Origin of the sequence: Flavobacterium sp. (assembly GCF_031422135.1) — a bacterium.
Taxonomy (GTDB): Bacteria; Bacteroidota; Bacteroidia; order Flavobacteriales; family Flavobacteriaceae; genus Flavobacterium.
Genome location: NZ_JANOQD010000062.1, coordinates 1 through 57,671 on the forward strand (window position 1 = coordinate 1; position 57,671 = coordinate 57,671).

Here is a 57,671-nt window from a genome sequence, read left to right on the forward strand (position 1 = left end):
AACTCGTAAATATACGCAACTGCTAAAAACGCAGTTTTCTCATTTACAGCTTTTTATAACAATCTATTTAAAAAACGCAATGCGTTTTTTAAATAGATTTTGATTTCAAATCCAAATATATATAAATTTTCCTGCTTAATAGTATCTAACTTTTTTTATTTTTTAATACTACCCAAAATTCCCTTCAACATCCCATTAAAATCAAACTCACCTTCTTCTTTGAGCCCCATTCTAACTATTACCATATCTAAAGAAGGTATAATATACACCATTTGCCCCTGAAAACCATTGGCAGAATACAAATCCTTAGGAGCATCAGGATATCTTCCGCCAGCATTCAGCCAAAAGTGTCCACCATAAATTCCGTTAGAATCATTAGTTGGTGTGGATACATATTTTGCCCAACTTTCGTCAAAAATTTGATCCCCATTCCAGTTGCCTTTGTGCAAATAAAGCAAGCCAAATTTTGACCAATCCCTAGTGGTTGCCCAGCCATACGAGGAGCCAATATAATTCCCAGACATATCTTGCTCCACAATCATCGAGTGCATACCTATTTTGTCAATAAGAGAACTGTACCAAAAATCCAAGTATTCTTGGTGTGTTTTGAACTGATTTCTCAAAATTCCTGATAATAAATTTGTAGTTCCAGAAGAATAATTCCAAGTATTGTTGGGCTTGCCAACAAGGTTTTTTTCCATTTGTGGCTTTGTCATGTCTTCCGATTGGAAAAGCATTCTAGTAGCATCAGAAATTTTACCATAATCTTCCTCCCATTCCAATCCAGAGTTCATGTGCAACAAGTCGTTAGTAGTAATTTTTTTGCGATCATCATTTTGCCAACTGGCAAATGGAACAGGTTTGTTAATGTCAAAATTTCTTTGTTTTTGAAGAATACCAAAATAGGTTGCAGTAATACTTTTGGTCATAGACCAACCCAAAATTTTAGAATTTTTAGTAAAACCCGTATCGTATTTTTCAGCAATAATTTTGTCTTTATAAATAACCAGTAGCGATCGAGTGCGTTTTTTTATTTCGCCTTTTTTGTCAAAAGCATTTTCGACAGCCGCATTTAGTTTGGTATAATCAATATTGTCAAAAACATACTTTTCTGGTTCTTGATCTCCATAAGGAAAAGCTAGATTATGGTTTGCTGTTGTTCTTTTTGGAACCAAATACGGTTTAGTTGCATCATAATCATCGTTTACTAAAGTAGCGCCCAAACCTTCTCGATATATCGCTTTTCGTTCTTTTAATCCATAAACAGATGATGTGGCAAATCGTTGCGCATCATCAATACTGTTTTTTGCCAAATCAATTAAATCGATGTCATTGTCTGTTTTTTCAATCAATGCCACCGACCGATTGTCAATAAAGTGTCCCGAAGCAATACTTTTTGCCGAAAATCCCGAAATCAAATCCAGTTTTGGATACGTTTCAAAACCATAATAAATGACAGCTGCTAGAGCGACTAAACCAATAAATTTGAAAACCTTTTTCATTTTAAAATATTTTCAAGCAAGTTATAAATTTTTTTGGCACAAATTTTCAATTTTTTTCTTGCATAACATTCATAAAATAGCCGATAAACAAAATATAAAAATTCCTCAATTCGTGGCGTAAACAAATCCAGATTGATTACTTTTGTATTTAGAATTTTTCTAAATAATTATGCTAGACATTCAAAAAATAAGAGCTGATTTCCCAATCCTTTCACAACAAGTCAACGGGAAACCCTTAGTGTATTTCGACAACGGAGCCACTTCGCAAAAACCGCAAATCGTAATTGACTCCATTGTTGATTATTATTCCAGATACAATGCAAACATTCATCGTGGTGTGCACACTTTGAGTCAAATGGCGACGGATGCTTATGAAGAAGCTCGGAACAAAATCCAAAAACATTTTAACGCAAAACAGCCGTTCGAAATTATTTTCACCTCTGGAACAACCGAAAGCATCAATCTCGTGGCCAATGGTTTTGGAGCCTTGTTACAAAAAGACGATGAAATTATAGTTTCTGCGCTGGAACATCACAGTAATATTGTGCCATGGCAAATGTTGTGCGAACGCTCAGGAGCAAAACTCCTCGTAATTCCTATGAATTATGATGGCGAATTGTTGATGGACGAATATGAAAAATTACTTTCAAACAAAACCAAATTAGTGGTGTGCAATCACATTTCAAACGGACTTGGAACCATTAATCCTATTGAATTCATCATCGAAAAAGCACACCAAGTAAATGCAGCGGTTTTGATAGACGGCGCACAAGCCTGTCCCCATTTAAAACCAGATGTTCAAGCCCTAAATGTTGATTTCTATGTCACTTCGGCACATAAAATGTGTGGACCAACCGGCGTTGGAATCCTTTATGGCAAAGAAGAATGGCTCCGAAAATTACCGCCCTACAAAGGAGGTGGCGAAATGATTGCCACGGTAACTTTTGAAAAAACAACCTACGCCGATTTACCACATAAATTTGAAGCAGGAACACCTAATATTTGTGGCGGAATCGCATTTGGAACCGCAATCGATTATATGAATGCTGTAGGATTCGAAAACATTGCCCAACACGAACACGAGTTACTGGAATACGGTACAAAAAAATTGCTGGAAATCGAAAATCTCGAAATTTATGGGACTAAAAACCTGCTTCAAAAAGCATCGGTAATTTCATTTAACATCAAAGGCATTCATCCCTACGACATTGGCACGATTGTCGATAAGTTAGGAATAGCAGTTAGAACGGGGCATCATTGTGCGCAACCCATAATGGATTTTTACAAAATTCCAGGAACCATTCGTGCCAGTTTTGCATTTTATAATACTAAAGAAGAAATTGATATATTTGTAGAAGCAATAAAAAAAGCCAAGATGATGTTGTCTTAATTTTTTTTGGAGCTAATCCTGCTATCCGTTGCAATCTTTTTAAAACTGTCCTACTTCGACAAGCTCAGTAGGACAGTTTTAAAAAGGATTTCCACTACTATCAGGGCTAAAAAACCCTAAAAAAGAACCTTATGAAAACAATTGCAATACTATTTTTAAGCTTATTTTTATCAAAATCCTGTCAATCTAAAAAAGAAATAAGCAATAATTCTTCGCAGGTGACTACAACTCTAGAGCAAGTACAAGAGTTAAAATCCGAACCTGAAACCGAAACAGTGAAAACACAAAAACAAGAAAAAGGAACTTTTATTCAATACGAAGCCTCTACAAGAGGATCGTATCTCAAAATCACAATTTTGAACGAGAAATTAACCCTTTTTAAAGATCGTGATCCAGAAGCAAAAGGAGATTCCAAAACCCTAACTGCTGCTGAAGTTTCTGAACTAGCCACATTGTTAAAAGAATTTAAACCAGAATTATTGCCTACACTAAAATGGCCCACAGAATTGCGCTTCTATGACGGAGCATTGCATGCAAATCTTACCATTGTTGAAAACGGTAATACACACATAACAAAAGGTTTTGACCACGGACATCCGCCAGTTGAAATAGAAAAATTTGTAATCAAATTACTCGCAATAGCAGAAAACAAATAATGACAATACACGAAATACAAGAAGAAATTGTAGACGAGTTCGCCATGTTCGACGATTGGATGCAGCGATACGAATACATTATTGATTTAGGCAAAAATCTGCCACTCATAAAAGAAGAATTCAAAACCGATGAAAATACCATCAAAGGTTGCCAATCTAAAGTGTGGTTGAATGGAGAGCAGTTAGAAGATAAAATAGTTTTCACTGCCGATAGTGATGCCATTTTAACCAAAGGAATAATTGCTATTTTGATTCGCACTTTTTCAAATCAAAATCCAGCAGATATATTAACGGCCAATATGGATTTTATAGACAAAATAGGGCTCAAAGAACACTTATCACCCACTAGAGCCAACGGATTGGTCTCGATGATAAAACAAATAAAAATGTATGCATTAGCATTCAACTCACAAAATTAAGTTATGGAACCAGAAATAGATACAAACGCATTAGGCGAAAAAATAGTCAAAGTTTTAAAAACCATTTACGATCCAGAAATCCCAGTTGATATATACGAACTAGGATTAATATATGATGTAATGGTCAACACGGACTACGAAGTAAAAATATTAATGACACTTACTTCGCCTAACTGCCCTGTGGCTGAAAGTCTTCCAAAAGAAGTAGAAGACAAGGTAAAATCGTTAGAAAGTGTAAAAGATGCCGAAGTTGAAATCACCTTTGATCCACCATGGAGCAAAGATTTAATGAGTGAAGAAGCCAAACTCGAATTGGGAATGCTTTAAGATTTAAAATGGAAGAAATAGTAAACAAAGTTGCAAACAGTGCCTTACTGGTTTTTGATCTGGAAGATTATTATCCTGAAGGGCAACGTTATTCTATTGATATTTCACAATGGCTACTGGAAGGGTATGTACTGCGCGAAAAAGATTTTCGACTACAATTACAACAGAAAGATTGGACAGTATATCAAGATTCTTTTGTTGCATTATATTGTAGTACTGATGCTATTGTGCCTTCTTGGGCATACATATTAGTGACTACACATTTAAACGGTATTGCAAAGAAGGTTTATTTAGGAACAATTCCGCAACTGGAAACTTCAATGTATCAAGAAATTTTAGAAACAATTGATTTTTCAATTTATAAAGACAAATCCACAATTATAAAAGGATGCTCTAAAAAACCAGTTCCACAAGAAGTATATGTTTTAACCACTCAAAAATTATTGCCTTTTTCTAAAAGTATTATGTATGGCGAAGCGTGTTCTGCAGTTCCTCTTTATAAAAGAAAATAGGAATTACTTTAAATCAGGAACGCAAAAGTGTAATTCATCGTTTGTTTTTGCCTTTTATCGAAATAATAACGATCTGTTTTCTTAAAATTTATTTATTTTCATTTTTATTTAACTTTGCTTAAAACCATTAAATAAAATAAAATGAAAAAAATAATTTTAACACTTTCGGTATTGCTTTTTAGCTTTGGTCTACTAGCACAAGCAAACGAAAAAGAATTGCTTGAGAAATCGGCAAAAGCATCAGAAAAAGCAGTCGATACTACAAGTTTAGGATGGAAACGTACAGGGAATATTAGTTTTTTATTCAATCAATCGTCTTTTAATAATGATTGGCTAGGTGGTGGAACATCAAACTTCGCTGGTAATATGGGTATAAACTATGATTTCAATTACAATACGTATACTTCAGTTTGGGATAACAAAATTATTGTAGCTTACGGTTTGACAAAATTAAAAGATCAAAAAACTACAAAATCTGATGATAGACTTGAGTTTACTTCTTTGTATGGAAAAAAAACAGGTCAAGGACACTGGTATTACTCTGGTTTCTTAAATTTCAGAACACAAATGGATTCTGGTTTTCTAACAAACTCAGGGGTTGTAACAAAAATTTCGCATTTTATGTCACCCGCTTATTTGCAAATTGGCCCAGGGATGTTGTGGAAAAAAAGTGACAATCTAAAAGTGAATATTGCTCCTGCAACATCAAGATTTATTCTTGTTCACGATGAGTTCACTAAATTAGGCTCTGCTTTTGGTGTAGAAAAAGGTAAAACAAGCCGTTTTGAATTTGGAGCGGCTCTTAATGGGTATTACAAATTGAATTTAATGGAAAACATTTCAATGGAAAACATTTTGAATCTTTATACAAATTATCTTGAAAAACCACAAAATGTTGATGTTGACTACCAAATGAACTTAGTTATGAAAATTAATAAATACATGTCAGCAAATGTAGCTTTTCAAGCAATTTATGATGACAATGCCATCAAAGCAGTTCAAGTTAGAGAAGTTTTCGGACTTGGAGTTAATTACGGCTTCTAAACACGGTTTATCTTACTTTTATAAAAAATGCTCTACTAGAATTTCCAGCAGCGCATTTTTTTTTGGTAAATAACTGTTAATTAGCGTTTTAATTTTAAATAAAATAAGGTATAATAAATATTTTTTTGTAATCTTTAACTTTATTTATAATTAAATAATCGCTTTTAAACGATTTTATTTGTCTTTAATCGATATTGTATTTTATATTTGCAATCTGATTAAGAATAGCACCTACCATTTCTTAAAATCTAAAAAATTAGTTTTTAAAATTAAATTTAAAAAAATTATGAATACAGTAATGAATTTGGAATTGGTTAAATTATCGCATTTTAATTGGATTACAAAAATTGAGTCATTTGTAGAAGGACAAAAAATTCCGAAAAATGAAGTTGCTATTTCTCATCTCGATTCAGAATTAGGAAAATGGTATTATGCTGTGGAACAAAACAAATACAAGCATTTAAAAGAAGTTCAATTTCTAGAACTTAAATATAAAAAACTGCACACCATAGCCCAATACATTTGGGAATCAAAAATGGCTGGAGATTTTGAATTGGTCAAAATATATTATGCTGATTTTCTTGAAGTAACAAAGCGCATAATCAAATATTTTGAAATTGTTGAAGAAATAATTTTTGAGAAAACAGCTCGAATGCGAGTAGTAAATTTTTAAGTTTGAAGTTAGTTATATCTAGAAAATCTATTGCTTTTGCAGTAGATTTTTTTTTTGCTTTAAAACGATATAGTAGGTTGATTAAAACTTTCTAAATTAATTTAAGTACCCAGTCATTAAGTTGCAATAAATTTAAATCAACCATAGATGAAGATTTTTTTGGACACAGCTTTGAAATTATAAAATTTCTAAAATAGGTGTTGCATATAAGCAATATTACCATTATAACTTGTAACCCGTTGGGTGTAATTATTTATTTTTAAGGTTAATTTATATCGTTTTGTCACACGGAGCTTGTCGAAGTGCCTTCTTTTTTAGTCTTTGCTTCCTTTGTTAGCGCTAGCTAAGCTCAGACTGACATTCTTGCATTATTTGGCTTTGATTTCAAATGGATGTAATCAATTTAAAGTGATTTATTTAATTACACCCAACGGGAAACTTACACTAATTTTTACTACTATTTATCAAGTCATTGATTATAATTTCAAAAAATAAAACGGGTAACTTGAATTAATCATAAAAAAACTACTACTTTTTTAAGACAACTAAAAATAAAATTCTAACTTTGGATAAATAGCAGTAGTATGTTTACAAGCAAAAAAGAACTTATTTTTGTTATTCTATCTGGAATATTTATAACAAATGCTGTAGTCGCGGAGCTTATAGGGGGGAAACTTATTCAAATAGGTCCCTTTGTTATGAGCATTGGTATTTTGCCTTGGCCTATAGTTTTTCTCACCACCGATTTGATTAATGAATATTTTGGCGAGAAGGGAGTAAAAAAATTATCATTTATAACCGCAGGACTTATTGCCTACGCATTTTTTATATTGTTATTTGCAATGAATATTCCAGCTGCTAAAGGAATTAGTCCAGTAAGTGATTCTCAGTTTCAAGCCGTTTTTGGACAAAGTATGTGGATTATTGTGGCGAGTATCATTGCGTTTTTAATATCCCAGCTTATTGATGTGACCGTTTTTTGGTTTTTTAAAAATAGAACAGGAAATACTAAAATTTGGTTGAGAACTACTGGGTCAACCATAATTTCCCAATTTTTCGATTCTTTTATAGTGTTAGGAATCGCATTTTGGTTGCCTGGAAAAATGAATTTTCAAACTTTTGTAACTTCTGCTTTAACCGGTTATAGCTTTAAACTAATCATTGCCATAGGGTTAACCCCGTTAATATATTTAGGACATAGTATTATTAAGAAGCAAATGGCGGATGAAAATTAATATTGCAAATCATTTTTTCATAAACCCATAATATATTTATATTTGCACAACACAACTTCAAAAAAATGAAATACAAAAGAATACTTCTAAAATTGAGTGGCGAAGCATTAATGGGTGAGCGTCAATACGGAATAGATCCAAAACGACTCTCTGAATATGCTGATGAAATTAAACAAATTCACGATTTAGGGGTAGAAATTGCCATTGTAATAGGTGGAGGAAATATTTTTAGAGGAGTTGCTGGAGCAAGTAACGGGATGGATCGTGTGCAAGGAGATTATATGGGAATGCTTGCTACGGTTATAAATGGAATGGCACTACAAGGGGCTTTGGAAGAAAAAGGGATGTTAACCAGATTGCAAACCGCTCTAAAAATCGAAGCTATTGCAGAACCTTATATTAAAAGAAGAGCTGTTAGGCATTTAGAAAAAAACAGAATTGTAATTTTTGGTGCTGGAACTGGAAACCCTTATTTCACTACAGATACGGCAGCGGTTTTGAGAGGGGTAGAAATCAATGCTGATGTTATTTTAAAAGGAACACGTGTTGATGGAATATATTCTGAAGATCCTGAAAAAAATAAAAATGCCATTAAATTTGATTACATTTCATTTGAAGATGTACTCAAAAAAGGCTTAAATGTTATGGATACCACGGCATTTACGCTCAGTCAAGAAAACAAATTACCTATCGTAGTTTTTGATATGAATAAAGAAGGGAATCTTGTAAAAATTTGCAAAGGCGAAAACATAGGGACAATAGTTAATATATAATTCAGACAACTAGACTGTTAGAGTATTAGATTTCTTAGACCATCAAAAAACGAACAATAGTCTAAGAAATCTAAAAAAATCCAAGTCTGACAATCTAAGAAGTCTAACAATTAAAAAAAAAATGACGGAAGAAATAGATTTTATATTGGATAGCGCAAAAGAATCAATGGATAATTCAATAGCGCATTTAGAAAAAGAATTTTTAAATATTCGTGCAGGAAAAGCATCTCCAGCAATGCTTGGTGGTGTTTTTGTTGATTATTATGGTTCGCAAACACCCTTGTCTCAAGTGGCAAATATAAATGTGCCTGATGCAAGAACCATTACCATTCAGCCATACGAAAAAAGTATGCTGCAGCCTATAGAGAAAGCAATTATGATTGCCAATATAGGTTTTAACCCAATGAATAATGGCGATATCATAATAATCAGTGTTCCGCCACTTACCGAAGAAAGAAGAAAAGATTTGGTCAAGCAAGCAAAAGTCGAATCAGAAGATGCAAAAATTGGAATACGTAATGTGCGTAAAGATTCCAACAATGATATTAAGAAATTAGAAAAAGAAGGAACCTCTGAGGATGTTTGTAAAACGGCAGAAGATAGCGTGCAGAAATTGACAGATTCTTATATAAGAAAAATTGAAGAATTACTTGTGGTTAAAGAAGCTGAAATATTAAAAGTATAGGTAGATAATATCTTAAATACTCTTTTCTAATGTTTTGATTTTGATGTAAGATTATCTATGACAGGTTTTTTATAACTCCTTCCAATAGGGATAATCTTACCTGCTATTTCTACACCATTAGTATCAAAAAAGTCAATTTTAGATTTTGCAACAATAAAGGAACGATGAATTCTTATAAAATCTAATTTACTTAATTCTTTTTCTAAATCTGTAATTGTATATCTTGTTTCAAAAGTCTTTGTAACAGTAACAATCTTTATGTTTTCACGTTGGCTTTCAATGTATAAAATACTGTTTAAGTTAATTTTTGCTTTTTTCTTATTGACATTAAAAAACAATACATCGTGATATGGTATTGCGTTTTCAATAGTCAAACTTGAAGGGCTAGTATTACTTTTATTGGCAACCTTATTGACCGCAATAATAAATCGATTAAATTCGATTGGTTTTAATAAATAATCAATCACATTATAATCATAACTTTTTAATGCAAACTCGTGATAAGCCGTTGTGATTATAACCATTGGAGGCGATTCTAATGCACTTAAAAAATCCAAGCCTTTCAGTTTTGGCAAATGAATATCCAAAAAGATTAAATCTATTTGTTGTTCTCTCAAAATTTGTAATGCAGCTATAGCATCGTTGCAGATTACCATTAACTTTAAAAAAGGGACCTGATCAATAAAATTCTTGACCACTTCTACTGCTAGTGGTTCGTCCTCGACAATCATACATTTTATTTTCATACATTTTAATTTAAAAATAATTGAAGTCTGGATTTAAAAACTACTCCCTCTGTTGCTGTATTTAATACAAAACCTGGATACATTAACTCTAGTTGTCTTTTCAAATTTTTTAAACCAATTCCGTCTCTAATTTCGTTTTCAGAAACATACTCAAATGTATTGTCTACTTGAAAAAAAAGTTCGTTATTTTCTACTTTCAGCTGTATTTTTATAAACCCTTTAGAAATGGTTTCACTTGCTCCATGCTTAAATGCATTTTCTACGAATGGAATTAATAATAAGGGTACAATAGTAGCACTATCAGAGTCAATTTTATAATTGAACTCAATTTTCAATCTGTTGTTGTAACGAATTTTTTCTAATTCAATATAATCATTCAGGAACTGAATTTCCTTATTTATAGCTATTCTTGTAGCCTTAGTTTCGTATAACACAAAACGTAATAGTTTCGATAATTTGATTACTACATCAGGAGTTTGGTCTGATTTTTTTATGGCTAAAGCATAAATATTATTTAGTGTATTGAATAAAAAATGAGGATTTATTTGAGCTTTCAAAAAATTTAATTCGGTTTCTAATTTTTCTTTTTCCAGTAATTGTTGTTTCTCTCTAAGTTTTTCACTCACGGAATATTGTTTAAAGGATATGGATGCTACTAGTATAAATACAGTATCCATAAATGAATTTAAAACCCCTTGAAAATCTAAAATTTTTGTATTCTCATTAAATCCGTACACATAAGGAATTATAAAGTTAACAGCTAATAATCTATATATGTATAGAATAAACACTAGAGATAGTAACACATTAAAAGAAAGTTTTAAAAAGGTTATTTTGTGTTGGATGTATTTGTTTAAAAAATAAAAAACAACATATACAATAGGAATTTTAATGGCAAAAACCAATATTGATTCTCCAGCCAATACAATTGTAAAAGCTTCCCAAGTTGAAAACTGTTTGTATTGTCCAAGTACCCATTCAAACTCTGTATATACTTCAAATGATAAATAGGCTAACCAAAACAAAAAATGCCGAACAATTCTTTTTTTCATAAAACAAATATACAATTTGGTATCATTTTTCAGCTTAAACGATACAAACAACCCTTTTTTGTATACCAATGCCTATTTTTACTATTCTTTTTTATTGTTTTTATCTATTTCTAGCTTAAAAACTTCTTTATGTATATTTATCACTGTTGTTGATAGCTATTCGTATGGTTTAAAAAATTGAAATAGTATTTTTATAAAATAATTAACTAAGAACGAAAAAATGTTTTCGTAAAAAATGTATTTAACAATAAAAAAAATGAAAAAATCAATCTTTAAATCAGTACTCGTTTTAACAGCATTTTTACTGTTTTCTTCTTGCAGTAATAGTTCAGACAATCCAGTTGTGCCAATACCAATAATTCCAGTAGCTGGAAATAGTTGGAAAATGAATGATTACAATTTTTCTAGACGTATTTCTACTCAAACTTTGACAAACTATACTAGTGGAAAGCCATTTACCCAAGTTAATGTAGATTCTAACATTTCGACAACTAATAACAATTTCAAGACTTGCAATGTAGTTTTTTGGTTCAATACACATCTTGCTGGAGTGTATTCAGTAAAGTCTAAAAACACAGTAGCGAGTGACGTGGAATTGAATTATATGAATATTCAATGTGTCGTTTACGATCTTGCGGGCAAAGGAGCAATATATGAATCATCTATCGATTCAAATGTTTCAGTTACAGTGGAAGAAGTTAATGGGAAATTGGTGATTACTTGTGCGGATCTAATTACACTAACCAAAACACTTGATGATGGACTTGCAAATGCACCAGAAACAATGACTTTTACGTGTGATAAAGTTTTGTAAAGCTGTTAAAGCCTTAATGGGAATTAAAAAATGTAGTTTACTAATTTAAAATAACAATTTTGAGTTTAATAATCAATAATAAAATAAGTTTTTTATTCAGAGCCTCTATTGCATTTATTTTTCTGTCTCATTCTATAGTTAGAGTAGTTGAAAATACAATACCAGAATTTGCTGGTTTTTTAGCAAGTAAAGCAATTCCGTTTTCCGTTTCAGTGGTTTGGGGAATTACAATTTATGAAATGGGAGGCAGTATTTTACTTTTTTTAGGATATTTTGTAAAATGGATTTCAATAGGTTTTATAGCTTTACTCGTTGTAGGTATTTTTCTGATTCATTTGTCAAATGGCTGGTTTGTTGGCGAACACGGAACAGGTGGTTTGGAATATAGTTTTTTACTAATTATTGTATTGATAGCGATAGTTTTAGAAGAAAAAAATTAAATAAAAAAACTAGCACAGAAATAATTTTCTATGCTAGTTTTTTTATATTTTGAGTAATCTGGAGTTACTACTCTAGTTTCTTTGCTTCTCTCTCTGCTTTTTCAATTCGTTTCTTTTGATCAGCTGCTTTTTCTTTCATTTTGTCTATCTTTTCATTCCATTTTTTAATATCTTGAGGCGATAATTTTCCTTTAGCATTTTGCTTGTTTAATTTTTCAGTGCTTTCTAAAATATCATCTTCAATCCCAACTAATTTTTCTTTAGATTCTATGAAACGTTCTTGAGCTTTATCCGCTTTTTCTTTGGCTTTTTCTGTTGCTGCTTTGGCTTTATCCGCTTTTGCTTCCGATTCTTCTAGTTTTTTTTGCGCCCTTTCCATTCGATCAGCAGCTTTCTCAGAATCTTCTATTCTTTGTTGTTCTTTTTTAATTTTTTCTTCGGCTTCTTTTTCTGCTTTTTTAGCCGTTTTCTCGGAATCTTTTATTCGATCTTGTTCTTTTTTAATTTTTTCCTCGGCTTCTTTTTCTGCTTTTTTAGCCGCTTTCTCGGAATCTTTTATTCGATTTTGTTCTTTCTCGATTTTTTTTCCAGCTTCTTCTTCCGCTTCTTTTTCTGCTTTTTTTGCAGCCTTTTCTTCGGCTATTTTTTGTGCTAAGACCGCTTTGTTGTATTTAGCAATGTTTATGGAATCAGTTTTAGCAGCATTATTTTTTGTTGCAACTGCTGGAGCATCCACAACGACAGTTTCTTGTGCGTTAGAATAAGTAGCTAGTAATAACGAAATGGAGGTGATGATAATTTTTGAATTCATAGTTTTGTTTTTAAATTTTTTACTCAAACAACTAAATTAAGTTGTCTATATTTACCATATAAAATTACAATAATTTGATAATAAATATGAATAATTTTTTTAAAATAGTTTTTTTTGGTGTAACAACGTTTGTTTTTTCAGGTTGCAAGGACCAGAAAACAGAGCAAATCATAAAATCGAATCTTTTAGATACAAGTTCAATTAAGGCAGATCAATTTAACTATTTGCCAACATCGACGACAAGGAATATAATAGCACACCATTTTTATACACTTTCCTATAGTGAGAATCACGAACAAGCGGAATGGGTTGCTTATGAGTTAAAAAAAGAGCATTTAAGCAAAAGCAATTTAGAAAGACCCTATTTTATTGACGATCCTGAAGTGGATTCTGGTTCTGCCAGTTGGAAGAATTACAAACGTTCGGGTTACGACAAAGGGCATTTGTGTCCTGCTGGTGACAGGCGTTTTTCGGAAGTTGCTTTTAACGAAACTTTTTACACCTCAAACATTTCACCACAATTGAATGATTTTAATGCTGGTATTTGGAACAAATTGGAACAGAAAACCAGATATTGGGCCGCAAAATATGATGGAGTTTATGTAGTTACAGGTGGTGTATTGGTAAATAACTTGGAAACCATTGGGGATGAAAACGTTTCGGTGCCTAACTATTTTTATAAAATCCTTCTTGATAATTCTCGTGGCGAATACAAAGTAATTGCGTTTTTAATGCCCCACGAAGATTCTGAAAAACCTTTGAATAAATTTGTAGTATCAGTAGATAAAATCGAACAAATGACAGGAATCGATTTTTTTCCAAAACTACCCAATGACATCGAAACTAAAATTGAAAAAATAGCAGATTATAAAGGGTGGAGTTTTTAGTGTTTTCCTTATTTAATTTCAAAATCAAAAAGTTCTTTAGGTGAAATTCCAAGTGCTTTAGCTAATTTAAAAACAGTGTCAATAGAAGTATTGATCTGTCCCAATTCTATTCTGCTAATTTGAGAATATTCAAACGATGTTAATTCGGATAATTTTTCCATTGATAAGCCTTTAGATTTTCTTATAAATCTTAATCGTTCTCCAAACTGAATAATAGGAACTATTTCTACATCTTTACGCACCATACAAAGTAAGGTTTGTATAAATAAGAAAGTTATAGCATAACGTGCTATATTTTAATTACATTTGCGCATCAAAATAATGACAAATGAAAAATATTTCACACCCGTCCCAACCTTTTCTCAATTTTCACCCTCTATATATAAAACAGCCTAAAGTAAAACCAAACAGATGAAAAAAACAAAACAAAATTGCTACTCGATTTATGGTAATTTCAATTTAGGTTGAAATTATTTTAAACCTATTTTTCTTATAAATCAATAAAATTAGCTCAAATTTAACAAAAAATGTACGGTTTTACCGTAACCTAAAATGTCTGAAAGTGTTCTAATTTTCGCCTGAAAAATTAACAGTTTTAATTTAAAATAAAAAGGGAAAACCAATGCTGCCCTGCACTCTGCAAAAAGAATTGAAAAACTAACTAAAACCCTATGAAACAAAAAATGAAACTACTAATTTTAACCATTATTACAGGATTATTCTTGTATGGTTGCCAAGACGATTTTGAGGATCACAGCACAGAACCAAAACAAAGCATTACGTTAAAGAACTATTCATTAAAAGAAGCAAACAAAATACCACAATTTAAAATTGCGAATTCTAAAGCACGGAATGAATTAAGAAAAACTAGAAAAAGTAGTAAATCTTGCTCTTCTAGAGCGTCGGGAGATTTTATAGCAATAGACTCATCAACAGTTTCTGAAATTTCGTTTGATGATTTCAAGTCTTACACAATGCTTATAGAAAAAGAAGAGGATTCCCAAAGCTATTTTGAAAACTTAGTCATTCACGTTAAGGAGGAAGTTGTAACAGAAGTATTCACAGTAAAGTATACACCAACACAAGCTCCTGTTTTTGATGAAACAAGCAAGTCTTATACTATTGTGGGAAATATAGAAACAAATAAAGTATATGGCATATCCACATTGTATACTGGCAATGGTACTGATGTAGATCCTGATCCTTCAGGAGGTGGAGGTGTATTAAACTGTATTTGGGTGATGATGTGCAATGGACGAAATGGTGGCGGTGTAGGGCAAGAACATCGTTCTACACAAGACTGCCACCATAGCTATTTAAAAAGAGTGTGTGATTTAAATATGCCTGTAAGGAGCAGTTGCAATGCGGCATCAAATTATAATACTGGGAACGGACACGGAGGAAGTGGAACTGGAAGCGGTTCTAACAACATTACAACCAACAATCCCATTACTACTCCTGTAATTCCCAAAACTCCAGAAGAGTTAAAATCGGATATTTTTAAAATGGAGTTTTATGATCCACTAATACAAAGTAAAAAAGATTTTTTAACATCAAACGGTCTAGTTTATAAAGAAATCAAAGATTATGTAACGGCAAGTATAAACTTGAACAATGATGGAGATTATATACCACAAGATATTGAAAATTTTGCGTTGGAGTTGATTGATATACTTCAGAATATGCAAGATGAGAATTTAGCAACTAAACTTGAAATAACTAGAGTGACTATATATGCTAAAAATAACAATTATTTTAATCAAAATTTAGACACTACTTTTTTTAATAACATTAATGGAGTCTCTGCTCTTAATTTTAATACTCCTGATTCTACACCACTTAATCAGGATATAGATCCTTTGACTGTTATTAAAATGGCAAGATTGTTTCTAGCTCATTGCGTAGTTATTAAAGATGAGCATCCTGACTGGTCACAAACTAGAATTTTTGCTCAAGCTTGGTTAGATACCTCACAACTTATGCTAGACATAGTAGGACTAGTTCCCGTATATGGTGAAGTAGCTGATTTATTAAATGGTATTATTTATACCATAACTGGGCAAAGTACTAATGCATTACTAAGTTTTTCATCAACAATTCCTATTGGTGGTTGGTTTGCTTCAGGTGCAAAAATGGCTAAACGTGCCGATGGATTACGATTCCTCATAGTTGGGTTAAATAATACAATTAGTTTTGGTGCGGCCAACAGTAAAAAATTTAGAGCAACTTGTGGACTAATTGCTGGAGATTTAACCAGGCAAGCACACCATATTATACCTAGAGGTTCATTATTACTTAACAATGAAGTGGTGCAAAGAGCCGCTACAGAAGCCAGCAATCAAGGTTTTCATATAGACAGTGCCTTAAATGGTATTGCAGTAGCTACTTGGAGAAATCAACCCAATCATAATAACTATAATAATTTAATATTAAAGAAATTAGATAAGTTTTACGAATTAAATCCTAACGCTACTCCATTACAATGTTATAATTATTTAACCGATTTGATAGGGGATATTAAACATTGGATAGTAAACAATCCAAATTCTCATTTAAATAATTTAGTTTTACCATAATGAAATATTTTGCCATTGAACATAGCCTTGACGAAAAAATAATGGGTAACGTTGAGCAAGTTAAAAAAGTCATACATCATTGTAATGTGAATTATGATAAAGATTTTATTGACAAATTTCCTTTTATGAAAATTGAAACAACTCCCATATTGTCCAACACAGTTTTACATAATAATTCAAAGCAAACTGATTTAATTAATTCAGGCGGAATAGGTTTTACATTTGGTTCCTTAGTAATTAGTAATAAGTTTAAAGAAATATTAGATGAGTTTAATTGTTATGGTATTCAGTTTTTTCCAACTTACATAATTCAAAAAGATATTTCTAATCACAATTACTGGCAAACACACATTTATGAATTTTCTTATGAATATATTGATTTTAGCAAAACTAAAGTTGTTTTTAAAGATAGAGATGAAAATCGAAATGTTATAAAAAAAAATATTGAAATATCTAATCTTGAAGAATTTTTAATTATTGCTGAATCCTTAGGTTATCCAAAAGAAATAAGCTTAGTTGATATCCATTTTAAAACTGATATAAATTTAGATTTTTTTAGAATTAAGTATAGTGATGATAGTTACGGAATTGTTTCAGAAAGACTTAAGAGTGAATTAGAAAAACAGCAATGTACGGGCATAGAATTTAGACCAATTGAGCTTTCATATAGTGAATGGAGTAAGTCAGATGGAGAACGGCAAAAGGTATATGGAAAATCGTGGTAAAAAAATCAAGTAAAATATATGGAAAATACTAATCCACTTAATGTAGACCCAATTCAAGAATGGGTAAATTCTGACAAGGAGTTATCTAAAATACTAGTAGAAATACAAGAAATGTCTATTTCAATAGAAGAACAAGCCGAAGTTGCATTTCACAGAATTTCGGAAATGTATAAACTGCCTAAATTACCTGATGACATTTCTGATGATCAAGTTGGTAAAGATGAAGAAGAACCGACATCGGTATATGAACAATTAGGATTACTTAAGTATTTGAATCCTAATGATGATATAAGAGGATTAGTTTTGTTAGCAATTTATTCTGTAAAAGAAGGGTTTGGAGCGGATGTTAGTAGCATAGTATCTGAAATGTTTACTGATGATTCGGATAACACTGGAATAGGGCATATAGGGGAAAATTCTAATGTTGAAATTATAATTGTAAAAAAAGGTTAAAGTTGGTTTGATTTAGGGTGTAAAATGTTTACCCGTCTTGAATAAAATTAAAAAAATATGAAAAAAAGATTGATAATAATTATAGTATTTATAGGTTTATGCTTTTCTGTAAATGCTCAAAAAAAATTTGAAAATAAACAGTATGGGTTTGCTATTCAAGAGCCAAAAAACTGGATTGAAGCCAGCAATGAAGTTTTAAAGAAAAATTTGGTGAAATTTGAAGTTTCTGATGAAAATTTAGCTAAACTTATTGAAAACAGTAAAGGCTCAATATTACTAACGTCATTTTATAAATATGACCCTAAAACTACTGCAGGATTGATTCCGACAATTCAAATTAACGTCAGAAACAAGCCAGTAGATGATTTTGAATATTTTAAAAGTCTTATTATTCAAAGTTCAAAAGGGTTCGTGAAAGTTTTTGAAGATTTTGAGTTTATTGAAGAAGCAAAGGAAATTGAAATTTCAGGAATTAATTCTGTTTACTTTATTGGTAAGTTTACTATGAAAGGGAAAGATGGTCAAGAAATGAAAGTTCGATCTAGAACTTATGCAATTCCTTTTAAAAAATATTTTTTTCAAGTTAATTTTACTGATGGTCAAACGGGTGAAGATTGCACTCTGGAATTCGACGAACTAATTAAAACTATCAAAATAGGCTTGAAATTATGAATACAACAATAATTAAATTACTGCTATTTTTTTCTTTAACTAGTTATTGTCAGTATAAAACAATTGTCCCTAAATCAGGGACAATTGTTTTTACTTCAAAAAGCATAATCATAAATCAAGAATTATATGATAAATCGTTAGTTGCTTTAAAAGAAAATATGATGGTGGAATTAAGAAAATTTAATATTGCAACGGAAAATATTAAAATTACGGATACAATTCAACATAATCGTGTAGTAAAGTCAATAGATGAAAGTTTCGATCAAAACTTTAATTTTTTGATTAACTATGCTGATAAAAATTACAATTACCATCATACTTTTGACAATAATAAAATAACGTATCATAAAACCATTGATGGAATATTAGTTGGTAATTATAAGACCATCAATATAAATGAAATAATTTCAACTTTAGCAACAGAGGTTTCTGATAACTACCAAGAGTTTGAAGTAAATGCTTTTGCCTATTTTGATGATAATGATATTATCGAAATTAAAGAGTACAGAAATGAAAAAAGGAAAATAAAAAATTTTGATTGCTTCAAAGTTGTTATGTCATATAAAGAAACATCAGACGGAATAGATTTTGAAAATTTTAGTGATAATTATGTATCGTATAAAGAACTTTGGGTTACTGAAAAAATTAAGTGTTTATATCATCCTATTATTAAATACCAAGAGGTTTTACAAAGATATTATCCTTTAGATATTATTGAATATTCTGATATATTAAAAGGATATATCAATAAATATGAATTAGTTTCATTGAAGTTGTAAATATTTAATGTATTAAAACAATATTGATTTTATTAATCTTTCTCTCTTTAATCTGTTATTCTCAAAATAAAACTATAATCCCTAAATCAGAGGCTGCTGTTTTTGATTCAAACATATATGATATGCAAATAAAGTATTTTTATTATACTACATCCCACTTCTTATTGCCTCTACAGGATCCAATCGAGACGCCATATATGCTGGAATAATTCCTGCAAACAAGCCAATCAAGCAAGCTAAACTGGAACCTAAAATAATGTTTCCTGTACCTAGCACAAATTCAAAATCAAGAGCATGTGTGAGTAGTAGCGATATGCCCCAAACCAGTACCAGAGCAATGATGCCGCCAAACAAGCACAATATAACCGCTTCAAACAAAAACTGGAATAGTATAAACTTATTTTTAGCGCCTAACGATTTTTGAATCCCAATCAAATTGGTTCTTTCCTTGACAGAAACAAACATAATATTAGCAATTCCAAAACCACCTACAAGCAAAGAAAATATGGAAATTCCCCATCCTCCAAATTTCATTTGGCTTATAATTCCATCCAGAAAATTTGTAAATCCTGACAATACATTCACAAAAAAATTGTCAATCTCTCCCGTTTTTATTCCTCTAAAAGTTCGTAATTTTTGAACCAATTCCCCTTTGAAAGCTTCTATATCGACTCCGTCAACAGGTTTTATTAAAATGGCGGGTGTTATTAATTCGCTATTGTCACCATACAATTGCCTTAAAAAATTAACGGGAATATAAACCGTGATGTCATCTTCTTCGCCAAATAGCCCAGCGCCTTGTTTTTTTAAAACTCCAATAACGGTAAATTTTTGACCATACAAACGAATTTTTTTACCAATAGGATCAATGCCTTCTAAGAGGTTTTTTGCAACACTATAGCCTAAAACGATTAAGGGTGTTCCAGAATTAGATTCGGATTCATTAAAAAAACGACCTTCTTTAAAGCTCAATGCCTGAATGTCTTCAAATTCATAAGTGGTAGGAACCGTTTTTACGGAACTTACTGTTTTTCCTTCGTATTTTATGTTTTCATTTCTGGTAAACAACTGGAAACACATTGCGTCTAAATCGTTCAGTGTTCGGTTTAAATATTCATATTCTTCATAGCTTACATCTGGAAATTGTTCGCGTTTCCATTGTGGAACTTCTGTTGGTCCAAAAGAGAATTTTAACAAAAAAATAGAATTTTTATCTAACGTGCTCAAATCTTTTTTAATTTTTCGATCTAAAGAATCCACTGCGGTAAGTACTGCAATTATCGAAAAAATTCCAATCGTAATTCCTAAAAGCGATAATAAAGTACGCAATTTATTATTCCGAAGTGCATTAATCGCAAAACCGAAACTTTCACTCAATAATCTAAAATATATAATCATAATGTTGTGATATAATATCTGTAAGTTTCAATAAAAATAGTAGACAATGAAACAAGATAATTATTAGTATAAAATTATAAATATTTGTTACAATCTTACTCAAAAATTAATTTCAAAAAACTACTTTTGCGTAACAAACTACAACAACATAATGAATACTACAAAAACAATCAAATCGGCACTAATTTCAGTGTTCGATAAAACAGGTTTAGACGCTATAGTCAAAAAATTACATCAACATAACGTAACCATTTATTCCACAGGCGGAACCGAAGAGTTTATAAAAAACTTAGGTATTCCTGTAGTTCCAGTCGAGGATGTAACATCATATCCATCAATTCTTGGAGGGCGTGTGAAAACCTTGCATCCAAAAGTTTTTGGAGGGATTCTAAACCGTCAAGACAATGAAACGGATGTGCAACAAATGCAAGAATTTGACATTCCTCAAATAGATGTAGTGATTGTCGATTTGTATCCTTTTGAAAAAACAGTCGCTTCAGGAGCAAACGATGCGGATGTTATTGAAAAAATTGATATTGGAGGTATTTCCCTCATTCGCGCTGCGGCAAAAAACTTTAAGGATACCGTAATTGTACCATCGGTAAATGAATATGCCTTGTTTCTTGATATTATTTCAAATAATAATGGACAAACTACGTTAGAACAAAGAAAGGTTTTTGCTACCAAAGCTTTTAATGTTTCGTCGCATTATGATTCCGCTATTTTTAATTATTTTAATAAAAATCACGAAGAAGCGGTTCTAAAAATCAGCGAAACAAAAGGAGATGTATTGCGTTATGGTGAAAATCCGCACCAGAAAGGATTTTTCTTTGGTGATTTTGAAAAAATGTTTTCTAAATTACATGGTAAAGAATTGTCATACAACAATTTGCTAGATGTGGATGCGGCCGTAAATTTAATGAATGAGTTTAAAGAAGACGCTCCAACATTTGCCATTTTAAAGCACAACAATGCTTGCGGAATAGCAACCAGAAAAACAATGAAAGAAGCCTATCTAGATGCTTTGGCTGGAGATCCAACTTCGGCATTTGGAGGTGTTCTTATTGCTAATGGAAAAATAGATTTGGCTACCGCCGAAGAAATAAATAAACTATTCTGTGAAGTTGTTATCGCGCCAAGCTTTGATGACAATGCTTTGGATTTATTAGAAGAGAAAAAAAATAGAATTATACTGGTTCAAAAACATATTGATTTACCAGTAACTTCTGTGAGAAGTTGTTTGAATGGTGTTTTGGTTCAAGATAAAGATTTGGTGACGGATACCGAAGCGCATTTAAAAACGGCAACAAAAAACGAACCTTCAAAACAAGAAATAGACGATTTATTATTTGCATCAAAAATTTGCAAACATACCAAATCAAACACTATTGTTTTAGCAAAGAGCAAGCAATTGTTAGCCTCAGGAACTGGTCAGACGTCAAGAGTTGATGCTTTAAATCAAGCGATTCATAAAGCCCTTTCTTTTGGATTTGACTTAAAAGGAGCGGTTATGGCAAGCGATGCTTTCTTCCCATTTCCAGATTGTGTCGAGATAGCAAACAAGGTCGGAATTTCATCGGTTATTCAACCTGGAGGTTCTATAAAGGATGAGTTAAGCGTCAATTATTGCAACGAAAATAACGTTTCAATGGTATTTACAGGAATTCGTCATTTTAAACATTAATTTTATTACTTTTGTTCAAGATATAATATAAACAAACTTTAACCATTACTTAATATGGGATTTTTTGATTTCATGACTGAGGATATAGCAATTGACCTTGGTACCGCAAATACATTAATTATTCACAACGACAAAGTTGTTATTGATAGCCCTTCAATAGTTGCTCGCGATCGAATAACTGGAAAAATTATAGCCGTAGGAAGGGAAGCTAGCTTGATGCAGGGGAAAACACATGAAAACATTAAAACAATTCGTCCATTAAAAGATGGTGTAATAGCTGATTTTGATGCTTCAGAGCAAATGATAAAAATGCTTATAAGAAGTATTCCAGCCCTACAAAAAAGATTGTTTACTCCAGCATTGCGTATGGTAATTTGTATTCCATCAGGTATTACTGAAGTGGAAATGCGAGCGGTAAAAGAATCAGCGGAGCGTGTAAACGGAAAAGAAGTATACTTAATACACGAACCAATGGCAGCATCAATCGGTATTGGGATTGATATTATGCAGCCTAAAGGGAATATGATTGTTGATATAGGTGGAGGAACTACCGAAATTGCTGTTATTGCTTTGGGCGGAATTGTTTGTGATAAGTCTGTTAAAATTGCAGGCGATGTTTTTACTAACGATATTATCTATTATATGCGTACCCAACACAATTTATTTGTTGGAGAAACCACTGCCGAAAAAATTAAAATCGAAATAGGAGCAGCCATTGAAGATTTAGATTCGCCACCAGAAGATATGTCAGTTCAAGGGCGAGATTTATTGACGGGTAAACCAAAACAAGTTGAGGTTTCCTCACGTGAAATTGCAAAAGCATTAGATAAATCGATTCAAAGAATTGAAGATGCAGTAATGGAAACATTATCACAAACACCACCAGAATTAGCAGCTGACATATACAATACAGGTATTTATCTCGCAGGTGGTGGTTCCATGTTACGTGGATTAGACAAGCGTATTTCTCAAAAAACAGATTTGCCTGTTTTTATTGCTGAAGACCCTTTAAGAGCGGTTGTTCGCGGTACGGGAATGGCATTGAAAAACATTGCAAAATACAGAAGTATTCTTATAAAATAATTAGAAAATAGATGCAGCAAATAATTAATTTTATCTTTAAAAACAGTAATCGTTTGCTGTTTTTGCTGCTTTTCATTACCGCAATGATATTGGTTATTAAATCGCATTCTTATCACAGAAGTCAGATTGTAAATTCGGCAAACATAGTTTCGGGTAATGTTTTTGAAAAGATTAACGAAGTAAAAACGTATTTCAGTCTCAAGGATCAAAATGACAAATTAGCTGCTGAAAATGCTATTTTACGAAAATTAGTTTTTAATAAAAAAGACAGCACATCAGTACTTAAAAAAGACAGTCTGAAAGGAAATGCAAAAATAGATGTCATACAAACTAGAGTTATAAACAATACGTACAACACTTCCGAGAATTATTTGACTATAAATTCAGGTACTTTAAAAGGAATAAAACCAGATATGGGTGTGATAAGTAGTCAAGGAATTGTAGGTATTGTAGAAAAAACATCTGCTAATTATGCCACGGTTTTGAGTGTGCTAAACGTTAAATCACAAATCAATGCAAAAATTAAAAAATCCAACCATTTTGGGTCTTTAATTTGGAATGCCAAAAATGCAGGATATGTTCAATTGATAGATATTCCAAGATTGGCATCGGTAAAAAAAGGAGATACTGTAGTTACAGGTGGGCGATCCACTATTTTCCCTGAAAACATACCAGTTGGAATTATAGATAAGATTTTTATAGATAAAAAAAACAATTATTATACATTAAATGTAAGATTGTTTAATGATATGACAAACTTGAATCACGTTTATGTTATCACAAATAAAGACAGTGATGAGATAAACGCATTAGAAAAAGCTACAAAAAAAACTAATGAATAACGCTTTAATACTAAATATTATAAGGTTTGTTATGCTTTTGACCTTTCAAATAGTTGTTTTTAACAACATCAATTTGTTTGGTTATATGAATCCATATCCTTATGTATTGTTTATTTTATTATACCCAGTAAATTCAAACAAATCAGGATTGTTAATTGCTAGCTTTTTTCTGGGTTTAGTTATTGATTTTTTCGCAAATTCAGGAGGTGTTCATACTGCGGCTTGTTTAGTTTTAGCCTATGTTAGACCTACTTTTTTTAAGTTTTCATTTGGGTTGAGTTACGAGTATCAAACCGTTAAAATAAACGAGAGCCTTTCTCCGGAACGCTTTACGTTTATATTAATTTCTATTTTCACACATCATATTGTGTTATTCTTATTAGAGTTTTTTAAATTTACATTTATTTTCGATGCTTTATTGCGAACAATAGTTATCACGATTTTTACGATATTGGTATCCATACTTATTATATATCTTTTTAAGCCATCTAGAAAATGAGAAAGCTTTTGCTTCCGGGATTAACAATAGCTGCAGCTATACTTATTATAGTTAGGTTATTCATTTTGCAAGTTGTTGACGATTCGTTTAAGTTAAAATCGGAAAACATTTCAATTAAAATAAAATATGATTATCCTGAAAGAGGTTATATTTATGACAGAAACGGAGAACTGTTAGTAGCGAATCAACCTTCTTACGATATTATGATTGTACCCAGAGAAACCAAATCGATGGATACAATTGAGTTTTGTAATTTATTAAAAATCACCAAAGAAGATTTTATAAAAAAAATTGAAAAAGCGGTGGTTTACAGTCCTATTTTGCCATCCGTTTTTTTAGGACAACTCAATAAAGATGAATACGCTGCTTTTCAAGAAAAAGAACGAAAATTCAGTGGTTTTTATATTCAGAAGCGTTCCCTTCGAGATTATCAAATAAACGCAGGAGCTAATGTTTTTGGATTTATTACCCAAGCTAATGAGGCAATGGTAAAACAAAATCCATATTATAACAGTGGTGACTTGTTAGGAAAACAAGGAGTTGAAGAAACATATGAGATAGAATTACGTGGCGTAAAAGGAGTAAAACACATTCTTCGTGATCGTTTCAACAAAGAAACTGGATTGTACAAAGACGGAAAGTTTGATACCATTGCCATTCAAGGAAAAGACATTACTCTTACTATCGATTCTGAACTTCAAAAATATGGAGAAGCTCTAATGATTAATAAACGTGGTGGTATTATTGCCATTGAGCCAAGTAGTGGAGAAATTCTCGCACTAGTTTCTGCACCATCATACAACCCTGCTTCGTTAGTAGGTAGACAACGATCCCGAAATTACACCAAGCTTTATAACGACTCGTTGGCAAAACCATTGTATGATAGAAGTTTGTTAGCAGAATATCCGCCAGGATCACCGTTTAAGATTATGACGGCTCTCATTGGGTTGCAAGAAAAAGTGATAGATACAGCCACTGCTTTTAGTTGTAATCACGGGTTTTACTATGGTCGCAAACATATGGGATGTCATAGCGGAAGCGGCATTTTTAAGCTAAATAATGGAATTGCAAAATCGTGTAATGCCTATTTTGGTAAAACCTATTTAGGAACATTAAACAAATTTAAACGAACTTCTGAAGGAGTTGATGTTTTTGGTAATCACTTAAAAAGTTTCGGTTTAGGTCAGTTTATGGGTTATGATTTACCCACAGGAAGAAAAGGAAATGTGCCTACTTCTGCTAGTTATGAGAAAGTATATCCTGGTGATGGAGTTCGTTCCACCTATATTGTTTCAAATTCAATAGGTCAGGGCGAAATATTGATGACTCCAATTCAACTGGCTAATATGATGGCTACAGTTGCAAACGAAGGTCATTATTATACGCCACACATCATAAAAAAAATAAAAGGGCAGAAAATTGATAAAAAGTTTACGACTAAACACATTACAACAATCGAAAAAAAATATTTCAAACCAGTAATAAACGGTTTGTATGATGTTTTTAATTTTGGTACGGGTGCAGGTTTAAGAGTAGAAGGAATTGAAATATGTGGAAAAACAGGAACTGCTGAAAATTTTGCTAGAGTAGGGACTAGACGAGTTAAACTTCAAGATCACTCGATATTTGTGGCTTTTGCTCCAAGAGTAAACCCTAAAATTGCTATAGCAGTATTTGTAGAAAATGGGGGATATGGAGCCACTATAGCTGGACCAATAACTACTTTGATGATTGAAAAATATCTTAAAAAAGAGATATCAAGAAAAGATAGAGAGAAAAGAATGTTTGATATTAATTTAAGACCTGTTTATAATAAGTATACAAAAAAGCATATCGATTCTATGTTTAAATTGAAACGCAGATTAGATTCTATAAAAAATGCAAGTAAACGAAAGTTAGATTCAATCAATAAACTGACTAAAGTAATTGTATAAATGAAAAATCAAAGTGTTTCAAATAATATCGATTGGATTACAGTAACTATATATGTTGCCTTAGTCGTTATAGGTTGGATGAATATTTATTCGGCCGATATGACTTCTACTTCAGATTATTATTTTGATTTTAATCAAAATTACGGCAAGCAAGCTATTTTTATAGGTTTAAATGTTATCTTAATTACCGTTATTTTGACAATCGATGCTAAATTTTACGAAAAGTTTTCAACTGTTTTATTTGGAGCCTCATTGTTGTTACTAATAGGGCTTTTTTTATTTGGAAAAACCATTGCGGGACAACGTTGTTGGTACGCCATTGGAAGTTTTACGCTTCAGCCTTCTGAATTTGCAAAAGCTGCGACAGCACTTGCATTGGCAAAATTTTTAAGCGAATCACAAATAAATTTAAAGAATGTAAACCATCAAATTATAGGTTTAGCTATAATTGCGTTGCCAGTGCTTTTAATATTGCCACAACCCGATCCTGGAAGTGCCTTGATATTTCTGACGCTTATTTTTGTTCTCAATCGTGAAGGCTTGCCTTCTTGGTACTTGTGGTCTGCATTTTTTGCAATTATTTTGTTTGTAATGTCTTTGCTTTTAAAACCTCATTTTGTCGTTTTGATCGCATTTTCAGGTGTCCTTTTGCATTATATTAAATCCAGAAGAATTAAGAGAAATATACTGGCAAGTTTAGTAGTATTAATTTTTATGACGGGATTTGTATATTCTGTAGATTATGTGTTTAACAATGTTTTTAAGCAACACCACAGAGATCGTTTTAATATATTGCTTGGACAAAAAGTGGATATGAGTGGTATAGGATACAATACCAACCAAGCAGAGATTGCTATAGGTTCTGGTGGTTGGTTTGGGAAAGGTTATCTTGAAGGTACACAAACTAAAGGAAACTTTGTGCCTGAACAACACACAGATTATATATTTACCACAGTAGGTGAAGAATGGGGTTTTGTGGGAACAATTGTATTAGTATTGTTGTTTGTAGGGCTAATTCTTCGAATATTATATCTTGCTGAACGACAAAAAACAAAGTTTAGTAGGGTATATGGTTATGGAGTTGCCTCCATTTTATTTACTCATTTCTTTGTAAATATTTCAATGGTAATTGGAATTTTTCCAACTATTGGAGTACCATTACCCTTTTTATCCTATGGAGGGTCAAGTCTTTGGGCATTTACCATTTTACTCTTTATTTTTGTAAAAATGGATGCAAATAAAGTGAATGAGTGGTAGGCTTTGGTGCGGATAATTAGAATTTATACGATTTTTTTCCACTGAGAAGTGTATGGATCATAATTGCATTCACCTTCTAAAACCCAAAGCTTCTCATTGTTTTGATATAATGGCAATCTTGAATCTACACACATATACCTATATTCACAATCTTTGCATATTTCTATATCGTCCTTTTTTATATTCCAGTATTTTGTAAAATCATTATTTAAAAGAATATCTTCAAGTCTATTTAGTTTTAAATTACCGAAATTTTGGGAATCAATTTCAAATCTACAAATATTCCCTGTGGAATCTATGTAAACTCTTTTATTATAAAATGAATTAAATAATTTTGACTCCATATATAAATCTAGATTTGGGCTAAATTCTGAAATATCAATAAATTTTTGTTTTTTGTTTATTATATCTTTTTTAGTCCAAATAAAAGTGCCTTTTTTGAATTCTTTTGTTAACTCAATCTCATCTTCTGTTTTAATTATTACTGATGTTCTGTTGTTAGCATCAAATAAGCTTTCAATTTGTGAATCCAATATAACAACATCTTTACTTATAAACAATTGAATTATTCTTGTTGGAATTCCATCAAATTTTTTAAGAATATCTATTAACTCGTTATAATTTGAATTTATAATTCTAATAACCAGACACTCTACTTTTGCATTAATAATATTTTCCTTTATTTTTTCTAAATAATTCAATTGAGAATTATCTACATCTATAATAAAAGTAGAAACTCTATACGGTTTGTTGAATTCTATTTTAAGTGGTGGAAAAAATGAGCTTTTCATTTTTGAAAAGAAAACGAACTCTTTTTCAAACAAAAAATTAAAATATTCTATGATATTGTTTTTGTCCTCAATATTATCGTACAAAGAAATAATATCCTGAATCGTTACATTTTTTGAACTATAAAGAATATCATACAGAGTGTTTGGAATGTACTCAAAATCATATCTTTGTAAATCATAGATGCAACTTCTTTTATGACCTCTAACAAGAATACAAGTTGAAAATAGATGAAAAGGAATATCTAAAGGGTAAATATTCATATATTAAAATGTTTTTTTATAAAAACTAACTACCCAAACATGTCTAGTGTTATGGATTTTAGAATGGCAAGTTTTAATAATATTCTTATTTTCTCTGGTCCCACCTTGTTGTAAAAGAACTAGTTGAAAAGGAACTCCCATTTCGCTCTCTAGAAAATTAAATAATTCTTTCATATTAATAAATCTTTATTGTCTAACTCTATTAAATCTTTAGCAATCATTTTTTCAAAAGGATAATTACAATTTGTTGAAACCATTGCTGATTGTCCTACTGGATTCACTTCCAAAAAAATATAATTTTCATTGTTGTCATATATCATATCCACCGAACCCGTATTTAAATCTAATTCTTGTAAAAGTTCTAACAACTTTAGTTCGATATCCCTTGGTAATAAGAAAGGAACATATCTATTTGGCTTTTCAATGTTATAATTTCTAAAGTCTATGCTAGTTTGCTTATCATTTTGACTAAACATTGCCATTGAATAAATTTCATTTCTATAAATAAATGTTCTAATTTCAAATTGCTTATCAATATTTTTTTGAAATAATGATGGAAAAAATATATCTGGAAACTCATCTATGTCTTTATGAGTAACTTCCATTGTCAACATTGGTATTTCAGTGTTTTTATACCTTATTGCAGTAGCCTCGTATATTGGTTTTGTTATTATTCTTTTATTAATTTTAATAAAGTCTATAACTTCTGCTTTAGAAGAAGTAACAATTGTTTCAGGTATAATCAAACCGATGTCCTTAGCCTTAAGCAAAACGTCAAGTTTGTTAATATTACCTCTTGCTTTGTCAGGTTTTGGAATCCATAATTTTTTTCTAAAAATTGAAAATATTCCATTTGTATATGTTGATAATTCACGAAGCAGAAATTTATTATATTTTTCTACTAATAATACGTCATCAACTGAATAATTCATTTTTAAATACTTTTCAAAAAAACTTTTTTCAAATTCAGGTTTCATCCATCTTCGATACCAAACAACATTGATGTCCTCTGAAACTATTGTTTGTCCGTTATTGCTTTGTATTTTATTGTTATTTATATCTATTTTCAGAGTCCCCGTAAACGAGAAATCATCACCATTTAAACGTATAAAATTTGCATTATAGTAAGATAACCAGTCAATTAGAATATTTGTTGGTTCATCAATTGACTCGTGAGAAAGTATGAGAATCATATAATTCTAGTTTTTACTTTAGAAAAATCAAAAAAATAAAGGCTGTTAATACAACCTTTATTTTAAAATATATTAGTGATAATTGAAAAATATTAATCAATTTCCGATGAATCACCACAGTCTAATCTCATTTCAGACCCACAACCTGTAGTTGTCCCATCACAATCTGTTTTTGTCATAGCAGCTACTCTTCCACCAACTGTTTTTCTCATTGCTTCTTTTGTAAAAAGAGAACCTTTAAAATCTTCTAACTTCTTCATAATAATAATTTAAATAATTAAAAATTAACAACCATTGTTAATTGTTCTTTGTATACGAATCTAGGTAATCCTTTAAAGGGACTAATCCCATACTTTTTCTCATTTCTTCAACTTTGTCAGGATATTGTAATGGTAATGGCAATGGTTTACCAGTACTCCATTCAACTTGGGTTCCATACAATAGTTTTTCTCCTTTATTTTTCAAAACCCTATCATGTAAATAAGCATAATTTTGAGTAATTACATTTTTTCGTTTATACTGTATAGCCATAGCATTCAATACTTCTTCTTGAAAAACTACATTATGATCCGAATGTTGAACTATTAACCAAAAATTCGTACAAGCATCTTTCCCATTTTCTTTCAGACCAGGAAAAGCATATTTTTTTAAATATTTTTTTGCGACGTCACAATTTTTTCTAATTAATTTATCTTGTTCAAATCGCATAGAATCAATATAATTTTTGTCTGCAAATCTTTTTTCATCAAAGGTTTGGAGCTTCTGGTCTTGTTTAAACATAATAGCCAAATTGACTTTAATTTCGTCGGTATAAACCATCCTTGATTTGCAAGAAATATATAAACTGCATAATACTAAAAACAGAACTGTTTTTTTCATTTTTAAAAATTTAATTCTTTCAAATATATTATTTATATATAAAAAACAGTCTCATAAAATAATTCTTTTTTGCAATGCAAACATAATAACACTAAAATTATTGGAGCTAATGAAATTGTTATAGAAAATCTGAATGATTATATTAAGGTTCTAAAAGACGAAGTCACAATCCTTAAAAATCGATTAGAAAAATATGAAAAATAAAATTTCTAACACTGAATGGGAAAAATTATCTAAAATTTCTGAAACTCCTGTTAATGAAATTTACGAATCAGGCTATAGTATGGTCTTTATTTGCAAAGACAATATTAAGGGTAAATGCCAAGGTGATAATAACATTTATTAATAAAAATGGTAATGAAAATAAATCAAAAAAAAATACAAAGCAATAACGCTTTGTATTTTTTGAGATTAGTTGCAAAAATAGTATTTATCTGACTTCATTATTCAGAATTAAATCTAAATATAAATTAATTTTGTCTTTAAGCTCTTTCCTCGGTGTTATGAAATCAAGAAACCCGTGTTCTAATACAAATTCTGCGGTTTGAAAACCTTCCGGTAAATCTTTACCAGTTGTATCACGCACCACTCTTGGTCCAGCAAAACCTATCAAAGCACCAGGTTCTGATATGTTGATATCCCCAAGCATTGCATATGAAGCTGTAGTTCCTCCAGTTGTTGGATCGGTACATAAAGAGATGTATGGTATTTTTGCTTCAGCTAGTTGTGCTAGTTTTGCTGAGGTTTTGGCCAATTGCATTAGGGAATATGCAGCTTCCATCATACGTGCTCCACCTGATTTGGATATCATAACAAAAGGAATGTTATTTTTTATAGAATGATTGATACCGCGAGCTATTTTTTCACCAACAACTGCTCCCATTGATCCTCCAATAAATGCAAAATCCATACAACAAACTACTAAATCTCGTCCTTTTGATTTTCCTACACCTGTACGAACCGCATCTTTTAAATTGGTTTTTTCGATGGCATCCTCAAGACGATCGCTGTATTTTTTAGTGTCTACAAAACCAAGTGGATCTTTGGAAGTCATATTGGCATCAAGCTCTTCAAATACATTATTATCAAATAAGATTTCAAAATATTCTTTACTGCCTATTCTGACATGAAAATCGTCTTCGGGACTTACCCATAAGTTTCTTTTTAGTTCTTCGGCATCGACAATCTTACCTGTTGGAGATTTGTACCAAAGTCCTTTTGGGACATCCATTTTGTCTTCAGTAGCTGTGGTAATGCCTTTTTCTTGTCTTTTAAACCAACCCATGTTAATTTTAGATTTTAGATTTTAGATTTAGGATTGTATTTCAAATCATAATTCACAAATCGTAATTTATAATGTGTTTACGTTATTCAAATCAGCGAAAGCCTGTTCCAATCGGGTGTTGAAAGTTACTTCTCCTTCACGAAGCCATTTTCTTGGGTCGTAATGTTTTTTGTTTGGTGATTCTGGTCCGTCTGGACTTCCGATTTGAGTTTTTAAATAGTCAATATTCTTTACCATATAATCACGAATTCCTTCTGTAAAAGCAAACTGTAAATCGGTATCAATATTCATCTTTATTACTCCATAACCTATGGCTTCTCTAATTTCTTCTAATGTTGAACCTGATCCTCCGTGGAAAACAAAATCAACAGGATTGTTTCCTGTTTTGAATTTGTTTTGAACATAATCTTGAGAATTTTTTAAAATTTTCGGAGTCAATTTTACATTTCCAGGCTTATAAACGCCATGTACGTTTCCAAAAGCTGCCGCAATAGTAAATCGTGGACTTATTTTAAGCAATTCTTCATAAGCATAGGCAACTTCTTCAGGTTGTGTGTATAGTTTTGAACTGTCTACATCTGAGTTGTCAACACCGTCTTCTTCGCCTCCTGTAATTCCTAACTCGATTTCAAGTGTCATTCCCATTTTACTCATACGAGCCAAATAGGTTTTGCAAATTTCAATATTTTCTTCAATAGGTTCTTCCGATAAATCAATCATATGAGAAGAATATAGTGGTTTTCCAGTTTCGGCAAAATGTTTTTCAGAAGCATCTAGCAAACCGTCTATCCAAGGCAATAACTTTTTAGCACAATGGTCTGTGTGTAAAATTACTGTGGCTCCATAAGCTTCCGCAAGGGTATGAATGTGTTTTGCTCCGGCAATTCCACCAGCAATGGCAGCTTTTTCGTTTGCATTTGACAAACCTTTTCCAGCATTAAATTGCGATCCACCGTTTGAAAATTGAATGATTACTGGCGCGTTTAATTTAGCAGCTGTTTCAATTACCGAGTTTATGGTGTCAGATCCAATAACGTTTACAGCTGGTAATGCAAAGCCTTTCGCTTTTGCATAATTAAATATTTCTTGAACTTGATCTCCAGTTGCAACACCTGGTTTTATGTTATGTGCCATTTTTTTTATTTTTTAGATTGACAAAATTACTAATTTATGTTTTAGAACGGATAGTTTATTCCAATATTTACTATTGATTGGCTTAAATTATATTCTTTAAACCATCTTTGGGTTTCAATTTTTGCAGGATTGTAGGTTTTGAAACCAAAATCCAATCGCGCTAAAAAGAATTTGAAATCGTATCTGAATCCAATACCAGTTCCTAATGCTAGACTTTTTAATGATTTTAAACCTGTAAAAATTTTAGTTTCATCGGTCTCATTGTCCAAAACATTCCAAATATTTCCTGCATCTGCAAAGAAGGCTCCATAAAGACTGCCAAAATATTTGAATCTGAATTCTGCATTTAATGCAATTTTCATATTGGCTTCGTTAAAATCATTTAATCCACCGGAACTCCCTTGTCCTAAACTATAAGATTCCCAAGCTCTATTGTCATTAGATCCACCTGCAAAATAACTTCTAGAAAATGGAACTGATTTTGAATTTCCGTATGGTATTGCAATTCCAAAAAAACTTCTAATGGCAATCGTTTTTCCTTGTGTTAAATCCCAATGTTTTACATATTCTATTTCGCCTTTTGCATATTGGGAGTATTCTAAACCAAATAAAGTACGGCTTCCTTCAGTGCTTTTGGGTTGATTTGATAAGTTTGCAGCCAGTGAAAAAACATTGCCTGCAAGCTCGATTTTATTTCGAATACTATAAAATTCCTTATCAAATAAATCGGACTTGGTGTCTTTTGAATAGGTAAAATTAGAAGCGAAAATTAAATTGTTTTCCGTGAGTCGATCTTTTCTTTCTTTAATGCTTTTGATGGCTTTGTAATCTGCGCTTGTAGGGGTTAATGAAGGATATACATTATTCAAAGCGCTATTTATAAAATTAGTTGCACCACCTTCTGTTTTAGTTAAATCTCCATTAGTGTCCAAAAATTCAGAATCTACAGGATAGTTTTTTGAAATTTTATTTAGTATTGTGTAGGAAGAACCATAAACATTGAAATAATTGTCAATATTTATATTTTTAACATACTGAAGGTTTACTATATCTAATTTTGCTGCATTTTTTTCTTTGGGTTTCCAGTTGTAATTTACTGTTGCAGTAAAGTTTTCTTTATCCAAACCAATATTTGTTTGTTTGGTAAAACTGGAGCTTATGTAGCTGGCAGGAAACATTGTTTTGGGGATAATTTTGTCTGTTTTAAATGGAAGCCATAATCTTGGAAAACTTAATCGCATATCCGCACCAAATTCTAAAATATTAAAAAATTGATTGTTAGGATTTGCTAATTTTTTTGATGAACCTATATTAGCTCGAAATCCTATTTCTAAAATTTCAGCTCTTTTAAACAGATTTCTTATGGATACAGATGTACTTCCTGTAATACCAATGTCTTGAATGTTTGAATGTGTAAAATCTACGTTTGCTCCAAATTTGTATTTCTCAATAGCAGTTAGATATATATTGGCTTTAAGGGTTTGTTTTAATGTGTCTTCTACATAAATAATGTTTGGATACTTGAATATTCGTAAATTATTTATTGATTTTAATGTAAGAGAGTGCTTTTTGTTGCTATACAAACTGTCTTTTAATACAAAGACAGCGTCAGTAATAGCCTTTGGTTTGTATTTTAATTTGTCTGTACTGAACAAATTAAAGTTTTTATACCTTGCACTGTCGGCAATTTTAGTTTTATTTTTGGAATCATTATCTGTCGTAAAAATATTTACTTCGCCTATTCGATATATTTTATAAGGAACTGAAATTAATGAATCTCCAACTTTTTTAGTTTGATTTGTAATGTTTATTTTAACAGGTGCTTTATAATTGTTGTTTAAGGTGTCAACTATAAAAACAACGCTTTTTTGTTGAAAAAACCGAACACCATTATCCGTAAAATAATTTGTAATTCGAACTTGTTCTGCTTCAAAATTTTCAACATTGTACTGTTGGCCTTTTTTGATTAATGATTTTGATTGTGTAATCAAATACAATGAATCAAGCGCTGGAGTTTCTATTTCGCGTGACAAAGTATCTATATATGTAGGTTTTCCAGTGGTAACGGAATAGTTTACCAAACCTCTTTTGTTTTCCTTATACTCTATTTTAAATTTTGCTTGGGCATCAAAATAACCCTGATTGAGATAATACGCTTTTAATCTTTTTGTAGTCTTTTGAGTTTTAGTTTCGTCAATAATAACAGGCGGTTCTCCAGTTTCTCTTAAAAAACTATGCCAACCTGAATACCAAAATGATTTGCCTAATCGATTTACTTGTTTTTTTGACAGCCATTTTGATTTTCGATAATACTTTGCAGGATTGGCAGAATATTTTGCTTTAAATATAGAGTCTGTGTTTTTTTTAGATAAATTAAACATATTCAATCGAAGACGATACCCTAAAATTGATGTGTTTGGTTTTTGCATAATATTGCTTAAGAGTTCATCTTGCGAATTTTTTTTGTCATTGACAAGAATTTTGTTGTCAACAAGAAGGTGTTTTCCTTCAGGAACTTTTTTTACAATATTACAAGAACATATAAATGTGCTTATTATAATAAATAATGATATTTTTGTAAAGATATTATTCAAAATTAGTGCAGAAATTTATTTCAAAAATACAATTTTTTATGGTTAGTAAAAACCAAATAAAACTTATAACGAGTTTAATTCAAAAAAAATACCGAAAACAGCATCAATTGTTTATTGCAGAAGGAGCAAAAGTAATTGAAGAGTTGTTGCAATCTAATTTTCAATTGGAGCATATTTATCAAACAAAACCAATGTTTGAAGCCGTTTCGGATGCTAAAAAAGCATTAGTTTCAGAAAGTGATTTAAAAAAGATAACAGCACTAACTACACCAAACGATTGTTTGGCAGTTTTTAAAATACCCCAAGAAAAGCATATTGACGCTACAGGATTAATCCTTGCTTTAGATGATATTCGTGATCCAGGCAATCTAGGGACAATTATTCGGTTGTGTGATTGGTTCGGAATTACACAAATTATTTGTTCAGAACAAACAGTGGATATTTACAATCCAAAAGTGATTCAAGCCACTATGGGTTCTATTTCAAGAGTAGCTATACGTTATGTCAATTTAGAAAAATACTTGTCTGAAACAACAATGACCATTTTTGGAACGTTTATGGAAGGGGAAAATGTATATAAAAAACAGTTTCCGAACAAAGGAATTCTAGTCTTAGGTAACGAAGCAAATGGAATTTCTAAAGAAATTGAAAATTTGGTAAGCAAAAAAATTACAATACCGCGTTTTGGAAACCTACAACTTACGGAAAGTTTGAATGTAGCCACCGCAACAGCTATTTTGCTTTCTGAGTTTAAACGAAGTACTTAGTGAAACGAAAAATTAACAAAAATACCACGTGTTGCCATATTTTGTATGTTTCCTGTCCAAGCACTATTAGGGTCTTTGTCAGGAATCAACTCGTTTTTCATCCCAAAAACACCACGTATTGATGGTGAGAATTTAAAATATTCTAAATACAAGTCGATACCTATTCCTAGTTCGTAATTGGTAGTATTTTTTGTAAGTCTAAATCTATTTGCTGAATTGTCATCTACAGAATCTGCATTGCTCGATAAATTTAAGTCAGCAGAAAGTCCACCAAGTACATAAGGACGAACATTTCCAATTCTTTTTGATGAAAATTTAAGCAATAATGGGAAATGAATGTATGTTGATTTAACCTCTCTAAAAGCATCATTTTCATCGGCAATTCCAGGAAAGTATAAATCACGTTGCCCATAATACAATCCAGGTTCAAATCGCAAATCGATATACTCAGTAAGTCGCAAGTTGCTTATTAAACCCACGTTAAAGCCCATACTTCTTTTTACGAAAATGTCTTTTCCATCAATTTTTTTATCAATTTTAAAATCGTAATTATTAAAACCGAGATAAAAACCAAAATGAACTCGTTGTTTATCAAAATTTTCAAGATTGCGCAACGTATTTTTAGCAAACATATTTCTCCTAAAGAGTTGTGCTTGACTAGAAATAGATAATAGTATAATAAAACAAAAAAATAGCTTTCTCATATTAATTTTTTGAGGCGGAATAAATAGTTGCTACTCCAAAAGTTTGCGGTGTGTGTTTTACATCTATAAACCCAATTTTCCTCAAAATATTGTTTAATTTTTCGCCATACGGAAAAATTGATGCCGAATCGCAAAGATATTGATAGGCTACTTTGTCTTTTGAAAAAAGCTTGCCTATTAATGGAAGCATATTTTTAGTATAAAATGTATATCCAACTCTCAATAAATAATTTTCTGGAATCGAAGTTTCTAGTATCACAAAAATACCTTTTGGTTTTAAAACGCGCCTAATTTCTAAAAGTCCTTTTTCAAGATTTTCAAAGTTTCTTATTCCAAATGCTACTGTAACCGCATCGAAATGGTTGTCGTCAAAAGGAATTTTTTCAGAATCACCTAAAATCATTTCTATTTTTTCAGAAAGATTTCGAGCGCTTATCTTTTGTTTTCCTACTTCTAGCATACCAGCAGAAATGTCTAGACCAATAATTTTTTTCGCATTTGTAGCAGACATTAGTATCGCTAAATCCCCTGTGCCAGTAGCAATATCCAAAATAGTATCAGGATTGGTTTTGGTTACCATTGTAAGCATTTTTTTTCGCCATTTTACATCAATTCCAAACGAAATCACTCGGTTCAACTTATCATATTTGGTAGATATGGCGTCAAACATTTGAGCAACTTGTTCTTTTTTACCTAAATCTGAATCTTTGTAAGGTTTGGTGCTTATGGACATAAAAAAAATTTTGTACAAATATAAGCTTATTTTCTCAAAATTGAAAAACAGGTAATTTGTCTAGATAATTTGTAATTTTAACGTTTGTTTAACCTAAATTAAGGATTTGTAAAAATACCAAGTATTTGGTATTGTGTGGATTATAAAATTGATATAAGTTTACTATCTAATAAATGCAGTGTAAGTAAAATTACAGTAACATTAATTAAATATGATAAGTTGGCACAATTTATCTTATTTTTTCATTTTAGCAGCAATTGTATTTTGCAATTGCACAATGGAAGTGCCGCAACGTTCTTTGGGTTAAATTTGTTTTTGGAAATTTTAGTTTTTGTTGTAAAACTTTAGTGGTATTTTGTTTTACAATAGTTTAGATTAATTTAGAGGTTTTTCATTGGCTAATAATAGGTTTAGTTGAACAGTGAAAAACAAAATCAATGCTTTGTGAAAAAGAATTTTTGTGCATTTATTTGATTTAAAAAGCACTTCATCTAGAGGTGCTTTTTTTTAATTATTTTGACCTTTTGTAGGTTTCAAAGTCGAATGAATGTTGGTGTTTTTCATCAATTGGGTGAAATTCGGATGCAACTAGTTTCCATTTATTTAAATCAATTTCAGGAAAATAAGCATCAGCATCAAATGTATTGTGAATGCGAGTAAGCTCGATTGTATCAGTAATTTCAATGGATTGTTTGTATATTTCTCCGCCACCTATAATGAAAAGAGTTTCATTTTTTGGGCACATTTCAATAGCTTTTTCAATAGAATTTACTACGAAACAACCATCAGGAACTTGGTAATTATGATTTCTAGAAATGACAATATGTGTTCTGTTTGGCAGTGGTTTAGGGAAGCTTTCAAAAGTTTTTCTGCCCATAATAATGTAATGTCCAGTAGTTAAAGCTTTGAATCGTTTAAAATCATCTGGCAAGTGCCAAATTATTTTATTGTCTTTGCCTAATTCATTGTTTTTTCCTACAGCTGCAATAATTGTAATCATTAATCTAAAGTATTGTTTTGCTCTAAATCCTTTTCAAGCTGTTCTATTTTTCGTTCTTGTTTTTGAATTAATTTATCAATTTGTGCTCGTTCCCAGTTTTTGTTCATAAAACTTGTGGTTATAAAAACGCGAATAAAGTGCAACACAAAAATAAAACTCAAAATAGTCACTACCCACAAAAACCAGTTAGTTTCTGGATAAACATTTAATAATTTATTGACAACGATCGAAAAAATACATAGTAAAACAAAAAATACAAAATGATAATACAATCTTTTTTTTTGTTTTAAACGTTCTCTTGCATATTCGTAAAGTTCGTGCTGATTTTGATCCATAAAGTATTTGTTTGCGAATTAAAGATAAGAATTTTTTGAATTTTATTCAGGGTAAATTGAAAAATTAATTGGAAACATATATTTTACTCTAACAGGTTTTCCTTTATCTAAAAAAATGGAAGGTCTTGTTTCAAAATAGTCCTTTGTCAATTTTAAAGTTTGTAAATCTAAACCGTAACCAACTCCCTTAATTAATCTTGTTTCATAAACTTTACCATCTTTTTCAATAATAAATTCAACGATAATTTTATCATTTATAGGTTTAGTTACATAATCTGAAACATATTCAGTACGAATTTTTTTATAAAGAAATTTTGGAAAAAGCTGAATATTTTTTTCAGCTTTTTGATTTACATCAATTGTGCTTATTTCTCCTTTATTTAAAATGGTAAGTGAATCGTTTGAAATTTTTGATTCTTTTATTTCTTCTTTATAATCCTTAATTATTAATTGCCACTTTTTATCTGTAGTTATTTCTCTTTTTAATTTTCCTTGTAAATCATATTCTTTAACCTTAATTGGAAAATCTTTGTTAGAAATTTCTTCCGATTTAAGAGTTCCATCTCGATACCATTCCATTTTTTTATTATTTTCTTCAACAAACCATTTTTCTCCATTTTCATAAAACCCCTTACTGAAAATTTTCTCCCCAATGAATGTATGTCCATAGTTGCCTTGACGAATTTTGAATTCAGTTATTTTACAAGTGTTTCCTGATTTATAAGAGATAGTATTTCTTTGTTTGTCTTGTAAAACTTCTTTCTTTCCATAATAAGTTGCGTTTGCTTCTGTAGTCGTTTGCCATAAATCATCGAAAAAGTTGGTTTTCGTATCTTCTTGTGCAAATGTTAAAAGACTAGTGCAAACTAATGTAATAGCGAATATTTTTTTCATTTTATAAATATTAAAATTAAACCGCAACAGCTCCTTTTATGTGTGCATGTGGCTCATAATTTTCTAATGTAAAATCTTCAAATTTAAAATCGAAGATATTTTTAATGTTTGGATTCAAAATCATTTTCGGCAATGATTTTGGTTCTCGAGATAATTGCAGCTCTAGTTGTTCAAAATGATTATTATAAATATGTGCATCACCAAAAGTATGAATGAATTCACCAGGTTCCAAGTTGCAAACCTGTGCAATCATCATAGTGAACAAAGCATAAGAAGCAATATTAAATGGTACTCCAAGGAAAATGTCAGCACTTCTTTGATACAATTGGCACGATAATTTTCCTTCTGAAACATAAAACTGAAAGAAAGCGTGGCAAGGTGGCAAGGCTACCTTTCCTTTTTCGATATTTTCGGCAAACGATTTTGTCGTGTCTGGCAAAACCGATGGATTCCAAGCCGAAATTAGCATTCGTCGACTGTTTGGATTGGTTTTTAGAGTTTCTATGAGTTCGGTAATTTGGTCAATTTCTTCGCTATTCCAGTTTCTCCATTGATGACCGTAAACAGGTCCTAAATCCCCATTTTCGTTGGCCCAATCGTCCCAAATTTTAACTCCATTCTCTTTTAAATAGGCAATGTTAGTATCGCCTTTCAAGAACCAAAGCAGTTCGTAAATTATCGATTTTAAATGCAATTTTTTAGTAGTAACCATTGGGAAACCTTCGCTCAAATCGAAACGCATTTGGTAACCAAAAACACTTTTTGTTCCAGTTCCAGTTCGGTCTCCTTTTTGGGTTCCGTTTTCTAGAACGTGTTGTACTAAATCTAGATATTGCTTCATTTTTTTTGTTTATTCTATTAATTGTAAAATTGTTTAATCGGTCAACCGATTAAACAATTTTACAATTAACCATTATGCTTCTCTTTTCGAAATTTCGTCTCTTATTTTGGCGGCTTTTTCATAATCTTCATTATTCACTGCTGTTTCTAGCATTTCATGGAGTTCAGAAAGGCTTTGTTTAGTGTAATGATTTTTACTGTCGTTGCTTTCTTCTGTGGTAAAAGCATCAGAATTTGAAAGCACATCATCGAGTATGTTTTCTGGGTTGTCATTCTCGGTATTTGCTTTCAGAAAAATGCCTGCTTTGTCTAAAATATTTTTATACGTAAATATTGGTGCGTTAAAACGCAATGCCAACGCAATAGCATCCGAAGTCCTCGCATCGATAATTTCTTCTATCTTGTCTCGTTCGCAAATTATGCTCGAGTAAAAAACGCCATCAACTAGTTTGTGAATGATGATTTGTTTGACAACTATATCAAATCGATCGGCAAAACTTTTGAACAAATCGTGTGTGAGTGGGCGAGGAGGCTTGATTTCTTTTTCCAGAGCAATGGCAATAGATTGTGCTTCGAAAGCCCCAATCACAATGGGTAATTTGCGATCGCCATCTACTTCGTTCAAAATTAATGCATAAGCACCATTTTGTGTTTGACTGTAGGATATTCCTTTTATTGTTAGTTTTACTAAACTCATTTTAAGTTGTTAGATTGCAAATTTTAGGCATTAGATTGCAGAATCTAAATGGTATAAAGCAATGCTGTTTTAATTACACGCAAAGTAACAAAAAACTTTTGCTTCTTAAAAGAAAAAACTACCTAATAAAATTATTAGGTAGTTTTTTGAATATGTATTTTTTGAGATTAAAAACTAGCTATTTGCTGCTTTAAAAGCTTTTAATTTTTCGGTTAATCTTGGAAGGATATCAAAAGCATCACCTACAATACCATAATCAGCTACTTTAAAGAAAGGAGCATCGGCATCAGAATTGATAACAACCTTAATTTTTGATGAGTTAATTCCAGCGATATGCTGAATGGCCCCTGAAACACCTACTGCAATATACAAGTTGGTTGCTACTGGTTTTCCAGTTTGTCCAACGTGCTCACTGTGAGGTCTCCAACCCAAATCAGAAACGGGTTTAGAGCAAGCAGTTGCTGCGCCCAAAACAGCTGCTAAATCTTCAATTAACCCCCAATTTTCTGGTCCTTTCATTCCACGACCACCTGAAACAACTACATCAGCATCGGCAATAGTAACTTTTCCTGATCCTTTTTCTACTGATTGTACTTGTACACCAAAATCAGCATCAGAAATACTTGGAATAAAATCTTCTGCAGAAGCGGCTCCAGCATTTTCGAAAATACCATAAGAGTTTTTACCTAGACACAATACTTTTATATCGGTATTTATTTCGGTAATATTGAAAGCTTTGTTAGAAAAAGCGGTTCTTTTTACTTGAAATGGTGATTGTGAAATAGGCAATCCAACTACATTGGATGCAAATCCTGCCTCTAAAGAAACGGTTAAAAGTGGTGCAAGATATAAACTATCTGTGCTAGATGAAAGTAAAATTAATTTTGAACTTTCTTTTTGAGCCGCTTGTTTGATGGCGTCAGCATAAGCTTTTGCAGTAAAATTCGCCAATTTATCATTGGTTACTTTTAACACTTTGTCTACACCATATGAAGCAAGTTCGGAAACATCGCTCATATTTATGGTTATTGCTGTTACAGTTTGACCTGTTGTTTCAGCTATTTTTTTTGCATAAGAAGCCAATTCGAAAGCTACTTTCTTAAATTTTCCTTCTGCTGATTCTGCATATATTAATATTGACATAATAATTTTAGATTTAAAGATTAAATAATTGAAAAATTGAAAAATTTCAATAATTCGTAATTCGTAATTAAATTACTTTCGCTTCGTTATGTAATAAATTAATTAATTCGTCTAGATTGTCTGCGCTAACTAGTTTTACTGCCGATTTTGCTGCTGGTTTTTCAAACTTAACCGCTTTTGTAGCGTTTTCTGCGCTTACAGGCTCTAGTATTGTTAAAGCTTTTGTTCTAGCAGTCATAATACCACGCATATTAGGAATACGAAGGTCTTTTTCTTCAACCAATCCTTTTTGACCACCAACAATTAATGGTAAAGTAGTTGAAACGATTTCTTTCCCACCGTCAATTTCTCTGGAAGCTTTAGCGGAAGTACCATCAATAGTTAATTCTGTACAAGAATTTACAAAATTCATACTTAATATACCAGCAATCATTCCAGGAACCATTCCACCATTGTAATCTAGTGATTCTTTTCCAGCAATTACAAGATCGTAACCGCCTGTTTTTATCACCTCAGCTAATTGTTTTGCAACAAACATTCCGTCAGTAGGACTTGCGTTTACACGAATCGCTTCATTAGCGCCAATTGCCAATGCTTTGCGTAAAGTAGGCTCAGTATCTGGACCGCCAACTGTTACAACCGTAACATTTGCGCCTTGTTGTTCTTGAAACCAAATGGCTCTGGTTAAACCAAATTCGTCATTAGGGTTGATGACAAATTGTACACCATTGGTATCAAATTCTGAATCACCATTGGTAAAATTAATTTTTGAAGTAGTATCAGGAACGTGACTGATGCAAACTAATATTTTCATTTTCTGTATCTTAAATTGAAATACAAAAATAATACAAAATTTTTAAATAATATACTATGCGTGCATAATATTTTTTAAACTACTGCTATTTCTTTTTAATATTGAAAAAGTTCCTTTGTTTAGCTATGTATTCTAAGTAATCAAGTGACAAATTTATAGAGTCAAAACAAAATACACTTATTAAAACCGCTCCAATTAGACTATATTTTTTTCATAAGTATTTTGAACTAAAAGCATTATGTCGGCTTTTATTTGTGTTTTATCGATGTAATTACGTAAATGTTAATGATTTTATTCCTACATTTGTTCAATAAAAAATAAAATCAAAAAAAACCCTATGAAAACAAAACTACTTTTTTTAGCACTACTAGTTACCTCAACTGGTTTTTGTCAGGCACTTTTGAGCTCAACAACTCCTATTACTCCTTACTTGACTGTTAACTCACCAGTCGGTGAAGAAATTGGAAAAATAATTGATGGAGATATTAATACTAAATTTTCAGATACAAATATCGCAGATGGCATTGGATTTCAAGTTAATTTAAGCTCAAATCCAGCTACTGTCGTAAGGATTGATGTTAGCCTCTCAAATAATATCCCAAATAGAGACCCGCAAAATTTTCAATTATCCGGTTCTAATGATGGGATAACATACACTTCTATTTATAACGGTGTCATAGTGTGTGGTCAGTCTAGAAATACCGTTTTGACTTACTCTTTTACAAATATTATAAGTTATGGATATTACCGTGTTAATTTTACTAATTTGTGTGGCAATCAAAGTACTTTTCAAGTGGCAGAGGTCCAACTTTTTGGGAGTACTTTAAGTGTAAATGATGCTTTTGAATTAAAAGATTTTGTTTTCTATCCAAATCCAGTAAAAGACGTATTAAGTATCTTGAATAATAAAAACAGTTTTATACAACAAATACTTGTTACTGATGTGACTGGTAAAGTGGTTGAAAATTTTAAATTTAATAATGCTACTAACGCACAACAATTACAATTGAGCAATTTAAGTTCTGGAATTTATTTGATAAAAATAGTTTCTCAAAATTCAAGTCTCACAAAGAAAATTATAATAGAATAAATTGAATAAAACAATTATTTAACTCCCTGAATTCTTCAAATTAAAGTTCAGGGAGTTTTTATTTTGGGTAAAATCAAAAACTATCGAATATATAATTGCAATAACTAATTTTAAATAATTATTTTTTTATTCATTCAATTTTGTTACTTTTAAAAATATATGAATTTAAAAACAATCCTTGTAGACGACGAAATTCTAAACCTCAAAAATTTAGAAATAATACTAACTGAAAACTTTCCTTTTGTAGAAATTTTAGGGTTATTTCAAACTGTTGCAGATGCAAAATCATTTATTGAAAATAATCCGATAGATTTACTTTTTTTAGATATTTCGATGCCAATAGAAAATGGATTCGATTTATTGCAATATTTTCCAATTAGAAATTTTCAAGTGATTTTTGTAACAGCGCACGAGGAATATGCTATTAAAGCCATTCGAGTTGGAGCGACAGATTATTTGCTAAAACCTGTTTTAATTTCCGAATTACGGATTTCGATTGACAAAGTTTGTGCAGTTTGTGGTGTAACAGATAAGGCAAAGACCGAAAACCAACTTAATATAACATACGAAGGAGGAAAATCGATATTAGATTTTGATGAAATAGTATATCTCAAAGGATTTGACAATATAACTACAATTTATCTTACAAGAAATAGAAAACTTACAGTCGCAAAAACACTAAAACATTTTGAAAATTTATTGGATAACCATTTTTTTAGAAATCACAAATCGTTTATTGTAAATTTAAAGTTTGTAACTAAAATTTTAACACGAGAAGCTTATCTTATAGAATTGAAAGAAGGAACGCAATTGCCCATTTCTAGAAGAAATTATAAAGATTTGAATCAGATATTGAATAAATAATATTGTTATGAAGTATTTATTATCTTGTTTATTTGTTATTATTTCAACAATTGCAATAGCCCAAAATCAATACAAATTCAACCATTTTACTACCGATGAAGGCTTGCCGTCTAACTCTATTTATAGCATAACCGAGGATAAAAAGGGCAATATTGTATTAGGAACCGACAATGGGTTGACTTTTTTTGATGGTAACGATTTTACAAACTACAACATAAAAGAAGGACTTATAAATCCTTATATAACGGCTGTTTCTACAGATGAAAGTGGTGTTATCTGGTTTATAAACTACAACGGGAAGCTACAAAAATTTGAGAATAATAAAATTGTAAATACACCCATTTTTACAGATACCTATAATCAGTTATTTAATCTAAAAGACAAATTATTTCTCTACACCATACAAAACAGATTTAGCAACAAATGTTATGGTTACAACCAAATAACCAAAAATACTTGGCAAATTCTAAGACCAAAGAACGGAATTATTTCGAAAAGAATTGCGCCACCCCTATTAGTTCAAGACAATAAGGAAATTATATTTGATAACAACAATCTAATTTATAATAATGTTAAAGTCCCGATTCCTGATGAGGTGAAGTTTTTGCACAAAGTAATTTTTAGAAAAAATGATGTTTGTCTTCTCGATGAAAATTTCTTATTTTTAGTAGATTATAAAGGCATTATAACGAACAAAATAAAATTACCTCAACCCCTTTCTGTAAGTCCTATTTATAAATATGATTTTATTGTAGATCAGCAAGAAAACTGTTGGTTAAGCATACAAAGCAAAGGGCTTTTTGTCTTAAAAAATAATAAGTGGAATTCAATTAGCGAAAATTTAGGTTTGAGTATTTCTGATAACGTTAATTTTTTGTGTTGTGACAGAAAAGGAAAAATCTGGATTGCAACAAATGAAAAGGGATTGTATTGTATTCCAAACGTAAATATTTCTAGTATACAATTTAAAAATCAAGAAAATTATTTTAATGGTTTTGCTAATTCTATAGACCCAAAATCATTATTTATTTCCACAAAATTTAGCTTGTATTCATACAGTAAAAAAGAATTAAATTTACTAGAAAAATCTATTTTAGAGATTAAAATTGGTAATTACAATACGATTCCTGTTTTTTATACTCCAGTAAAAACTGAAACAAACTGGAACAAAGAAAGAAAATTATTAACTGTAACAGGGAAACAAATCATTAAAAGCGACAATGATAAACATTATATTTTAGCTGGAAATTCATCAATAAATATATTTGAAAAAAGAAGTATCAGCTTTAAATCTATTAATGCTAAAATTCCTAAAAAAGAGAAAATAAAACAAATTGTTTTGTATAAAAATGAATACTATTTTAACAATGCAGAAAAAATAAACATCAGAACTTTTGACGATGATTTTATATACAACAAAAGAGAATTAAAGTTCAAGATAAAAGGATATATTGAAGATTTTGTTTTTATAAATGACACTATGTGGATAGCTTCAAACAACGCTGTTTTTAAAGTCTATAAAGAACAAATTGTGGATAGTATTTCTGAAGTAAATGGTATAAAGCTGGACAACATTCACAAAATAAAACTCTTAGAAGATGGCGTTTTTCTTTGTGCAGGAAACGGGCTTTTCAAAATTTCTAAAACAGGAAATAGGGTATTGAATAGATATAACTTTTTGCCAAATAATGATGTGTATAATGTAGCATTATCTGAAAATGAATTATTAGTTGCTACCAAAAATGGTTTAGGTAAAATAAGTTATAATTTGGTCAAAAAAAATTCAGACAAACCCATTTTTAACATTTTTTATTACTCAAAAAAAATTAAAAAATTAGTCATTGACTCTGAATTAAATTCAATTAAAATAAGTCTTAAAATTCAGAATTTTCAGTCTACAAAAAACCAACTCATTCAATACAAAATAGACGATACTCCTTGGATTGTTTCGCAAGGTAAAAACCTTTATTTTCAGTCACTTTCCTACGGGAATCATACTATTTTTGTTCGTGTTCGCGATGTAAATTCGAACTGGTCAACAAAAACAATCTCGGTTTACAAGTCATTTCCTTTTTATCTGAAATGGTGGTTTATTTTGTTTTCAAATATCTTGTTAGTTGCATTGATTTATGGTATTTATACTTATCAAATAAAAAAGATAAAAGCAAAAAAACAACAAGAAATTGAAACCAACAATAAAATTGTAGAATTGCGACAAAACGCTCTATCTGCTATGATGAATCCGCATTTTGTGTTCAATTCGCTAAATGCGATACAGTATTTTGTAAACAGCAATCAGAAACAACAAAGCAGCGAGCATTTAGGAAAATTGGCACGATTGGTTCGATTGTTTCTCTCGCAAGCATCGGAGCCATTGATTAGTATTTCTGACGAAATTAACCGACTGAAATTGTATCTCGAACTAGAGCAAGTTCGTTTTATGAATTTTGATTTTACATTCAATATTGATGAAAATATTGATATGCATCAAACCAAAATTCCTAACATGATTGTACAACCATTTATAGAAAATGCGATTCTTCACGGCGTTTCGCATCTTACAGAAAAAGACGGAAAAATCGATTTGAATTTCAATTTAGATAAAAAAATTCTAACGATCGAAGTCATAGATAATGGTTTTGGGTTGGATAAAAATAAACAAAAAACCGATGTTCACATCTCTAAAGGTATTGCCATAATTTCCGAAAGAATAGAAATTTTGCAACAATCTTATCCCGAAAAAACATTTTCAATTAGCCAAGAAGTAGCTTTTCCTGATGCAGCCCGAAAAGGGCATAAAGTAATAATTTTAGTTACAATTTTAGACTAAAAACATCTTTTTTTACCGTTCCCTAAATAAAACCTACCGTATTCTAAATGGTTTTGGTTTGTAGTATTGGTTTGCAGTAGTTTTAGAAGATAATAAATTCTAAAAACTATGAAAGAAATAAAACTATTTTTTAAACTGGTATTAATTATAACACTATTCACGCAAACCATACAAGCACAAGAAAATGCTAAAGGAATTAAGGACCAAGGAATTAAAACGCATACACATCAACGAGGCTGTTGCCAATACAAAGTAATTTATGTTGGTGGCGGGTTTAACAATCCAACGGGAAGTAATAGTCAAAAATTATTTGGAAATAATTCCGGAAAGACAACAGGATTCACAATAGACTATTCGCAAACCATTGTTCGTAAATCTGGTTTTTCTTTTGGATTCAATGTTGGAGGCAATTTTTTTACTGGAAATGGGAATCCATTTGGAAGTACATTGCCAAAACCCTATTTGGTAACTGCTCAAATATCGAGCGAAGTAACGGGAACTTCAGACACAAAAAATTCGGGTTACTTTGTTGGTTTAGGACCACAATTTAATATTCATTTTGCCAATCGATTTGTGTTTAGCCCAATTTTTCAAATAGGTTATTTGGGCGTAACGCAGAGCGAATTTAAAGCTAAACAAACCACTTTAATGCAAGGTTTTGCATTGCCAAATTATACCAGAACTTACGATTTAATTTCGCAAACCGAAACCAAAACAAGCGGATTGGGTTTTATACCAAAAGCTCGATTATCTTATAGGATAAGTAAAAATATAGGTATTTGGTCAGAAGCAAGTTATTTACTAGGACCTACGGTAAAAAGTGAAATCACTACTTTTAAACCTGCTCAAGATCCCAATGCTCCACCGCCAAACAGTTATTTAATACAACAAATGGATGCAGGAACTTATACCAAAGTTAATAATGAGTCAAAATATAATACTTTAGGTTTTAATGCAGGATTATCATTCGCTTTTGGTGGCAAAAAGAGCGCTGAAGCTATCCCGCAAATTAGTAAAAACCCAAAATCTTGTTACACAACTGCTAATCTAATGGTTGATAAATTTAGTTGTTGTAACGACACTTTGGTGCTGAAAGGACATTTTGATATAAACAAAACTGTTAATTCAGTTGTAGATAATATTTCTATCACTAAAGTAACTGACAGTAATGGAAATATAGTTAAAAACTCTCTGGTTTTGCCATCAATCATTAAATCTAATGGAGTAAAAAGAGGTTCAGATTATGTTTTTGAATTTAAAATAGATGGAAAAACTTGCAAAAAAGATTTGATTTTTGAATATGTTGTAATTACTACTTGCACAACAAATGGTATAAAAGAATCTACCGAAAATAAAGAAACAAAAACAATTCTAGAAAAAGATATTCCGTGTTGTAATTGCGACAAATCAAAAGAAATAGGAGGCGACAGTTCCGAAAGAAATATTCATAATTACCCGGATGGTGGTCACGCAGTAGTTGGAAATGACAATACTAGAAAAAAGGCTTGTTTTGCAGAAGCTACATTAATTACTACTAAATTCAAATGTTGCGAAAATCAAATCTTAATTGAAGGCTTTTTTGATGTGTATGCTGCAACAAATACAGTGGTAAATAATGTTACTATCACAAAAGTAACTGATAATAAAGGCGTTGCAATTACAAATACTTTGATTTTACCTTTTAAAGTAAATCCAAAAGGAATAAGTAAAGGATATAAGTTTCCATTAGAATTTAAAATAGCCAATAATGCTTGCAAAAAAGATATAATTATAGAGTATGTAGTAAATGCAACTTGCACAACAAATAAAATCGAAAAATCTGTGCAATACTCAAATACAAAAACAATTCTTGAAAAAGAATTACCTTGTTGTGGTTGCGATAGTGAAGGAAGTTCTGATACTAGTGAAGAAAAATGTGAAAACAACCCAATTGTTAATGGAGATTTTTTAGAAACTGGTATAATTTCTGGAACAATGCCAACAGGCAAATTACCAAAATGGGAAAAAGCATACGGTTCGCCCAAAGCTGTCGCTTTACAAGGTTGTTTAGATACTGGATATGTCGAATTATCGGGAAATAAACTTTCTGGAAGTGCCATTTCTCAAAAATTAGACTCAAAAATTATTAGTGGTAAAAAATACAAAGTAACCGTTGCTGTTAAATATAACAAACAACAATTAGATTACGGAAAAATTAGAGTTGTTGCCTACAATGGCGTTTTACCCATTGGAAATTCGCACCCAATTCCTCAAGCAGATATAGCCATTATTGGCAGAAGTCCGCAAGTACACGATTGTGGTGACTGGGCATTTATAGAATTCCCAATTTGGAAAGCCAATAAAGATTTTGATAATATTGCTATTAATGCTTTTACCAATGAAGATGCTATTTCATCAACAGTATTAATTGACAATATTTCTTTTTGTGAGACACTAGAAAGCGAATGCCAAGAATTAGAAGTTGATGCTTCTGGAAATCCGATTGTTCCAATTAATTTAGGGACTATTCCATCAAATTTTACTTGTACAACTTATGATGATGAAGATGATTATTTTAATGGAAATTTAACTGACTTGTATGGTTATAATGGTACATTCGATATGTACGAGCAAAATTTTTCTGAAACATCAGACCAGTGTTTTAATATCGGCGGAGACGAAATTCCAGATGAAAAACCAATAGATTGTGATCAAGAGCTCCTCGATGCAGGTATAACTGAAACCTGTGCAGAAATTGAAACTCTTATAGATAGTATTTCTAACATCCCACAATTAATTCATAATTACTCTTTAATACCACCATTAACAAGTTCTTCTTGCAATGCAGACAATAGTACAATGGTTAATAACCTAAAAGAGCAAATGGCTTATGGTGGAAAAGACATTATATATGTACATGGACTAATGACAAACAATTTAACAGATCGTGCAAAAGGAGTTGCTGGTGCAATGGCAGATTGGCCTAATAAAACGGAGTTTGAAGATGGTGGATATTATAATGAAATTGCAGATGCAAATTGGGATGAGCATATTCAACATTTTTTAACTGGAAAAGGAAAGAAAAATAGGTATTTAAAAGTTTCATATAATTGTTCACAAGATGCGGAAACCGCAGCCAATAGTATAGCTTCTCAAATAAGAGATGCTATGGAATCTGGTAAAGGTGTAAATATGGATTTTGCAGATTTAAGATTTACTGAAGGCCCAAATAAAGAGCGTATTGCTAAATGTTTTGGTAAAGAATACATCATTATTTCACACTCTACTGGAGGATTGGTGGCTAATATTATGCTCTCATTAGCTAATAAAACAAAAACTATTGGCAGTATAGAAAGAATTAAATATGGAAATCTTAGTTATTTATCTGACAGATGCAAAGGGCATATTGCTATGCACAGCGCCATCAGCGGAAGTAATTTAGCAGCTGTAGCAGTTGGATTAGTCCCAAAAGTTACAAACCTACTTCAAAATTTAGGAACTGTAGATGGACAATTACTCGTTACAGCAATCACCGCATTAGCAAACCCTTTCATAAAGAAAAATCTTAATGCTTCCTATATTAATAATACTATTACAAATTTAAATACATGGGTGCCAAATTTAAATAAATTTATAAATTCCAGTATAATGGTAGATTTATCACCAAAAATAACCTACTCACGATGGGGCAATGTGATTAATGATATTTCTGTACCAGTATTAACAGTATCGGGTAATCATCCTACAGGACTAGAAGAATATCCATTAACCAAAAAAATTCTTAAAGGTTTAGACGACGGGGTTGTGAATACTGAAAGTTCTAGCGGCAGAAATCAAGTAAATCCAAAAGATTTTTCTGCAATTACTGTGATTTTAAAAAAGCGTATGTTTGATAAAGGGTTGCCTCCAATACGAGCTACGAAATTTTATAAGCAAGAGCATAGAATTTTGAATACTTTTTTTGCAAACAGCTCTCCTTTTATTTCTGTTACTGGAATGGTTTATCCGCCATCATTAAAAAGTATTAATGCTCAATTCAACAATCACTACACCTTTTTACAAGCATCAGATCAACATATGCTTAGTTATTCGACTGGATTTAATGGAAATTATCCTGAAACAAAAAAAGAATTTTCGATAAATTATGAAGAGGAATTGGTTACAAACGACTTAAATCTTTACAATAATGGCATAATAAACCCATTAATCAGAAAAGAGATGGGAGAATTTCTAAAATATAAAGATAGATTTTATCCAAAATTAACTTGGAAAAAAAATAAATTAGGAATAAGATTTCCTAAAATTATTTGGAAACGATTTTACATTTGGAAACGAACCTACCATCGCTTAAAAGACAATAATCTTTATGATATGGATTATACTTACAACTATTTATTCCCAAATTAAAATAGATTAAATTATAAATTTTTGCTTAAAAGCATTCATATAATTAAAACTATTTTAACTAATTAAGTTCAAAAAAACAAGTAACAATTACAATCCAAAATTAATAATACACAAACATTAAATTCAAAAATATGAAAAACAATTTTAAGAAAATTAGCCTATTATTTTTTTTAACAATAACTATCGTGAGTTGTAACTCTGATGCTGACCCAATACCTGTAGCGCTTATTCCCGCTGCCACTGTTCCTTGTGTTACAACCAACACACTTTTTCAGCAATTGTACAATACATTAAATACCGCAGCTTTTCCAGAAAGTTTATCAGGGTATAATAATGCAGTGACCCACGAATATACATTTAATGTTACTAATGTTGCGACAATTTGTAGTATCGGTTATCAAAGCCAAACCACATTGGTTAGTCAAAATTATCAAATAGATATTTATGATACTGTAACAAGCACGGTTGTTGCAACAATAACATCGACTTTTTCGTCAACAGCAACAAGTTATACTTCGTTAAGCACACCATTCGCTCTGGTAGCAGGTAGGTCTTACAAAATAAAAAGATACGGTCCTGCAACAGTGGCTAATCCTAATGGAGCAGGTCGTTGTGTTAGCAATAATGTAACGGGTACTGGAAATGTGAGTTTCCCAAAAACATTAGGTAATTTAACCATTACAGATTCTGATTTTTACACCCAAAATCTTAACGGTCAGGTAAGTGCTGGTGATAACAATAATTCTATGCCATTTATAGATATAGTGTTTCAATAAAATTCCTTTTAGATTATTACATAAAAAAAGTGATACTTGTGTGTCACTTTTTTTGATTTTCTAATGTTCAAATCAACTTTTTTTAATTAACAAATTATAAAAACCACTTAAAAAACATTTTTATCGTTTTAAATAATTATTTTTGTCCTTCAATTTTACAGATATACATCAAAATATATGAGAACGATACAATTTAGAGAAGCTATTTGCGAAGCGATGAGTGAAGAAATGCGTCGCGATGAATCCGTTTACTTAATGGGTGAAGAAGTTGCAGAATACAATGGTGCTTATAAAGCTTCAAAAGGTATGCTTGACGAGTTTGGTGCCAAAAGAGTTATAGACACACCTATCGCAGAGTTAGGTTTTGCTGGTATTGCAGTAGGTTCTGCAATGAATGGTTGCAGACCAATTGTGGAATATATGACATTCAATTTCTCATTAGTAGGTATTGATCAAATAATAAATAACGCAGCAAAAATGCGTCAAATGTCAGCTGGACAATTTCCAATGCCAATGGTTTTTCGTGGGCCAACGGCTTCAGCAGGACAATTGGGAGCAACGCACTCGCAAGCATTTGAAAACTGGTTTGCCAACACGCCTGGATTAAAAGTTGTGGTTCCAAGTACGGTTTATGATGCCAAAGGTTTGCTAAAAGCCGCCATTCGTGATAATGATCCTGTAATATTTATGGAATCTGAGCAAATGTATGGGGATAAAGGAGAAGTTCCTGAAGGTGATTATACCATTCCACTTGGTGTTGCCGATATTAAACGTGCTGGAAATGATGTAACTATTGTTTCTTTTGGAAAAATAATCAAAGAAGCTTTCATTGCTGCAGACGAATTAGCAAAAGAAGGTATCTCTTGCGAAATTATCGATTTGAGAACCGTTCGTCCTATGGATTATGAAACTATTTTAACTTCGGTTAAAAAAACAAATCGATTAGTTGTTCTTGAAGAAGCTTGGCCTTTTGCCTCTGTAGCTTCCGAAATTACATATATTGTTCAAGAGCGTGCTTTTGATTTTTTAGATGCACCAATTCAAAGAATTACCACTGCTGATACTCCTGCGCCTTATTCGCCAACTTTGCTTAAAGAATGGTTGCCTAACGCTCAAGATGTTGTCAAAGCGGTTAAAAAAGTGATGTATAAATAATTGTCAACTCCAAGTTGATAAAATAACTATATTTGAAACTTCATCCCTAAACTGATGAAGTTTTTTATTTTCCATATATGAAGCAAATAATTGTAATTTTAAGTTTATTTTCCTGCCTAAATAGTATTGCTCAAACCAAGGTAAGCGGTGTAGTGTATGACGAAACAAATCAACCCGTTCCTTATGCAAATTTATGTTTTAAAGGGACTCGTGATTGTGTTACTTCTGATGAAAACGGTCGGTTTTATATGGAAACAGAATCAGCTCAAAAAATTTTGATAGCCACTTATGCGGGTTATGATAATAAAGAAATTGTGCTCGATAAGGCGGTAAACTATGATATGAAAATTAAGTTGTCTGGTATAAATGCACTTCAAGAAGTTAAAATTTATGGAGGGAAAACCTCTAAGAAAAATAATCCAGCACTTGATATACTTCGAAAAATTTGGGAACGCAAACGAAAAAACGGTTTGAATATGTTCAACCAATACCAAATGAATAAATATGAAAAAGTAGAGTTTGATATGAATTCTATTGATTCCGCATTTATGAAGAAAAAGGTATTCAAAGGCTTGGAATTCATCTTCAAGCAAATAGACACTTCCGATGTTACAGGTAAAACCTATTTGCCTATTTTCATAAACGAATCCATATATGATGTCTATGCGGACAATACGAATGGTAAGAAGAAAGAAGTGTTAAAAGCCAATAAAAATTCAGGACTTGGAACAGGAAATGGTATCGAAACTTTTATAAAAGACTTGTATTCTGAATATAACATCTATGACAATTATTTAAATTTCTTTGACAAAAGTTTCGTGAGTCCACTATCAAAATCAGGAATCAACACTTATAATTATGTATTGGCTGACACGGCTTACATTGATAAAAAGTGGTGCTACAATATTGTGTATTATCCTCGTCGAAAAGGAGAATTGACATTCAAGGGTGATTTCTGGGTTAATGATTCCACTTTTGCCATCAAAAAAATAAATATGGCAGTGACTAAAAGTGCTAATATTAACTGGGTAAAAGACATTTACATTGAACAAGAATTTGAAGTGCTTAACGATTCGGTTTTTTTATTAAAAAAAGACCACATGATGTCTGACTTTTCATTTACCAAAAAGGAAGAATCAAAAGGATTGTATGGTAAACGTACCACATTTTATAGCGAACACAAGTTTAATGAAATCAAGCCAGATAAATTTTACAAACAAGACATTAATACTTTTGATCAATCGGTTTATGACAAAACAAATGAGTTTTGGGAAGAAAATCGAATGGAAACCCTTAGTAAAGATGAATCTGGGGTTTATAAAATGCTTGACACACTAAAAACTGTTAAAAAGTTCAAACAAATCTATAATTTAGGAAGTATACTAGCTAGTGGATACATTCAAATAGGGAATTTTGATTATGGACCACTATTTTCAACTTTTGGATTCAATGATATTGAAGGAGTCAGAATGAGAGTTGGTGCCAGAACCTATTTTAAACCAAACGATCCTTGGAGAATTCAAGGGTATACTGCTTATGGATTTAGAGACAATAAATTCAAATATGGAATTTCTGGAAAAGTAATGATAAACAAAAAAAATCGATTTATACTTACCGCAGGAAATAGTCGCGATATAGAACAAATTGGAGTAAGTCTTACTACATCTAACGATGTTTTAGGGCGAAGTTTTGCATCTTCTTCATTTTTTGCTAGTGGTGACAATAGTAAGTTAACAAATGTGAACTTAACCTCATTTTCTGCTGAAATTGAACCCTTAAAAAATCTAATTTTAAAAGCTGGAATATCCCATCGGGAATTAGAATCTGCTTCGCCAACTTTTAAGTTGGACTACAAAATAGCGCCCACTGTTTTGAATCCTTTGGGAGGTACGGTGTCTAAAGTAAATCAAACAGAGTTTACCCTAGGTTTTGATTATGCACCACGCCGAAAAACAGTAGGGTATGGAGTTGATAGGCTAGAAGTCGATTCGAATTACTCCAGAATATTTGTAAATTATAGTCAAGGTATAAAAGGTAGTTTGAATAGCGATTTTGATTATCAAAAATTACAATTGTATTACCGTCAACCGATTGTTTTAGGTGGTGCAGGACGATTGTTTTCTACATTCGAAGTGGGTAAAATTTTTAACGAAGTGCCTCTCGGATTACTAGCTGTCGTGCCAGGAAATCAATCGTATTTTGTGATCGACAATACTTACAACCTGATGAATTATTATGAATTTGTAACAGATCAATACGCATCGCTGCATTTAGAACATCATTTTAATGGTAAAATTTTCTCAAGAATTCCGTTTATGAAAAAACTGAACTGGAGAGAAATAGTAGGGATAAAAGCCGTTTATGGAAGTATTTCAGACGAGAATAAAGCCATCAATGCCTCAGGAATCAATTATCTTGCGCCTGTCGACGGATATTGGGAATATAATGCTGGAATTGCTAATATTTTCAAAGTATTTCGTATCGATTTTTCTTGGAGAGGAAGTTATCTTCAGTTGCCTGAAGCGCAAAAGTTTACTATTAAAGGGTCGTTTGGATTTTATTTTTAGAAGCCAATCCAGCTTTTTATTTCAAGCTTATTTGTAAAAATCTATTTTTCTATACTACAAAAAGAGCTTCC

54 protein-coding genes are annotated in these 57,671 nt (G+C 31.2%); 32 read left to right on the forward strand and 22 right to left on the reverse strand.

Annotated features, from left to right (window positions below; genetic code table 11):
- Positions 1–155: 155 nt before the first annotated feature.
- Complete coding sequence (locus tag RMO70_RS08505; protein WP_310556002.1) at positions 156–1,502, reverse strand: serine hydrolase; 1,347 nt, start codon at positions 1,500–1,502, stop codon at positions 156–158.
- A 169-nt stretch (positions 1,503–1,671) separates the two neighbouring features.
- On the opposite strand from RMO70_RS08505, the gene RMO70_RS08510 reads away from it, so the two are divergent.
- The 10 genes from RMO70_RS08510 to frr all read left to right on the forward strand — a co-directional run bounded on the left by RMO70_RS08510 (position 1,672) and on the right by frr (position 9,216).
- Positions 1,672–2,892 carry a cysteine desulfurase gene (locus RMO70_RS08510; RefSeq protein ID WP_310556003.1) on the forward strand — a complete coding sequence of 407 codons (1,221 nt, stop codon included), beginning with the start codon at positions 1,672–1,674 and terminating at the stop codon, positions 2,890–2,892.
- 131 nt (positions 2,893–3,023) lie between these two features.
- A complete protein-coding gene (locus RMO70_RS08515) occupies positions 3,024–3,548 on the forward strand; it encodes a hypothetical protein (protein WP_310556004.1) in 525 nt (174 codons plus the stop codon).
- Entirely contained in the window at positions 3,548–3,967 is a 420-nt protein-coding gene (locus RMO70_RS08520; protein WP_310556005.1) for a SufE family protein, read from the forward strand. The genes RMO70_RS08515 and RMO70_RS08520 overlap by 1 nt, the downstream gene beginning before the upstream one ends.
- 3 nt (positions 3,968–3,970) lie before the next feature.
- Positions 3,971–4,294, forward strand: a complete 324-nt coding sequence (locus tag RMO70_RS08525) for an SUF system Fe-S cluster assembly protein (protein ID WP_310556006.1) — start codon at positions 3,971–3,973, stop codon at positions 4,292–4,294.
- Between the two features lie 8 nt (positions 4,295–4,302).
- A complete protein-coding gene (locus tag RMO70_RS08530; protein ID WP_310556007.1) occupies positions 4,303–4,806 on the forward strand; it encodes a DUF2480 family protein in 504 nt (167 codons plus the stop codon).
- 141 nt (positions 4,807–4,947) lie between these two features.
- Positions 4,948–5,850 carry a DUF3078 domain-containing protein gene (locus RMO70_RS08535; RefSeq protein WP_310556008.1) on the forward strand — a complete coding sequence of 301 codons (903 nt, stop codon included), beginning with the start codon at positions 4,948–4,950 and terminating at the stop codon, positions 5,848–5,850.
- Positions 5,851–6,136: 286 nt separating this feature from the next.
- A complete protein-coding gene (locus RMO70_RS08540; RefSeq protein WP_310556009.1) occupies positions 6,137–6,523 on the forward strand; it encodes a CZB domain-containing protein in 387 nt (128 codons plus the stop codon).
- 584 nt (positions 6,524–7,107) lie between these two features.
- Complete coding sequence (locus RMO70_RS08545) at positions 7,108–7,758, forward strand: queuosine precursor transporter (RefSeq protein ID WP_310556010.1); 651 nt, start codon at positions 7,108–7,110, stop codon at positions 7,756–7,758.
- Positions 7,759–7,823: 65 nt separating this feature from the next.
- Positions 7,824–8,531 (forward strand): UMP kinase, encoded by a 708-nt coding sequence (gene pyrH, locus RMO70_RS08550; RefSeq protein ID WP_310556011.1) that lies wholly within the window; start codon positions 7,824–7,826, stop codon positions 8,529–8,531.
- A 121-nt stretch (positions 8,532–8,652) separates the two neighbouring features.
- Positions 8,653–9,216: a ribosome recycling factor gene (gene frr, locus RMO70_RS08555; protein ID WP_310556012.1), complete on the forward strand. Its 564-nt coding sequence runs from the start codon at positions 8,653–8,655 to the stop codon at positions 9,214–9,216.
- Positions 9,217–9,242: 26 nt separating this feature from the next.
- On the opposite strand, the gene RMO70_RS08560 is transcribed toward frr, so the two are convergent.
- Both RMO70_RS08560 and RMO70_RS08565 read right to left on the reverse strand, forming a co-directional pair.
- Positions 9,243–9,962: a response regulator transcription factor gene (locus RMO70_RS08560; protein ID WP_310556013.1), complete on the reverse strand. Its 720-nt coding sequence runs from the start codon at positions 9,960–9,962 to the stop codon at positions 9,243–9,245.
- A 5-nt stretch (positions 9,963–9,967) separates the two neighbouring features.
- Entirely contained in the window at positions 9,968–11,014 is a 1,047-nt protein-coding gene (locus tag RMO70_RS08565; protein ID WP_310556014.1) for a histidine kinase, read from the reverse strand.
- A gap of 256 nt (positions 11,015–11,270) precedes the next feature.
- Here RMO70_RS08565 and RMO70_RS08570 point away from each other — a divergent pair, with 256 nt between their 5' ends.
- Positions 11,271–11,828 carry a hypothetical protein gene (locus RMO70_RS08570; protein WP_310556015.1) on the forward strand — a complete coding sequence of 186 codons (558 nt, stop codon included), beginning with the start codon at positions 11,271–11,273 and terminating at the stop codon, positions 11,826–11,828.
- Positions 11,829–11,887: 59 nt separating this feature from the next.
- Positions 11,888–12,268, forward strand: coding sequence for a DoxX family protein (locus RMO70_RS08575; RefSeq protein ID WP_310556016.1), 381 nt, complete (start codon positions 11,888–11,890; stop codon positions 12,266–12,268).
- A 67-nt stretch (positions 12,269–12,335) separates the two neighbouring features.
- Here the strand turns inward: RMO70_RS08575 and RMO70_RS08580 are convergent, their stop codons facing one another.
- Positions 12,336–13,079, reverse strand: a complete 744-nt coding sequence (locus RMO70_RS08580; RefSeq protein ID WP_310556017.1) for a hypothetical protein — start codon at positions 13,077–13,079, stop codon at positions 12,336–12,338.
- 86 nt (positions 13,080–13,165) lie between these two features.
- On the opposite strand from RMO70_RS08580, the gene RMO70_RS08585 reads away from it, so the two are divergent.
- Positions 13,166–13,966, forward strand: a complete 801-nt coding sequence (locus RMO70_RS08585; RefSeq protein WP_310556018.1) for a DNA/RNA non-specific endonuclease — start codon at positions 13,166–13,168, stop codon at positions 13,964–13,966.
- A gap of 8 nt (positions 13,967–13,974) precedes the next feature.
- On the opposite strand, the gene RMO70_RS08590 is transcribed toward RMO70_RS08585, so the two are convergent.
- Complete coding sequence (locus RMO70_RS08590; RefSeq protein WP_310556019.1) at positions 13,975–14,211, reverse strand: helix-turn-helix transcriptional regulator; 237 nt, start codon at positions 14,209–14,211, stop codon at positions 13,975–13,977.
- Between the two features lie 438 nt (positions 14,212–14,649).
- Here RMO70_RS08590 and RMO70_RS08595 point away from each other — a divergent pair, with 438 nt between their 5' ends.
- The 5 genes from RMO70_RS08595 to RMO70_RS08615 are packed head-to-tail and all read left to right on the forward strand — an operon-like array spanning position 14,650 to position 19,171.
- Entirely contained in the window at positions 14,650–16,542 is a 1,893-nt protein-coding gene (locus RMO70_RS08595; protein WP_310556020.1) for an AHH domain-containing protein, read from the forward strand.
- On the forward strand, positions 16,542–17,267 hold the full coding sequence (locus tag RMO70_RS08600) for an imm11 family protein (RefSeq protein WP_310556021.1): 726 nt from the start codon (positions 16,542–16,544) through the stop codon (positions 17,265–17,267). Before RMO70_RS08595 ends, RMO70_RS08600 begins: the two co-directional genes overlap by 1 nt.
- Positions 17,268–17,285: 18 nt before the next feature.
- Positions 17,286–17,720, forward strand: coding sequence for a hypothetical protein (locus tag RMO70_RS08605; protein ID WP_310556022.1), 435 nt, complete (start codon positions 17,286–17,288; stop codon positions 17,718–17,720).
- 57 nt (positions 17,721–17,777) lie between these two features.
- Complete coding sequence (locus tag RMO70_RS08610; RefSeq protein ID WP_310556023.1) at positions 17,778–18,392, forward strand: hypothetical protein; 615 nt, start codon at positions 17,778–17,780, stop codon at positions 18,390–18,392.
- Complete coding sequence (locus RMO70_RS08615; protein WP_310556024.1) at positions 18,389–19,171, forward strand: hypothetical protein; 783 nt, start codon at positions 18,389–18,391, stop codon at positions 19,169–19,171. The genes RMO70_RS08610 and RMO70_RS08615 overlap by 4 nt, the downstream gene beginning before the upstream one ends.
- 147 nt (positions 19,172–19,318) lie before the next feature.
- Here the strand turns inward: RMO70_RS08615 and RMO70_RS08620 are convergent, their stop codons facing one another.
- Positions 19,319–20,569, reverse strand: a complete 1,251-nt coding sequence (locus RMO70_RS08620) for an ABC transporter permease (protein ID WP_310556025.1) — start codon at positions 20,567–20,569, stop codon at positions 19,319–19,321.
- 151 nt (positions 20,570–20,720) lie between these two features.
- On the opposite strand from RMO70_RS08620, the gene purH reads away from it, so the two are divergent.
- Genes purH through rodA form a run of 6 tightly spaced genes read left to right on the forward strand, consistent with a single transcriptional unit; the run spans position 20,721 to position 27,868 of the window.
- Positions 20,721–22,253 carry a bifunctional phosphoribosylaminoimidazolecarboxamide formyltransferase/IMP cyclohydrolase gene (gene purH / locus RMO70_RS08625; protein WP_310556026.1) on the forward strand — a complete coding sequence of 511 codons (1,533 nt, stop codon included), beginning with the start codon at positions 20,721–20,723 and terminating at the stop codon, positions 22,251–22,253.
- A gap of 54 nt (positions 22,254–22,307) precedes the next feature.
- Positions 22,308–23,336 carry a rod shape-determining protein gene (locus RMO70_RS08630; protein ID WP_310556027.1) on the forward strand — a complete coding sequence of 343 codons (1,029 nt, stop codon included), beginning with the start codon at positions 22,308–22,310 and terminating at the stop codon, positions 23,334–23,336.
- 11 nt (positions 23,337–23,347) lie between these two features.
- Entirely contained in the window at positions 23,348–24,178 is an 831-nt protein-coding gene (gene mreC / locus RMO70_RS08635) for a rod shape-determining protein MreC (protein WP_310556028.1), read from the forward strand.
- Positions 24,171–24,677, forward strand: a complete 507-nt coding sequence (locus RMO70_RS08640) for a rod shape-determining protein MreD (RefSeq protein ID WP_310556029.1) — start codon at positions 24,171–24,173, stop codon at positions 24,675–24,677. The genes mreC and RMO70_RS08640 overlap by 8 nt, the downstream gene beginning before the upstream one ends.
- Positions 24,674–26,611 (forward strand): penicillin-binding transpeptidase domain-containing protein, encoded by a 1,938-nt coding sequence (locus tag RMO70_RS08645; RefSeq protein ID WP_310556030.1) that lies wholly within the window; start codon positions 24,674–24,676, stop codon positions 26,609–26,611. The genes RMO70_RS08640 and RMO70_RS08645 overlap by 4 nt, the downstream gene beginning before the upstream one ends.
- Positions 26,612–27,868 carry a rod shape-determining protein RodA gene (gene rodA, locus RMO70_RS08650; RefSeq protein ID WP_310556031.1) on the forward strand — a complete coding sequence of 419 codons (1,257 nt, stop codon included), beginning with the start codon at positions 26,612–26,614 and terminating at the stop codon, positions 27,866–27,868.
- 23 nt (positions 27,869–27,891) lie between these two features.
- Here rodA and gwsS read toward each other — a convergent pair whose 3' ends face one another.
- From gwsS to RMO70_RS08685, 7 genes are all read right to left on the reverse strand, one after another.
- On the reverse strand, positions 27,892–28,920 hold the full coding sequence (gwsS, locus tag RMO70_RS08655) for a grasp-with-spasm system SPASM domain peptide maturase (RefSeq protein ID WP_310556033.1): 1,029 nt from the start codon (positions 28,918–28,920) through the stop codon (positions 27,892–27,894).
- A gap of 170 nt (positions 28,921–29,090) precedes the next feature.
- Positions 29,091–30,113 carry a grasp-with-spasm system ATP-grasp peptide maturase gene (gene gwsG, locus RMO70_RS08660; RefSeq protein ID WP_310556034.1) on the reverse strand — a complete coding sequence of 341 codons (1,023 nt, stop codon included), beginning with the start codon at positions 30,111–30,113 and terminating at the stop codon, positions 29,091–29,093.
- Positions 30,114–30,205: 92 nt separating this feature from the next.
- Complete coding sequence (locus tag RMO70_RS08665) at positions 30,206–30,373, reverse strand: hypothetical protein (protein ID WP_310556035.1); 168 nt, start codon at positions 30,371–30,373, stop codon at positions 30,206–30,208.
- A gap of 37 nt (positions 30,374–30,410) precedes the next feature.
- Entirely contained in the window at positions 30,411–30,992 is a 582-nt protein-coding gene (locus tag RMO70_RS08670) for a DUF6624 domain-containing protein (RefSeq protein ID WP_310556036.1), read from the reverse strand.
- Between the two features lie 430 nt (positions 30,993–31,422).
- The gene (gene accD, locus RMO70_RS08675) at positions 31,423–32,277 is read right to left on the reverse strand and encodes an acetyl-CoA carboxylase, carboxyltransferase subunit beta (RefSeq protein WP_310556037.1); all 855 of its coding nucleotides are present in this window, start codon (positions 32,275–32,277) and stop codon (positions 31,423–31,425) included.
- Positions 32,278–32,343: 66 nt separating this feature from the next.
- Positions 32,344–33,411: a class II fructose-bisphosphate aldolase gene (fbaA, locus tag RMO70_RS08680; RefSeq protein ID WP_310556038.1), complete on the reverse strand. Its 1,068-nt coding sequence runs from the start codon at positions 33,409–33,411 to the stop codon at positions 32,344–32,346.
- 41 nt (positions 33,412–33,452) lie between these two features.
- Positions 33,453–36,005: a BamA/TamA family outer membrane protein gene (locus RMO70_RS08685; protein WP_310556039.1), complete on the reverse strand. Its 2,553-nt coding sequence runs from the start codon at positions 36,003–36,005 to the stop codon at positions 33,453–33,455.
- A 38-nt stretch (positions 36,006–36,043) separates the two neighbouring features.
- On the opposite strand from RMO70_RS08685, the gene RMO70_RS08690 reads away from it, so the two are divergent.
- Positions 36,044–36,772: an RNA methyltransferase gene (locus tag RMO70_RS08690; protein ID WP_310556040.1), complete on the forward strand. Its 729-nt coding sequence runs from the start codon at positions 36,044–36,046 to the stop codon at positions 36,770–36,772.
- Here RMO70_RS08690 and RMO70_RS08695 read toward each other — a convergent pair.
- The 9 genes from RMO70_RS08695 to RMO70_RS08735 form a co-directional block, all read right to left on the reverse strand.
- Complete coding sequence (locus RMO70_RS08695; protein WP_310556041.1) at positions 36,769–37,476, reverse strand: porin family protein; 708 nt, start codon at positions 37,474–37,476, stop codon at positions 36,769–36,771. The genes RMO70_RS08690 and RMO70_RS08695 overlap by 4 nt on opposite strands.
- 1 nt (position 37,477) lies before the next feature.
- Positions 37,478–38,209, reverse strand: a complete 732-nt coding sequence (gene ubiE / locus RMO70_RS08700; RefSeq protein WP_310556042.1) for a bifunctional demethylmenaquinone methyltransferase/2-methoxy-6-polyprenyl-1,4-benzoquinol methylase UbiE — start codon at positions 38,207–38,209, stop codon at positions 37,478–37,480.
- A gap of 511 nt (positions 38,210–38,720) precedes the next feature.
- Positions 38,721–39,209 (reverse strand): dihydrofolate reductase, encoded by a 489-nt coding sequence (locus RMO70_RS08705; protein WP_310556043.1) that lies wholly within the window; start codon positions 39,207–39,209, stop codon positions 38,721–38,723.
- Entirely contained in the window at positions 39,209–39,544 is a 336-nt protein-coding gene (locus RMO70_RS08710; protein WP_310556044.1) for a 2TM domain-containing protein, read from the reverse strand. The genes RMO70_RS08705 and RMO70_RS08710 overlap by 1 nt, the downstream gene beginning before the upstream one ends.
- 42 nt (positions 39,545–39,586) lie before the next feature.
- Positions 39,587–40,438 (reverse strand): energy transducer TonB, encoded by an 852-nt coding sequence (locus tag RMO70_RS08715; protein ID WP_310556045.1) that lies wholly within the window; start codon positions 40,436–40,438, stop codon positions 39,587–39,589.
- A 16-nt stretch (positions 40,439–40,454) separates the two neighbouring features.
- Positions 40,455–41,279: a thymidylate synthase gene (locus tag RMO70_RS08720; protein ID WP_310556046.1), complete on the reverse strand. Its 825-nt coding sequence runs from the start codon at positions 41,277–41,279 to the stop codon at positions 40,455–40,457.
- Between the two features lie 72 nt (positions 41,280–41,351).
- Positions 41,352–41,975 (reverse strand): bifunctional nuclease family protein, encoded by a 624-nt coding sequence (locus RMO70_RS08725; RefSeq protein ID WP_310556048.1) that lies wholly within the window; start codon positions 41,973–41,975, stop codon positions 41,352–41,354.
- 174 nt (positions 41,976–42,149) lie between these two features.
- The gene (locus tag RMO70_RS08730) at positions 42,150–43,118 is read right to left on the reverse strand and encodes an electron transfer flavoprotein subunit alpha/FixB family protein (RefSeq protein WP_310556049.1); all 969 of its coding nucleotides are present in this window, start codon (positions 43,116–43,118) and stop codon (positions 42,150–42,152) included.
- A 67-nt stretch (positions 43,119–43,185) separates the two neighbouring features.
- Entirely contained in the window at positions 43,186–43,932 is a 747-nt protein-coding gene (locus RMO70_RS08735; RefSeq protein WP_310556050.1) for an electron transfer flavoprotein subunit beta/FixA family protein, read from the reverse strand.
- A 337-nt stretch (positions 43,933–44,269) separates the two neighbouring features.
- On the opposite strand from RMO70_RS08735, the gene RMO70_RS08740 reads away from it, so the two are divergent.
- From RMO70_RS08740 to RMO70_RS08770, 7 genes are all read left to right on the forward strand, one after another.
- On the forward strand, positions 44,270–45,022 hold the full coding sequence (locus tag RMO70_RS08740) for a T9SS type A sorting domain-containing protein (RefSeq protein WP_310556051.1): 753 nt from the start codon (positions 44,270–44,272) through the stop codon (positions 45,020–45,022).
- 159 nt (positions 45,023–45,181) lie between these two features.
- On the forward strand, positions 45,182–45,886 hold the full coding sequence (locus RMO70_RS08745) for a LytTR family DNA-binding domain-containing protein (RefSeq protein WP_310556052.1): 705 nt from the start codon (positions 45,182–45,184) through the stop codon (positions 45,884–45,886).
- A 7-nt stretch (positions 45,887–45,893) separates the two neighbouring features.
- Positions 45,894–48,716: a histidine kinase gene (locus tag RMO70_RS08750; protein ID WP_310556053.1), complete on the forward strand. Its 2,823-nt coding sequence runs from the start codon at positions 45,894–45,896 to the stop codon at positions 48,714–48,716.
- A 108-nt stretch (positions 48,717–48,824) separates the two neighbouring features.
- Positions 48,825–53,102, forward strand: a complete 4,278-nt coding sequence (locus RMO70_RS08755; RefSeq protein ID WP_310556054.1) for a hypothetical protein — start codon at positions 48,825–48,827, stop codon at positions 53,100–53,102.
- A 131-nt stretch (positions 53,103–53,233) separates the two neighbouring features.
- Entirely contained in the window at positions 53,234–53,878 is a 645-nt protein-coding gene (locus tag RMO70_RS08760) for a hypothetical protein (RefSeq protein ID WP_310556055.1), read from the forward strand.
- 177 nt (positions 53,879–54,055) lie between these two features.
- Positions 54,056–55,033 (forward strand): pyruvate dehydrogenase complex E1 component subunit beta, encoded by a 978-nt coding sequence (locus tag RMO70_RS08765; RefSeq protein WP_310556056.1) that lies wholly within the window; start codon positions 54,056–54,058, stop codon positions 55,031–55,033.
- A gap of 77 nt (positions 55,034–55,110) precedes the next feature.
- Positions 55,111–57,600, forward strand: a complete 2,490-nt coding sequence (locus RMO70_RS08770) for a DUF5686 family protein (RefSeq protein ID WP_310556057.1) — start codon at positions 55,111–55,113, stop codon at positions 57,598–57,600.
- Positions 57,601–57,671 lie beyond the last annotated feature (71 nt).

Coding starts and splice junctions, on each gene's coding strand:
- RMO70_RS08505 (WP_310556002.1), bottom strand. CDS start 1,502: ATGAAAAAGGTTTTCAAATTTATTGGTTTAGTCGCTCTAGCAGCTGTC.
- RMO70_RS08510 (WP_310556003.1), top strand. CDS start 1,672: ATGCTAGACATTCAAAAAATAAGAGCTGATTTCCCAATCCTTTCACAA.
- RMO70_RS08515 (WP_310556004.1), top strand. CDS start 3,024: ATGAAAACAATTGCAATACTATTTTTAAGCTTATTTTTATCAAAATCC.
- RMO70_RS08520 (WP_310556005.1), top strand. CDS start 3,548: ATGACAATACACGAAATACAAGAAGAAATTGTAGACGAGTTCGCCATG.
- RMO70_RS08525 (WP_310556006.1), top strand. CDS start 3,971: ATGGAACCAGAAATAGATACAAACGCATTAGGCGAAAAAATAGTCAAA.
- RMO70_RS08530 (WP_310556007.1), top strand. CDS start 4,303: ATGGAAGAAATAGTAAACAAAGTTGCAAACAGTGCCTTACTGGTTTTT.
- RMO70_RS08535 (WP_310556008.1), top strand. CDS start 4,948: ATGAAAAAAATAATTTTAACACTTTCGGTATTGCTTTTTAGCTTTGGT.
- RMO70_RS08540 (WP_310556009.1), top strand. CDS start 6,137: ATGAATACAGTAATGAATTTGGAATTGGTTAAATTATCGCATTTTAAT.
- RMO70_RS08545 (WP_310556010.1), top strand. CDS start 7,108: ATGTTTACAAGCAAAAAAGAACTTATTTTTGTTATTCTATCTGGAATA.
- pyrH (WP_310556011.1), top strand. CDS start 7,824: ATGAAATACAAAAGAATACTTCTAAAATTGAGTGGCGAAGCATTAATG.
- frr (WP_310556012.1), top strand. CDS start 8,653: ATGACGGAAGAAATAGATTTTATATTGGATAGCGCAAAAGAATCAATG.
- RMO70_RS08560 (WP_310556013.1), bottom strand. CDS start 9,962: ATGAAAATAAAATGTATGATTGTCGAGGACGAACCACTAGCAGTAGAA.
- RMO70_RS08565 (WP_310556014.1), bottom strand. CDS start 11,014: ATGAAAAAAAGAATTGTTCGGCATTTTTTGTTTTGGTTAGCCTATTTA.
- RMO70_RS08570 (WP_310556015.1), top strand. CDS start 11,271: ATGAAAAAATCAATCTTTAAATCAGTACTCGTTTTAACAGCATTTTTA.
- RMO70_RS08580 (WP_310556017.1), bottom strand. CDS start 13,079: ATGAATTCAAAAATTATCATCACCTCCATTTCGTTATTACTAGCTACT.
- RMO70_RS08585 (WP_310556018.1), top strand. CDS start 13,166: ATGAATAATTTTTTTAAAATAGTTTTTTTTGGTGTAACAACGTTTGTT.
- RMO70_RS08590 (WP_310556019.1), bottom strand. CDS start 14,211: ATGGTGCGTAAAGATGTAGAAATAGTTCCTATTATTCAGTTTGGAGAA.
- RMO70_RS08595 (WP_310556020.1), top strand. CDS start 14,650: ATGAAACTACTAATTTTAACCATTATTACAGGATTATTCTTGTATGGT.
- RMO70_RS08600 (WP_310556021.1), top strand. CDS start 16,542: ATGAAATATTTTGCCATTGAACATAGCCTTGACGAAAAAATAATGGGT.
- RMO70_RS08605 (WP_310556022.1), top strand. CDS start 17,286: ATGGAAAATACTAATCCACTTAATGTAGACCCAATTCAAGAATGGGTA.
- RMO70_RS08610 (WP_310556023.1), top strand. CDS start 17,778: ATGAAAAAAAGATTGATAATAATTATAGTATTTATAGGTTTATGCTTT.
- RMO70_RS08615 (WP_310556024.1), top strand. CDS start 18,389: ATGAATACAACAATAATTAAATTACTGCTATTTTTTTCTTTAACTAGT.
- RMO70_RS08620 (WP_310556025.1), bottom strand. CDS start 20,569: ATGATTATATATTTTAGATTATTGAGTGAAAGTTTCGGTTTTGCGATT.
- purH (WP_310556026.1), top strand. CDS start 20,721: ATGAATACTACAAAAACAATCAAATCGGCACTAATTTCAGTGTTCGAT.
- RMO70_RS08630 (WP_310556027.1), top strand. CDS start 22,308: ATGGGATTTTTTGATTTCATGACTGAGGATATAGCAATTGACCTTGGT.
- mreC (WP_310556028.1), top strand. CDS start 23,348: ATGCAGCAAATAATTAATTTTATCTTTAAAAACAGTAATCGTTTGCTG.
- RMO70_RS08640 (WP_310556029.1), top strand. CDS start 24,171: ATGAATAACGCTTTAATACTAAATATTATAAGGTTTGTTATGCTTTTG.
- RMO70_RS08645 (WP_310556030.1), top strand. CDS start 24,674: ATGAGAAAGCTTTTGCTTCCGGGATTAACAATAGCTGCAGCTATACTT.
- rodA (WP_310556031.1), top strand. CDS start 26,612: ATGAAAAATCAAAGTGTTTCAAATAATATCGATTGGATTACAGTAACT.
- gwsS (WP_310556033.1), bottom strand. CDS start 28,920: ATGAATATTTACCCTTTAGATATTCCTTTTCATCTATTTTCAACTTGT.
- gwsG (WP_310556034.1), bottom strand. CDS start 30,113: ATGATTCTCATACTTTCTCACGAGTCAATTGATGAACCAACAAATATT.
- RMO70_RS08665 (WP_310556035.1), bottom strand. CDS start 30,373: ATGAAGAAGTTAGAAGATTTTAAAGGTTCTCTTTTTACAAAAGAAGCA.
- RMO70_RS08670 (WP_310556036.1), bottom strand. CDS start 30,992: ATGAAAAAAACAGTTCTGTTTTTAGTATTATGCAGTTTATATATTTCT.
- accD (WP_310556037.1), bottom strand. CDS start 32,277: ATGGGTTGGTTTAAAAGACAAGAAAAAGGCATTACCACAGCTACTGAA.
- fbaA (WP_310556038.1), bottom strand. CDS start 33,411: ATGGCACATAACATAAAACCAGGTGTTGCAACTGGAGATCAAGTTCAA.
- RMO70_RS08690 (WP_310556040.1), top strand. CDS start 36,044: ATGGTTAGTAAAAACCAAATAAAACTTATAACGAGTTTAATTCAAAAA.
- RMO70_RS08695 (WP_310556041.1), bottom strand. CDS start 37,476: ATGAGAAAGCTATTTTTTTGTTTTATTATACTATTATCTATTTCTAGT.
- ubiE (WP_310556042.1), bottom strand. CDS start 38,209: ATGTCCATAAGCACCAAACCTTACAAAGATTCAGATTTAGGTAAAAAA.
- RMO70_RS08705 (WP_310556043.1), bottom strand. CDS start 39,209: ATGATTACAATTATTGCAGCTGTAGGAAAAAACAATGAATTAGGCAAA.
- RMO70_RS08710 (WP_310556044.1), bottom strand. CDS start 39,544: ATGGATCAAAATCAGCACGAACTTTACGAATATGCAAGAGAACGTTTA.
- RMO70_RS08715 (WP_310556045.1), bottom strand. CDS start 40,438: ATGAAAAAAATATTCGCTATTACATTAGTTTGCACTAGTCTTTTAACA.
- RMO70_RS08720 (WP_310556046.1), bottom strand. CDS start 41,279: ATGAAGCAATATCTAGATTTAGTACAACACGTTCTAGAAAACGGAACC.
- RMO70_RS08725 (WP_310556048.1), bottom strand. CDS start 41,975: ATGAGTTTAGTAAAACTAACAATAAAAGGAATATCCTACAGTCAAACA.
- RMO70_RS08730 (WP_310556049.1), bottom strand. CDS start 43,118: ATGTCAATATTAATATATGCAGAATCAGCAGAAGGAAAATTTAAGAAA.
- RMO70_RS08735 (WP_310556050.1), bottom strand. CDS start 43,932: ATGAAAATATTAGTTTGCATCAGTCACGTTCCTGATACTACTTCAAAA.
- RMO70_RS08740 (WP_310556051.1), top strand. CDS start 44,270: ATGAAAACAAAACTACTTTTTTTAGCACTACTAGTTACCTCAACTGGT.
- RMO70_RS08745 (WP_310556052.1), top strand. CDS start 45,182: ATGAATTTAAAAACAATCCTTGTAGACGACGAAATTCTAAACCTCAAA.
- RMO70_RS08750 (WP_310556053.1), top strand. CDS start 45,894: ATGAAGTATTTATTATCTTGTTTATTTGTTATTATTTCAACAATTGCA.
- RMO70_RS08755 (WP_310556054.1), top strand. CDS start 48,825: ATGAAAGAAATAAAACTATTTTTTAAACTGGTATTAATTATAACACTA.
- RMO70_RS08760 (WP_310556055.1), top strand. CDS start 53,234: ATGAAAAACAATTTTAAGAAAATTAGCCTATTATTTTTTTTAACAATA.
- RMO70_RS08765 (WP_310556056.1), top strand. CDS start 54,056: ATGAGAACGATACAATTTAGAGAAGCTATTTGCGAAGCGATGAGTGAA.
- RMO70_RS08770 (WP_310556057.1), top strand. CDS start 55,111: ATGAAGCAAATAATTGTAATTTTAAGTTTATTTTCCTGCCTAAATAGT.